This window comes from Thermostichus sp. MS-CIW-37, assembly GCF_054060065.1.
In genome coordinates this window covers 1-49,612 of record NZ_JBSSCV010000024.1, presented here as the reverse complement: position 1 = coordinate 49,612, position 49,612 = coordinate 1, and the positions used below count along the sequence as shown (strand labels likewise).

The following is a 49,612-nucleotide window of genomic DNA, read 5'->3' as shown; positions in this document are numbered from 1 at the left end:
CGGGCGGCAGAAGACCCTGAGTTTGAGACGTTTTACACGAAGAACATTTTGCTGAACGAGGGGATTCGGGCCTGGATGGCGCCGCAGGACCAGCCCCATGAGCGCTTTGAGTTCCCTGAAGAAGTCCTCCCCCGCGGCAATGCGCTCTAAAGGAAGCTACCCTGGCTGCGTCAGGGATCCGCTCCCGGCGAATCTTAAGTAATCCACTTGAGTATTGAAGAGTTCAGGGATCCCCCAAGGGATCCCTTTTTGTTTTTTGTAATGGGCATGAGGTGGCTAGGAGGGGATCCCATCTCGCAAGCGGGCGCGAATGGCTTGCCAGATCTGTTCAACCAACCGGGGCGGGCTAGTTTCTGACCGGATGGGCACCCGCACATCGGCTTGGGCGTAGAACGGCTCTCGCTCTTGCATCAGCTTGTACAGGGCAGCTTGGGGGTCGGGGGTTTGCAGCAGGGGGCGTTGGCCGGGATCCCGCTTGAGCCGCTGCCAAATCAGCTCGGGGGTCGCATCCAGCCAAACGGTGAGGCCATGGTGCAAGTAGCTCCAATTTTTGGGGCGCAACACAACGCCGCCGCCTGTGGCGATCACCAACCGGGTGTAGCTGCTCAACTGGGCCAACACCTGCGTCTCCAGATCCCGGAAGTAGGCTTCCCCATGCTCGGCGAAGATCTGAGCGATGGAAGAACCCCCCACCTGCTCCACCAGACCATCGGTGTCGAAAAATTGAAAGCGCAACTGGGCTGCCAGCTCCGCTCCCACGGTGGATTTGCCGCTGCCCATCATCCCAATGAGATAAACATTTACGCCGCGCAGGCGCTCAACTTCCTCGGGGTGGATCATGGGAAAGGTACCTAGATATAGCCATGCTCGGCCAGAAACTCCAGAGAAACGCTGCTCTCGGGGGGCAGCAAGCCCAGCAATTTTTCCACATACTTGCCCAAAATATCCGCCTCTATGTTGACGGGATCCCCAACTTGGAGCTGAGAAAGGTTGGTCTCGCGGTAGGTTTGGGGGATCACAGCCACCTTGAACCAGCAGCCCCCTTGGCGCACCTCAGCAATGGTCAAGCTCACCCCATTCACCGCCACGCTGCCCTTGGGTACGATGTAACGCCCGATCTCTTCAGGAACCTTGAAGCTCAGCTCCCAGGCGTTGCCAGTGGCGGCTTGATCCCACAGTTGCCCCACCCCATCGATATGGCCGCTGACAAAATGCCCCCCTAACTTGTCTCCTACCCGCAGCGCCGGTTCCAGGTTGACTGTGCGCGGGCCGAGGGATCCCTGGCCCCAAGTCGAGCGCCGCAGGGTTTCCGGCGAAACATCGGCCAAAAATCCATCGGGCAGAATCTCCACCACCGTCAGGCAAAGGCCGTCCACCGCCACGCTATCTCCATAGGCCAACTGAGGTTGCAACCGGGGACAGGTAACCCGTAGCTGTGAAGAATTGATCAACTGGGCTGTGCCCAAACTTCGAATCAGGCCCGTAAACATTGCTTTGGCTCCTTAGGTTTTGCCGGCTGCCTTTTTGGCTTTCTGTTTTTCTCGCTCTTTGGCTCGTTTTTCGGCAGCGATTCGCTCTTGTCGGGCTTTCTCTTTCTCTTCAGCGATCTTTTCTAGATAGTAGTGATAGTTGCCCTGGTAGGCGACCAACTCTCCGTTGCGAATCTCTACAATCTTGTTGGCCACTTTTGAGATAAAGTAGCGGTCGTGAGAAACAAGGATCACCGTGCCATCGTAATGCTGTAAAGCTTCTTCCAGCATCTCTTTGGCCGGGATATCTAAGTGGTTGGTGGGCTCATCCAAAATCAGTAGGTTGGCCGGCTGAAGTAGCATTTTCGCCAACGCCAAGCGGGCTTTTTCTCCCCCGCTCAAAGCCGCTACTTTCTTAAAAACGGCGTCGCCGCTGAACAAAAAGCGACCCAACAGCGTGCGCACTTCTTCGTTTTTCCAGTCGGGCACTTCGTCATGGATGGTGTCCAAGACGGTTTTGCTCAGATCCAAAGCCTCTGCTTGATTTTGCTCGAAGTAGGCAGGGATCACATTGTGTGCTCCCAATTTCACAGATCCCTCGGTAGGTTGCTCTAGGCCGGTGATAAGACGCAGCAGAGTGGATTTTCCTGCCCCATTGGGCCCCAGAAAGGCGACGCGATCCCCACGCTCGATCAACAGCTCCGCACCCAAAAACAAAATCTTATCTCCATAAATGTGCGTCAAATTCTCGATCTTCACCACCTCGCGACCACTGCGGGGAGCAGGGGGAAAGCGAAACTTGAGGGTACGCACGTCGCCAATGGGCGCTTCGACCCGCTCGATCTTTTCCAGTTGTTTTTCGCGGCTTTTGGCCTGAGTGCTGCGGGTGGCACTGGCCCGGAAGCGATCGATGAAGGTTTGTTGCCTTTCAATTTCCTTTTGCTGACGTTCGTAGGCAGCTTGTTGTGCCTCTCGCCGTTCAGCTTTTTGGAGTAGGTATTGAGAATAGTTACCCAAGTATGTCGTAGAAACTCCTCGCTCCGTCTCCACAATTTGGGTGCAAAGCCGATCCAAAAACTCTCGATCATGAGAAACAATCACCATGGGGATCGTCAAGCTCTTGAGGTAGTTTTCCAGCCACTCAATGGTCTCCAAGTCTAGGTGGTTGGTCGGCTCGTCTAGCAACATCAAATCGGGTTTTTGCAGCAGGATTTTCCCCAGGCTGATGCGCATCTGCCAGCCGCCGCTGAAGGCGCTCACCAACCGATCCCCGTCCTCCGGCTCAAACCCCATTTCCGGCAGGATTTTCTCAATACGCGCCTCCAGTTCATAGCCATGTAAACTCTCAAATTGGCGCTGTAGACGATCTAGACGGCGCAAAAGGGTTTCCAACGTGTCCGCGTCCGCCTGCTCCATCTGTTGGGTGATTTGGGCAATTTCTTGGTGAATGCGGTTTTCCTCTTGAAAGACTGTCCAGAACTCTTCTCGCACCGTTCGGGCGGGATCCACTCCAAATTCTTGGGTGAGATAGGCGATGCGCAGGTTGGCGGGGCGGATCACCTCGCCGCTGGTCGGTTCTTCTTGCCCGCAGATAATCTTGAGCTGGGTGGTCTTTCCGGCCCCGTTTACTCCCACTAGGCCGACGCGATCCCCAGGCTTAACTTCCCAGTTCACATCCTTGAGCACCTCACCGGTGGGATAGATTTTGCTAATGTGTTCCAGTCGCAGCATAATGCTCCTTGGGGATCGGGACCAATTGGAGAAGTGTGGCGTTTTCTTTACATTCTTTACTCGATTTTACGTATTCTTGGGCTCCCTGTCCATGGATCCTGAGCAATTTCTGCTTGATTTCTCCCTCTCATTGATCTTGCCGGGATCCACGACAGCGTTTAATATTTCTGGTTTGCCTTCAGAAGTGCCTGCTGAACCCTGTTCGATCTTTTTTCATGTCTTCAGGGCTTGTTTGTCGGTACCCTTAGTATGGACTCTTTTGCCAGAAGCCTTGTGAGACTTCTCTAAGGCTTAAACGACCTCTAATGCCAGCGGGGAAAAGCCAGTTCCTGAGAGAGATTGAAGTAGCCGGTCGTGATGACAATGAGGAAGGTTGATCGGATAAGTTTTCAGTGTATGGGATGCTTACTTCGTCTCTTGTTTCTGAAATCCCCGGCAACCTATTTTTCTCTTTTGGGCATGTCCTAATGAGCTATCAATCCATTGACATTAGCAGTCAGCCCAGACAAGTTATGGTCTCTTGAGTTGACTTCTTATCTAACATAAAACCTTTGTTGATTTTGACAGGAAAGCCAATGGCGACGGGGATCAACTCAGAAGGACACTACGCCTTGGCTTGATCCTCGAGGGAACGGGGGGATCCCTGAAACAGGGCAGGATGACCTGTTCTGCCTCCCTGAACCGACAGAGGATTTTGTCTGTGGGCAGGCGGCTGTTGGGCCAGAAGCCGCTTCACCTCTGCATTAAGCTGACTTTCGTTGAAGGGCTTGGTCAAGTAGGCGGTTGCCCCCGACCATTTGCCGCGGATGCGGGCCAGCAGACCATCGCGAGCGGTAACCATCAGGATGGGAAGGGACTTAAACTCTTCTAAGCTGCGCACAATGCGGCAAAGCTCTAGACCATCGATCCCCGGCATGGCGATATCCATCAACAACAGGTGGGGCCGATGCTGAAACAACAAAGGAAGCACCTCGGCAGGGTTGCCCGTTGTAATCACCTGATAGTTGGGCAAATACTGCCGTAGGATTTCCTGCATCACCACGCTGTCGTCCACCGCCAAGATGGTTATCGGGTTGTGGCGCTTGGTCTGCAGCAGCTCTTGGGGTGTTTGTAGGCTGACCAAACCTTTTTTCGCCCAGGAGGCAAAGAGATTGGCCACCTCCAGCCGATCCCGGCACAGCTTCTTGGCGATTGCTTCCAGCGACTGGCCATCTTTGGTGAGGGTGTGGAGCTTCTGTCGTTGCTCATCGGTGATGCGGTAGCGGTTGACCCGTTCCCAATTGACCACCGGCACCGCCAACAGGGTTGGGATCGCCACCTTCAAATCTGCCCAGCGATCGTGGCGCCGGGCGGCTTCTTGCAGCAGCGGCTCCAACTCAAACCCGCCAATGGGGGCCTCTTGGGCGACCTGCTCCTGCACCTCAAAGTAACAGGTGCCTGCCCGTTCGAATAGGTAGCGGTCGAAATCGGTAAGCAGGTTGAGCCACAGGGCATCTTCCAGCTCCCCCGGCTTGAGCAGGCCCAATTGCGTGATAGCCTCCAGCAGCTCAGGTAAGGAATGGTCTTTCATCAAGCGCTCTTGCACCACCGAGATGGCCCGCTGTGGCCATTCCAAGTTGAGGCGAGGAATAAAGCGGGAGAGTCGTTTCAGCAGGATTTGCGTGTTGAGGGGTTGATCGGCAGAAAAAAGCAGCCTGCCGTGGTAGTAGGTCAACACCCAGGGTTCCGCACCCTCAGAGGGATCCAGTCCCTTGAGGTGAATGTGCAGATATCCAGTGGTAAACCGCCAACCTTGCTGCCTGAGCAGTGGCGCAAGTTCCTCCGAGCCGAACACAAAACGGGACATGCAGCGTTCTCCGGGCCAACTTCTTCAGGCCAAATGAGCAGCGATTCACCTCAGCCACACGCTCAAACCGTCGAAAGGAGAGCATGACTCTAGTCAATAATAAGCTCAACTATACTGAAAATAATGTATAATATGTTCAGTACGGATTACTACCAGTTGATCTTTCTGTTTACTTTCGAGTCTGCCAACATGGTAGCCAAAGCAAAGCAGAAAATTGGTAGTAAGACGACACGGAAACTGCGCTTTGGGTATTCTACTCAAAGCTTTGCGGGATACCGCCATTCTGGTTGGAAACAAACAGAATGCTATCGCTGCATAGTTGAACAGTGATGTTCAGCAGTGTTCAGCGTAAATGTATCAGCTTCAGAGAGCTCACTTATTTTAACAACTGGCTGATCTTAGCTTTCCCGGCCATTCCTTTACAGCAAGGGAATACCGCTTTGCCAACCAGGATATACACCCATGCAATCCCATATGCAGTGCCTTGAAGGATTACCATTGCAAGGCTAGGGTCCGGCTATGGCTCTATCTTTCTAAATTGAGAGCCTGCCGTTGGGCTTGGAGCAATTCTTGGATCCCGGCTTGGGCCATCTCCAACATTTGTAGCAGTTGCGGGCGACTGAAGCAGGCGGCTTCGGCAGTGCCCTGGATCTCGATGAAGGATCCCTGCTCGTTCATAACAATGTTCATGTCCACCTCGGCTTGGCTGTCTTCCTCATAGCACAGATCCACAAGTACCTCTCCCTGCACAATTCCTACTGAAAGGGCCGCCACCTGCTGCCGCAGCGGGGATCCCTGGGCCGGATCCAGCGCCCCCTGTTTGTACAGCCAAGTGATGGCGTCGTGCAGAGCCACATAGCCCCCTGTGATCGCAGCGGTGCGCGTTCCGCCATCGGCCTGCAGCACATCGGCATCGACGGTGATGGTACGGGATCCCAGCTTGCGAAAATCCAAGGCGGCGCGCAGACTGCGCCCGATGAGCCGTTGGATCTCGGCAGTGCGACCCGATAGTTTCAACATCTCCCGCGGCTGTCGTTGTTGCGTGGCTCCGGGCAACATGCGGTACTCAGCCGTCAGCCAGCCTTGGCCGGTGTTCTGCAGAAAAGGGGGAACTTCTTCGGCCACACTGGCGGTGCAAAGGACATGGGTATGGCCGAACTTGACCAACACCGAGCCAGGGGCATAGCGGGTAAAGTGGCGCTCAAAAGAAACCGGGCGCAATTGAGCAGCGGTGCGATTATCTGGGCGTTGCCAGCTCATGGACAGTTCAAAAAGGGATCCCTCGCATTGTCAACCATGTCTGGGCTCAGGACTTGGAATCTCTGCAGAGCATGACTCGGGGGCGGGTCAACCGAGCCGACGGCCTAAAAAAATGCACCAGCGCATGCTGGCGCGAGAGGTTGACATGAGCACAAAGCCACCCTGGAAGGACGGGGCTGGAAACCCAGGTTTTCGGTCAAGCTTAGACAAGGGCAGGGATCCCAGATCCCCCCAGGGCCTCCACCAACGCCCGCACTTGAGCCACCATGGCCACTTCATCCTGGAGCCGGCTGACAGCTTTGCCCACCCCTACACCTGAAGCGCCGGCAGCAATGGCCAAGCGCACTGTTACCGTCGAGAGGCCGGAAGCGCAGATAACCGGTACCGAGACCACACGGCTAATTTCATAGGCGGCGGCCAGGGTGGGGGCAGCCTTCTCGATCAGGCCCAGGGATCCCCCGTGAACCGGCTCGGCACTGGTGCTGCCCTCGGTTTGGATGAGATCGGCTCCCAGATCCTCCAGTTTCTCGGCCAATTCTGCCTGTTGATTCAGAGGCAGAGTGTGGGGAACGGTTACCGACAAGAGCGTGCGGGGCAGAAGAGAGCGGGTTCGGCGGGTAAGGTCTAGGACTTCCGCTGCGGAGAAGATGCGGCCTGAAGGGTAGAAGCTGTCGTAATTGCCGATCTCGGCCATGTCTGCTCCTGCCTGTACGGCTGCGGCCAACTGCTGCGGCTCCACCGCCGACACACAGATGGGCAGATCGATCTGGGCGCGTACCCGCTGCACCAATTCGGGGCTGGCAGCGATATCCACCCAAGTGGCCCCTCCCTGTTGGGCGGCGCGGGTGATGCTCAGAACCGACTGCAGGTCGAAGTTTTGTAGACCGCTGATGATCTTGAGGGCCCGACGTTGGGCCAGAGCGTCGAAAAGAGCAGCGTGAGAGGCAGTGGTCATAGGCTCGTCAGCTTGTGGAAAGGCAGTCTAAGAGGAGTGAAAACAAATGGCTGCTAAAACTGGGCTTGGGGAAGCCTTTGCTCAGTCTAGAGGGTTTGCCTCAATCCCACAAGGGTCCCTCTTTACCCCATCATCCCAGTCCTTTTGGCTCACCACAATTCTTCAATAGAATAGGGATCCCTTCTTGCAAGCCATCATGTATCGCTCTCCCTTCCCCTTCCTGGGCCTGCCTGAGCCGGATCCGGAGATGGCCCAAGCGATTCTCCTGCCCGTCCCCTACGAGGCCACCACCTCCTATGGCAAAGGCACCGCCAAAGGTCCTCAGGCGCTGTTGCAGGCTTCTGCCTATGTGGAGATCTACGACGAGGTACGGGATCGCCAGCCAGCTCTTCACCCCGACTTCTCGGAAGAGATCTCCCGCTACTGGACGGCCCCCCCGGTGGAGTTGGAAGGTCTGGGATCTTCCGCCCAGGAGCTGGCTATGGCCGAAATCCAGCGTCGCGCTGCCGAGTGGGTGAGACCGGGGCGGTTCCTGCTTTCCATTGGTGGGGAGCACTCCATCAGCGGGCCCCTGATTGCTGCCCACCTGGCCCATTATCCGGAGCTGCACGTCCTGCAAATCGATGCCCACTGCGACCTGAGAGATAGCTACGAGGGATCCCGCTATTCCCATGCTTCTGCCATGGCCCGCGTGGTGGAGCAAGTGGGCAGCCGCCTCACCCAAGTGGGGATCCGCTCCATCTGCGCCGAAGACCGCCAGACCATTCGCGAGCGCCGTCTGCACACCTTTTTTGCCCACAGCCTGCACGCCAAGCCGGCCCAGGAGTGGATCCCAGAGGTGATCGCCACCTTGGGCCCCCAGGTTTACCTGACGGTGGATGTGGATGGGCTGGATCCCGCTGTTGTGCCAGCCACCGGTACCCCCGAACCTGGCGGCTTGGGCTGGTGGGAGACGGTGGAGCTGATCCGGGCGCTAGGACAGCAACGGCAAATTGTCGGCGCCGATGTGGTCGAGCTGTCGGTCACGGGAGAACGGGAAACCGATCGCCGCAGCGCCTTCACGGTCGCCAAACTGGCCTATCAGATCTTGGCTGCGGCCTTGGGTTAAGCTCAAGAAGAGCTTGGCCGGCCATCCCCGGGGCACCTGTTCGAGTTCTTTAGGTTTTTGGGTAACACACCTGTGAAATCGGCCCACCCCCGTCGTCCTGCTTTTGAACTTCCCGCTTTGTCCTGGATTCCCTTGGTGGGTGGGGCATTGCTGCTGATCCTCTTGGCCACCTTGCTGCAGTGCTTGGTGGTGGTGCCTGCCGGCACACGGGCCGTGGTGTTCAACTCCCTGACGGGGCTGAAGCCGCAGCCGCTGGGAGAAGGGCTGCACCTCCTGCTGCCGCTGGTGGAAACGCCTATCTTCTATGACGTGCGCACCCAAACCTACACCATGGCCTCCCAACGCTCCGAAAACCAGGGGGATGATGCGTTGAAAGTGCTCAGCGCCGACGGCCAGCAGATCTCCCTCGATGTCTCGGTGCGCTTTCGCTTGGATCCCGACCAAGTGGCCCACCTGCACCAGACCATTGGCCCTTCCTACGTGGACAAAGTGATTCGCCCAGAGGTGCGGACGGTGGTGCGCAATGAACTGGCTTTGCACCGCGCCATCGCCGTTTTCTCGGAAGAACGCGAGCAGATCCAGGAAAATGTGGAGCGGCAGCTCTCCAGCATTTTTGCTGAGAATGACCTGATCTTGCAAAACGTGCTGCTGCGCAATGTCCGCTTCTCCGACCAATTCCAAACGGCCATCGAGCAAAAGCAAATTGCCGAGCAAGAGAAAGAGCGGGAACGCTTCCTCGTGGAAAAAGCAGAGCTGGAAAAACAACGATTGGTGATCCTGGCAGAAGGAGAAGCCCAAGCCATTCGCCTCCAGGGGGAAGCCCTGAAGCAAAACCCAGAAGTGGTGCAGCTGGACTACGCGCGCAAACTGGCGCCCGGCACCCGCGTGATCATCTCCCGACCGGATCCCTGGCAGCGGTAGCGGACAGCCCGTTGGCTCTGGGTTCTGCAAAAATCTATCCCAGAGCATTGTTGCCAATTGGAACGAGAATGGGGATAGAGATCCCCGGCCTGCTGACCTGACGATGCCCCTCGACGAGCAGCTCATCCACAGCCGCATTCAGGCCATCCGAGCCCAGATCCCAGACCATGTGGAGATCATGGCGGTGAGCAAAGGCTACAGTGCCGACCACATCCGCGCCGCCTATCGGGCTGGGATCCGCCACTTTGGGGAGAGTCGAGTGCAAGAAGCCGCCGTCAAACAAGGGCAACTGCAAGATCTGACCGATATCGTCTGGCACTTGATCGGGCATCTGCAGACCAACAAAGTCAAACCGGCCCTCAAGCAATTTACCTGGATTGACAGCGTCGATAGCTTGCGCCTGGCCAAGCTGATCAACCAAAAAGCCTGGGAGCTGCACCTCACCCCCAAGCTTTGCCTGCAGGTTAAATTGGCTCCGGATCCCAATAAATTTGGCTGGCCCATCCCCGATCTGTTGCAAAGCCTGCCCGAACTGAACCAACTGCTGCAGGTGCAAATCGTGGGCCTGATGACCATTTTGCCTTTGGGCTTGAGCTCAGAGGCGGCCCTAGAGCTGTTTCGCAAGCTGGCCGAACTGGCCGATTACATCCAGCGCAGTGGCTACGAGCATCTGCAGTTGCACACCCTCTCCATGGGTATGTCCGACGATTACCCCCTGGCGGTGGCAGCAGGCTCTAACTTGATCCGACTGGGGCGTGCTTTGTTTGCCGACGCCGAGCGGAAATAGATGTGGCCTCTGTGAAGCTGTTAAATTGTGATTAAATTTTGTGTAAAGCCGCGAACTCCGGAGTCGCCCTGCGGGGTACCTTCGGGGCGAGAGTTTGGCTTGGCTCGATCAAAAGCGGGGGGATCCCGCCCAGGATTTGCCCTATTGGGGAAATTTTGGGGAAATTTGCAATCATTTGCGTTACTTCCGTTAATATGTGCTCAATCCAGACGGGGAGCAGAGTTCAATCCTGCCAAACAACGGCTTGGCAAGTGAGATGACATCTTCACTTCTTCTGGGTAAACTCTAGTCGTCGAATCAATGGGGTTTTGTTAACCTACGTTAGCCCCCACCTGCTTCGGCAGCTTCCTGAGCAAACCCTGTCTCAGCCTATTGAAAGACTTTGACCGAGAATAAATAAAAGGACGCCCCCTAGCTTGAGTGAGCCACTCAGGATCCAATCAAGAGCCTGAATCCTACGCTCGCCGTAAACCCATGACCTGTAGTGAGGATGTGCATATGAATGTCAATGGAATCTGGAGCAGGGTGAGAGATTTTGTGGGTCTGAATGATCCCGTGGACGGCCTGGAGGAGTACTCTGAAATGGAAGGGCAGGATGATTACCAACTGCTCTACGAGGGACGCCGTTCCCAACCGGCTGCTCCCCCCGAAGAGGAGGAAGTGAGTACCCTTCCGCGAGGGCGGCGGCAACGGGGAGTGGAAGCAGGGGAAGGCTCTGCCGGTCGAGAAGAGTCGCGGGGCCATCGGCGCAGTCAACATCGGGATCGCTCAGCAGGGGGCAGTATGGGGAGCAACGTGATTGGATTACCGGGCGTAAACCCACCCACCAGTGAAGTGGTGGTGATGGAGCCGCGCAGCTTCGATGAGATGGCTCAGGTTATCCAGTACCTACGGGAGCGCAAGACGGTGATCCTGAACTTGACCCTAATGGATCCCGCTGAGGCGCAGCGCTCTGTGGATTTCGTTGCCGGCGGCACCTACGCCATCGATGGCCACCAAGAGCGCATCGGAGAGAACATTTTTTTGTTCACCCCCAGCACGGTGATGGTTTCCACCCCCAGTAGCCAAGTGGTGCAGCCGCTGCAGCGCCCTTTGCAAAGCCCTACCCCCCTCTGGCCCAGCACCTATGAGCATCTGCAGGCAGTAGGTCAGCACTAGTTGCTATGGAGCGGCCACTGCTGAGTGTTATCGGGGGTGGAGCCATGGGATCCGCTCTGCTGCGGCGTTGGGTGGCTGTGGGAGTTTATCCTGCAGCGCAGGTGGCCTTGCGGGAGCCTGATCTGGATAAGGCTGTGGCCCTGCAGCAGGAGCTGGGTATCCGATTGTTGGCGGATCCATCCCAGGCGGGAGAGTCTGAGATTCTGTTTCTGGCCGTTAAACCGCAGCTCTTCCCGACAGTGGTGGCTGAGATGGGCCGGCTGTCCGCCACAGAGCTGGTGATCTCGATTATGGCCGGGATCCCCTTGCAGCAGTTGCAGCAGGCTTTTCCCAAACAAAAGGTGGTGCGCACGATGCCCAACACGCCGGCGCTGGTGGGGGCGGGCATAACGGCCATCAGCTACGGGCCAGGGGTGACGCCTATGCAGGTGGAGCAGGTGGAGAAGCTGTTTCGCGCGGTGGGCGAGGTGGTGACGGTGGCCGAAAGCCAGATGGATGCGGTGACGGCACTTTCGGGTTCCGGGCCGGGGTATCTGGCGGTGATTCTGGAAGGGCTGATAGACGGAGGGGTACAGGTGGGGCTGCCGCGTCCCATTGCTACCCAGTTGGCCCTGCAGACCTTGGCGGGTACTGCTGCCCTCTTGCAGCAAGAAAATCTGCACCCTGCCGTTCTCAAAGACCGGGTCACCAGTCCAGGGGGGACGACCATTGCCGGGATCCAAGCCTTGGAGCAGGCGGGGGTGCGGGGAGCCCTGATGCAGGCAGTGCGAGCGGCCTACGAGCGCTCTTGCCAGTTACAGGGATCCTAGCGGGCCAGCAGCCCTTGCCACAGGGGGCGGGTGATCCAATTCCATCCCACCTTGAGCTGGTGTTCCAGTGTGGGCAGGCGCACCAAATAGGCAGTTCGCCGGGCCAAATAGCCCAGGGGGCCGGTCAGTGTGAGGCCGCCAAGGGCAGAAAGCACCGCCGTATCCACCCCCAGGCTGAGCATTTCCCCCAGAGAAAAGTAGCGAAAGGGCAAGAGAGGCCGCTCCTGGGTGAGCAAAGCCCACAGGTTCCAGGCGCAATAACCGGCCTGTTGAAAAGCCGCTTGGGCTGTGGCCGGCACCGGCTTGCCCTCCGCATCCACCACCGCTGCTGCATCTCCCAAGGCAAAGATCTCTGGGAAGGTGGGGGTTTGTAGGGTGGACAAAACCTGTAGCCGTCCCCGCTCCGTTTTGGGCAGATCCAAATTGGCAATCACCGCTGCCGGTCGGGTTCCGACAGTCCACAGCACAGCATCCACAAGATCTGTGGCGATCTCCTGGGTCTCCAGCCGTTGCAGCTGCAGATGGAAGGGAGGGGCGCCGTTCTCGCCAAGGGCCTCGATGCCCAAGACCTTGGTTTGCAACTCCACCTGCACCCGCCGTTGGGCCAGCGCCTCTTGGGCCGCCTCCCGGCTGGAGAGAGCAAAGCCGGACAAGATTTGGGATCCCAACTCGATGAGGCGGATCCGTCCCCGCCAGCCCAGCCGATCCGCCAATTTGCAGGCCAATTCCACGCCACTAGCCCCTGCTCCTGCAATGGCCAGAGCCACAGGCTGAGCCGGATCCCGGTCTTCCAACGCCTTCAGGTGGGCGCGCAGCCGCTGAGCATCTGCCAGGGTGCGAAAGGGAAAAGCAAACTCCGCCGCTCCCGGAACGCTCTCCAGAGGGGTTTCTCCCCCCAGCGCCAGCACCAGCGCGTCGTACTCCAAGCTTTGCCCATCTTCCAGCTCCACGCGGCGGGCTTGAGGGTCAATGGCCTGGACAGATCCGCGGCGAAACTGCACCGATCCCGGGGGCAGCAGATCTTGAAAACGGGGGGCCACCTCCCAGTCTTCCATTTCTCCGGTGAGCAGCTCATAAAGCAGGGGGGCAAAGACGAACCGCTCCTGCCGATCGACCAAGGTGATCTGGGGTGGTTCTGGCCAGGGTTGCCGGCTCAGTTCCAAAGCTGTGTACAACCCGCCAAAGCCGCCCCCAAGAATGCAAATGCGATTCATGCTCGGATGGTTCACGTGACGTTATCAGACGTTATCAAAGTTGCGCGAAAGGCCCCGACTTAACAATCACACCCTGCTGATGCAGAAGGGGCAACGAGGGATGGCCCACCTTGGGCTTGAATTGATTTAAACTTTCCCGGCTAGACTTCTCCAGCGTAGTCTGTGTTGTCCCAGCTTTGCCAAGCCGGCACTTCTGACGGGGAAGCCCGTCGCTCGTCCAGCCAAGTTTGGAGAATCACTGCCGCCGACTGCTGATCGATTAAGCCCTTCTGGGCTTTGGCCGGGATCCCCGCCTCGCGCAGATCCCACTCCGCCTGCGCGGTGCTCAGGTATTCGTTGACGGTAACAATGGGAAGATCCACGGCCACCTGCAAAGCGCGCACGAACCGCTGGACTTTGCGGGCCTGGGATCCCACCGACCCATCCGCCAGAAGGGGGATCCCCACCACCACCACGGTGGCCTGGCGGCGGCGGATCCACTCCTGCACTTGGGCAATATCCTCTGAGAGGGAACGGCGCTGGATCACCCCCAGGCCAGTAGCCAGCAGCCCCAGCCGATCGGAGCCGGCCACGCCAATGCGGCGGTTGCCTACATCCAGCCCCAGCGCTGAAAGGGGATCCCTTGTGGCAGAATAGTTCAGGCTTATCGACATCCTTGCTGATCTTTAATGGCTGCCTGGCCCCCTTTGGGGCTTGCAGTTTCCGTTCCCCTATCCTCTCTCGATGACCCTGTTTGGAGCAACACTCGATGACCAGCGCTACCCTGTCTCTCCCGAAGCATGAAGTGAAAGATCTGAACCTCGCCCCCCTGGGCAAGCAACGGATCCAGTGGGCGGCGCGGGAGATGCCGGTGCTGGCCCAGATCCGGGAGCGCTTTGCTCAAGAAAAGCCCTTTGCCGGGCTGCGCTTGGTGGCCTGCTGCCACATTACGACCGAAACGGCCAACCTGGCCCTGGCTCTACAAGCAGGGGGGGCGGATAGCGTTCTCATTGCCAGCAATCCCCTTTCCACCCAAGACGATGTGGCCGCCAGCCTGGTGGCGGACCATGGCATTTCGGTGTTTGCCCTCAAAGGAGAAGATGTGGCCACCTACCGCCGCCATGTCCAGATTGCCCTAGATCACCGCCCCAACCTGATTATCGACGATGGCGGAGATGTGACGGCGGAGCTGGTGCAGCACCGTCAGGAGCAACTGTCGGAGCTCATCGGCACCACGGAAGAGACCACCACTGGCCTGGTGCGCCTTAGGGCCATGCTCAAGGCGGGGGTGCTCAGCTTCCCGGTGATGACCGTCAACGACGCCGAGACCAAACACCTGTTCGACAACCGCTACGGCACCGGCCAATCCACCCTGGACGGGATCCTGCGCTGCACCAACATTCTTTTGGCCGGGAAAACGGTGGTGGTGGCAGGCTACGGCTGGTGCGCCAAGGGAGTGGCCATGCGGGCCCGCGGCATGGGATCCCAGGTGATTGTCACGGAAGTCAACCCGGTGCGGGCTCTGGAGGCGGTGATGGACGGCTTCCGGGTGATGCCGATGGAAGAAGCCGCTGCTCTGGGGGACATCTTCATCACCGTCACCGGCAACAAGCACGTGATTCGCGGCGAGCACTTCGACCGCATGAAGGATGGGGCGATGGTCTGCAACGCCGGCCACTTTGACATTGAAATCGACCTGGTGGCGCTGCAGGAGCGGGCCGTCTCCCGACAGACGGTGCGCCCCTTTGTGGAAGAATACCGTCTGCAGTCGGGCAAGTCAGTGGTGGTGCTGGGGGAAGGCCGCCTGATTAACTTGGCTGCTGCCGAAGGGCACCCCGCCAGCGTCATGGACATGAGCTTTGCCAACCAGGCCCTGGCCTGCGAATACCTGGTGAAAAACCGGGGCCGCTTGGCCCCAGGGCTGCACCCCATTCCTCTCGAGGTGGACGAGGCCATTGCCCGCCTCAAGCTCAAAGCCATGGGGATCCAAATCGACAGCCTCACTCCAGAGCAGATCGAGTACGGCAACACGTGGACTGCCGGGACTTAAGTGGGTTTTGGGAATTCAATTGTCAATTGGGAGCTGAGTCTGGGATCCCAAGCAGCAGGGCTAGCGTGCTCCCCCCAACCTCGAGCCAGGAGGGGATTCCTAGATTCTGTGAACCTGCGACCAAACGCGGGTGGGCAGGCCCCAGATGTAGATAAAGCCTTCGGCGGCGCGGTGGTCGAATTGATCCCCTTCCCCGTAGGTGGCCAGCTCTGGGTTGTAAAGAGAGTAGGGAGAGCGACGGCCCACACAGACCGCCTGGCCCTTGTGCAACCGCATCCGCACGACACCGGTGACGCTTTTCTGGGTGGCGCGGATAAAGGCGTCCAGAGCCTCCCGCAGCGGCGAGTACCAAAGGCCGTTGTAGATCAACTGGCTGTAGGTGGTCTCGATGCCGTACTTGTAATGGATGACATCGCGGGTGAGGGTGAGGCTTTCCAGCTCGCGGTGAGCTTGGATCAAGACGGTTAAAGCGGGGCACTCGTAGATCTCCCGCGACTTGATCCCCACCAGGCGGTTTTCGATCATGTCAATGCGGCCCACCCCATGCAGGCCAGCTAAGGAGTTGAGCTGCTCGAAGAGGGCTTTGGGGCCAAGGCGCTGCCCATCCAGCCCGACAGGGATCCCTTGCTCGAACTCAATCTCCACGTAGGCGGGCTCGTCGGGTGTCTGGGAAATAGGCCGGGTGAGGGCATACACTTCCTCCGGCGGCTCCCGGTCGGCATCTTCTAGGATGCCGGCTTCAGCGCTGCGGCCCAAAATGTTGAGGTCGATGCTGTAGGGGCTGGACTTCTGCACGGGCATGGGGATCCCGTAGCGCTCCCCATAGGCAATGGTCTCCTCGCGGGTCATCCCCCACTCGCGGGCAGGGGCCAACACTTTGAGCTGGGGATTTAAAGCAGCAATAGCCAGATCAAAGCGCACCTGGTCGTTGCCTTTGCCGGTGCAGCCGTGGGCCACCGCATCGGCGCCCACCTCTTCCGCCACTTCCACCAGCAGCTTGGCAATCAGGGGTCGGGCCAGGGCCGTGGAAAGGGGGTAGCGCTGCTCGTAGAGGGCGTTGGCCTGGATGGCCGGGAAGGCATAGTCGGTAATGAGGGCCTGGACAGCCTCCCGCACCAGAGATTGCTCTGCCCCCGCCCTGAGGGCTTTGGCCTGAATGGCCTCCAGCTCCGCCCCCTGCCCCAAGTCGACTGCCAGGGCCACCACCGATTCCACCCCCCACTCGTGCTTGAGATAGGGAATGCAGACGGAAGTATCCACCCCGCCTGAATAGGCCAATACCACCTTCTTTGCCCGTCCCATGGGATCCCGCCGTTGCCGTTAAAAAGTTGCTAGCCCATTATGCCCTGTGGCAGGGATCCTGGCTGGCCTCAATGTCGGTTTCCTCAGCTATTCTCAAGGGGATTTCTCCTGCCGGGGAAAGGCCGGGGGTGTGAGTGAGCATGGCTGGCAAAAAGACGGCTGCGGCGTGCCGGGGATCTGAGCCCAAGCGAACTGTGGGGCTGGGGATCCTGTCGCTGCTGAGCTTTGTGGCCGGGATGGGGTTTGCCGCCCTCTCCCAGCCAGAGGTGGGATCCCCTGTTGCCGTCTCCGAGCCGGAGGTGCCCCGTTTTACCGCCCACGGTTGGCCCTTGTTGGATCCCTTGCCGCAGCCGGACGAGATTTGGGAGTGCGAGCTGGTGGTGGTGGGGGGATCCTTGGGGGGTGTGGCGGCAGCGGGCCACGCCATGCGAGGGGGGGTGCAGACCTGTCTCATCGAGCTTACCCCTTGGCTGGGGGGTCAGATTACCTCCCAGGGGGTATCGGCCATTGATGAATCGCTGCCGATGCGGCAGCGGGGCAATTTTTCCCGCCACTGGCTGGAGTTCAAGGCCTTGATCGAAAGCCAGCCGGTGCATCTGCCGGCCTGGACAGGGATCCCGCCGGGAACCCGCGTGGCCGAGATCAACAGTTGCTGGGTGGGAGGGCTGTGTTTTCCGCCTCAGGCGGGGCTGCAGGCGGTGGAAACCTGGCTGCAACAGGCAGCCCAAAATGCCCCCAACAGTCGCTGGGCTACCCAAACGGCTTTCAAGGGGGCCACCTTCAGCGCCGATGGATCCCGGATTGAAAGCATTTACGCTGTGCAGCGGCAACCCCGGGATCCCGATTTTGTGCCACCGGGACGGCTGTGGCGGGAGCTGGTGAGCTGGTATGGCTGGCAGGAGACGGAAGTTTTTGCCAAACGGGTGTTGAGGCTGCAGGCACCACCAGGCCGCAACCTGTTTGTTATCGATGCCACCGATACCGGAGAGCTGGTGGGCTGGGCCGGGATCCCCTATCGGCTGGGTTCGGAAGGGCACGATGTGACCGGCGAGCCCAATGCTGCCCCCGCCAGCAACCCGGAGTGTACTCAAGCCTTTGCCTTTCCCTTCGTGCTAGCCATCCACGACGATGGCGGTCGCTCCCGCGCCGAGCTGGCCCAACTGCAACCAGGCTATTCCCGCGCCGAACACCGCCGCGAGTTCGACATGGAAGGTTTCCCCACCTTCAGCGGCCAGAGCTTTTTCAATTACCGCCGCATCGTCAGCAAGGGTCGCCGGGATCCCTTCTACAGCACACCCGTTCCAGGCGACCTGACGCTGGTGAACTGGAACCGCGGCAACGATTGGGGGATCATGAACCCGCCCCTGATCCTGACGGAAGAGCGGCTAGTGGCCTCAGGGCAGCGCCACAACTGGCTGGGGGGCCTGGATGTCTCAGCCATCAAAGATGGAGAAAACCACGCCCTGCTGTTTGCCGAGTGGCTGATGGAAACTCAATCCCGCTCTGGCTATCCCCTCTCCTTGGTGTTTGCCGAAGAGTCCTTGCTGGGCACTCGCTCTGGCCTTAGCCTCTACCCCTACATCCGCGAAGGTCGGCGCATCCTGGGGCGAGCTGCCTACGGCCAAGCAGAGTTCCTGATGTTGGAGCAGGATATTCGCGTCGGCACCGCCGGGGGGCGGGACTTCAGACCTACCGTGGTGGGGGTTACCCACTACGCCATCGATATCCACGGCTGTCGCTACCGCAACTGGGAGCCCTCTCTTTCGGCCAGCTCCGCGCCAGTCAACGAGTTTTCCGTCCGTCCCATTCTCATTCCCTTGGAAGCCCTGATCCCGCAGAAGGTGGATAACCTGCTCATCGGCGGCAAAGGGATCGCCGTCAGCCACATTGTCAACGCCGCCACCCGCGTGCATTACGGTGAATGGACCATCGGCTCGGCAGCAGGCCTGACCGTGGCTTGGCTGCGCAGTCAAGCTCCCGGCCTGATCCCAGCTCAGATCGTACCGCAAGGCAAAATAGCCGATTTACAGCGCTACCTGATCTCCCATGGGCAAAGACTGCAATGGTGAACCCAGAGGACACCGTCTCAGCGCGAACGACAGATCCCCACCCAATCGACCCAATTTTTCCGATATCGGGGCCCTAGCCCTCAGAGGGAAGGGAATCGGGATCCCTGCCTGCGCGGGCATCTTCGCTACTTTTGCCATAGCGCTGCTGCCGCCACCACACCAACAGGGGGCTGGCGATAAAAATGCTGGAATACACCCCCAAAGTAAAGCCAATGAGCAGGGCAATGGCAAACCCCTTCAAGGTAGCTCCCCCGAAAATGGCGATGGCAACTAGGGGCAGCATCGTCGTCAGGGTGGTGTTCAGGGAGCGGGCAAAGGTCTGGTTCAGAGATAGGTTTACCACCTCGGCCAGGCTGACCTTGCGGCTCACCAGACGCAGATTCTCGCGGATGCGGTCGTAGATGACCACGGTGTCGTTGACGGAAAAGCCGATGATGGTCAGCAGCGCCACCACAAACAGGCTGTCCGCCTCCATACCCACCGTCAGGCCCAAAAGGGCAAATAGCCCTATCGTCAACACTACATCGTGCAGCAGCGCCACAATGGCAAACACCGCGTAATCCCACTGAAAGCGCAGGGCCAGATACACCACAATCAGGCCGAAAGAGATGAGCACGGCCACGATGCCGGAACGCAGGAGCAGACGACCCACCGTCGGGCCAACCGTCTCGACCAGATTGCGCTGGAAGGAGGCAACCTCCTGCCGCAGGGTGGCTTCCACGGCCAGCCGCTCTTGCTCAGTCAAGGGGGGCATGCGGATCAGGGCTTCCTGGCCCGTTTGGGTGTCCAGCTGGATGATGCTGGTGCCCAGGTTGTGTTCCTGCAGCGCCCGTCGCAGCTCCTCGGTGGTGACAGGCCGCTCAAAGCTCAGATCCAGCAAGGTGCCGCCGGAAAAATCCAACCCCAGCCGCAGGGGAGTTCCCAGAGAAGCCAGGGAAAAGGCCATGCTGACCAGCCCCACCAGCAACACCGCCAAGGACAAGCTGAACCACAGCTTGCTCCGTCCAACAATGTCGAAGCGATAGTCGAGCAACCGAGAGGCGGGATCTACGGGGGATAGCTCTTGAGCCGTCATGATTGAGCTGTCTCCATCCGAACGCCGTAAAACTCAGGTTTGCGCAAGCTGGGGATCCCCATTGCCGCCAAGAGCAGGCTACGGGTGCAGGTGATGGCCGTAAAGAAGCTCACCAGAATGCCAATGCCCAGGGTTACCGCAAACCCTTTCACCAGTCCCATCCCCAGCCAGAAAAGCACGCCACAGACCAAAAGGGTAGTCACATTGCTGTCCAGGATGCTGCTGAAGGCGCGGTTAAACCCTTCCGAAATGGACTTGTAGATGGATTTGCCGGCCCGCAACTCTTCTTTGATGCGCTCGAAGATCAGCACATTGGCATCCACCGCCATGCCGATGCTGAGGATAAAGCCGGCGATCCCCGGCAGAGTCATGGTTACCCCCAGCAGTTGGAACAGAGCAAAGGTACAGAGGGCGTAGATAAGCAGAGCAATGTCCGCAATCAGCCCTGGCAGGCGATAGTAGGCCACCATAAAGACGAAAACCAGCACCAGGCCCCCGATCCCGGCATAGAGGCTGCGGCGCACGCTCACTTCCCCCAAAGTGGCCCCGACAGTGCGATTTTCAATCACCTGAATGGGAACCGGCAGCGCTCCTGCCCTGAGCTTGACCGCCAGATCGGTAGCCGTCTCCACCGTAAAGTTGCCTGTGATCACCGCCGTCCCGCCGGTAATGCCGGTGCGGGCAAACTCCGGCCCCACGATCGGGGCACTGATCAACACGTCGTCCAGAAAAATGCCCAATGGACGTTCTGTTCCGGCCAGATCTCGGGTGAGCTGAGTAAATTTTTCTGCCCCCTCCGGCTTGAACTCCAGCAGCACCTCCCAACTCTGGGATCCGCGGCGAGGGGCTTGGGGATAGGCATTGCGCAGCAGATCCCCGGTGAGGCCGACCCGCTCAAACAGAGTATCCGGATCCTCCCCCGCTGTTATCTCTCCCCGCTCGTTGCGGGGCAGCGCGCCGACGGGAACCAAGCCCTTGCGAAACTCCAGTTGGGCTGTATCTCCAAGGAGAGCAATGGCCCGATCCGGATCCGCCACCCCCGGCAACTGCACGAACAGGCGGTCTTGGCCGCTGATCTGCACCAGAGGCTCAGCCACCCCCAGCCCGTTGATCCGCTGCTGGATGACGGCTTCTACCCCCTGCATCACTTCGGGGGTGATTTCAGGCACCTCCTCGGTGGGCACAGCTTGTAGCGTGAGCTGGGTTCCTCCCTTGAGGTCAAGGCCAAGGCGAACCTCCCGGCTGAAGCCCAAGTAAACGAGGGCAACCACCACGGCCAAGATGAAGATCAGCCCTCGCAAAAAGGAGAGCCGACTGAGCCACGACGCTGAGGATCTAGCCATACTGCTGAGAAGGTGAGGAACACGGTCGCACTCGATCTGAGGCTCTTAGGATTTTGGCACTTTGTAAACTACCCGACCCTACACCGCCTTAGCAGTGTAGCGCGGGCTTTCAGTAGCCCTGAGCCTGTTATGCTCTACCAGAGAACAAAACAAGCCCGAACCTCTAGGCTGGTTTACGACAGCCCCCAAAAGCGCAATCACATTCGCACCATTCAAATCCGCATCCCCTTCCCATCCACAGTGTCCACACTTAAACTGCTTCCCACTGCGGTAGGATTGCGCAGGGTCGGGATGAATGTGCAAACACCGGTGGCAGGTCTGCGACGTGTAGGCAGGCAGAACAAGAATCAGAGCAACCCCCGCACGCAGAGCCTTGTACTCCAAAAATTGACGGAGTTGATAAAACGCCCAACTATTTGCCCGCCTACGCTCTGTCTTGCTGCGTGGCTGTTGATTGACCCTTTCCCGAATCCCTGTCAAGTCTTCCAGAGCAATAGCGCTGTTTGTCGCCTTTGCCCTAGAGACAATAGCTTTGGAGATGCGATGATTGACCCACGCCTGAAAGCGCCTCTCCTTGCCAGACAGCCGTTGCAACAGTTGACGGCATCTGCGCCGCGAACTGCGGGTGCCCTTACTGGCTTTGCGTTGGAGTGCCGCCCTCAGCTTGGAGTAGTGGTCTCGGATTCGGTTCAACTGCTGTCCATTCCAGTTATCACCCTCTGACGTATGAGCAATATCCGTCCTTCCCAAGTCCACCCCCAGCACTCTACCCGTGCGTTGCGGTGGGGATGGCTCCGTTTCCACACAGATTTGAATGGAGTAGAAACCGTCTTTGCGCTTGACCAGAGTGGCAGATTTGGGATTGGAGCCTGCCAACTGTTCTCTCTGGTAACGGCCAATCGCCAGCTCAAAGCGCTCCCGACCCTCCACCATGGTCAGCGACACCGTCCAGTCTTTCTCGCGAAACGAAAAGATACGGGCATCGTAGGTCGCAAAGCCTCTCTTGAACGCTTTGACCGGACGGTTTTTCTGTTGGGCAACTTTACGGGCACCGGCCAGCCGTCTGCAGACCTGCTGGTCGCGTAAGCGGGACGTAGTCCTTGCCAAGTTACTGGACAAGCCGAACCGGGCCCGGATTTGGCGGTAGCACAGAGATTTAAGTTTAACGGCGTTAACTACCTTCTCTGGTGTGTTTTGGTTGACCCAGTTCAACGCCTGCACAAAGGCATCCATTGTCGCATCCAACTTTGCGGCTTGCGACTGGGACACCTTGAGCTTGCAGGAGACGGTCAGGACTTGGGTCATGGTTCTATCGTAACTTCCGCATTCCTCCCGACCCTCGTCCTACGGACAGAGGGCGGGGCTCCTGCGCTAGTAAGCTGGACTTTCTGATCCTATCGCAGACGGGATCCCTTGCTTGGCAAGGCGGAAAACGGCAAAGCCGGTGGCGCTGCCCCGACAAAATGGCCCTTGGGATCCACCGCCAAGGCAACCCCCAGCTTGATGAAGATAGGCACCGGGTTATTTTTGGGCAGAGCGGATGAAGTTCAAAGCCGTTATTGTTGGAAAGATTATTCAAAGACTCCCCCTGGTTTGCGCCGACCCTAGGTTAGGCTATTGCCATCGCGGGGGAGCAAGAAACACCTCTTCTGCCTCGCAGTCCGCCGGTTGAGTGAAGGAAGGTTGAGGTGAAGGGGAGACTGACCTGCCATTTCCCTGTGCTGCTACTGGCCCTGCCTCTGTGGGGATCCCCGACCTGGGCCGGAGAGTATTTCACCGAGGAAGTCACCAGCCCCAGCCTGGAGATCGTTCATGGCTGGCGGCAGGAGGTGTACGGCATTGGGGTTACCATCACCAACACCAGCCTCGGCTCCTTTCGGGTGCCCTTGGAAATTGATATGGAGGATCGGACTAGCTGTGAGCGGGCCGACTTGGTGCTGACCAACAATCGCATCATGCCGATGGGATCCTTCCAAGATTGCATTCTCAACATCTTTCCCTACCTGGATAAGTTCATCAACCAAGAAGTCGCCAGCATCCGAGTCACCCTAAAAGGGCCAGCTCCCCTCCTGGAAATTCCGGTAGAGGAGTCGGATCGACTGATTTTGGCCCAGGTGGCCAACCAATCGCGGGAAGCCTTTGTTTTCTTTCAGCAGGAGTTGGCCCGTGTTTTGGAGCTGCTGAGGCAGTCGGATCCCAAGCAAAGCGAGACGGCCCCACAGCCTGGCACCCCAGTTCCGACCGCCACCCCAGCCGAGTCTGCCGCTAGCCCAGGAGATTTTGTAATCGTGGGATCCATTCGGGAAGAACGAGTGGGGGCCGGTAGCCGCCTAAGCGTGGAAGCGATCAACCGCAGCACCCGCACGGTTCTCAACGCCCGTGCTCGTTTCACCTTCTATCGGGGAGAAGAAGTTGTCGATACGCGAGTGGCAGCGTTTGAGCCCAGCGACGTGCCCCCCGGACAAAGGGCCTCCGCCAGTGTGCTGAAAACCGAGGCCAATTGGGATCGCGTCACGGTGACCTTCCAGTGGCAGTAGGGTTACTTCAGGGAGCCAAAGCGTTGCCGCGAATCAGGCTGCCCAGGGTTTTGACCGTGATCTTGAACTGCACCCAAGGGCTCATGGGCACTACCGTCTTGTAGAGGTAGCTGTCAAAGGTCATCCTCTGCACGTCCCGGTCGGCGCACATCTCCACAAAGGCTTCGCGGGTGGCATTGGAACGGTAGAACACCCGCTGCAGGATGTCCAAGACCTTGTAGGTCAGGCCGTACTGGCGATCCCAGCGCTTGAGATACAGTTTTAGATCCTCCTCTGTGGGAATGCGCTTGCCGCCGTTGGAGGTCTCGACAAGGGTCTCGGCACACATGCGGCCTGACTTGGCGGCAAAATAGATCCCTTCGCCGCTGGATTTGGTTACGTATCCCGCCGCATCTCCCACCAAAGCAGCACGGCCCACCACGCGGCGCGGGCGGGGATGCTCTGGGATCGGATGGGCTTCCACCTTGATCACCTGGCCGCCGCGGATACGCTCGGCAGCACGGGCGCGGATCCCAGCTTGCAACTTTTGGATGTGGGCTTGGTTCACCTTCATGGTGCCGGTGCCCACAGCCACATGGTTGGACTTGGGAAACACCCAGGCATAGAAGTCTGGAGAAACATCGTCCCCCACATACATCTCTGCCCGCTCTTCGTAGTAGGCCATTTTGTCGTCTGGGAGCCGGATGCGCTCCTGAAAGGCCAGCGCATAGTTGTAGTCGCCAGCACCAATGGCTTCTGCCACCTTGGAGTGGAACCCATCCGCCCCGATCACCACATCCACAGCCAAAGAACGCGGCACCCCTTGCCTCGATCCGTCAGAGAAATCGTTGTAGTGCAGGATGTAGGGATCCCGGCCATTCTGGGGGATTTCCAGATGCATTACCTTGCCGTTGATCAGCTCCGCCCCTTTTTGGTGGGCACGATTGCGCAAGAAGGCATCCAAGATCTCGCGGCGGCACATGCCGATGTACTCGTTTTCTTTTTCGAGGGCGATATCCACCTCATAGTTGGAAGGGGAGATCATCTTCATCTTGCGCACTTTGCGGTCGATGATCCCCTCGGGGAGGTCGAACTCGGAGACCATACAGAGGGGAATGGCGCCCCCGCAGGGCTTGGCGTTGTCCAGCTTCCGCTCAAACAAAAAGGTCTCGATTCCAGCTTGGGCCAGAACTTCGGCAGCAGAGGCTCCGGCTGGGCCGCCCCCCACAACAGCAACTCTCAGACTCAAGGTGCTCTCCTCGATGCAAGTGCAACTGGCTTATCAGACAGCAGGCATCCTACCACAGCTCCTCAGAAGCATTGCGGACCTTGACGAAGTGTTGCAGAGTGGAGGGCTCGCGCTCGCTGTGTTTCTACAAAAGGCCCCGCCGCATTTGATCCCAGAGGTTGAGATAGGACTCGGCTTCGGCTGAGCTCAAGGGGCGCCAGATTTCCGAGCGTTGCCAAGTGGAGATTTGCAAGTCGGCTCTGCGTTGCAGGCGGGGGGCAAGTTGAGCCAGATCCAGCGGCAAAACCGAAGGGATCCCGCTCAGATTGACCAAGCGGGGGGCAAATTCAGGATTCAAGACAAAATCAAGCCAGTCAGCCAACAGGGATCCGGAATCGGTCTGGGTTGATTCTGGGTGGGCATTGTCTTCGACGTGAGGTCGCACCCAGGCATCCCACCAGATGGCGGATCCGGAGGCCGGGATCACCACTGCCAGCTCAGGGTAGTTGGCTTGGGTGGCGTAGAGATCCTGCGACCAGCCCACGGCCACCCAGCTATCGGCCAAGCGCAAGATGGGCAGGTAGTCGGAAGAGGTGTAAGTTAAAACCTGGCGATGCAGGGATCCCAGCTCTTGACGTAATTCCACATCCTCAGGGTTGAGGGGATCGTTGTAGGAGCGGCCCATTTTCTTTAGGGTTAGCCCAATCACCTCCCGCGGATGATCCGGCAGAGTCAGTTTGCCGGCCAGCTCAGGCCGCCACAGATCCGCCCAGTCCCGGATGGGCTCCCTCACCCGATCCCGGCGGTAGGCAATGGCCGTTACCCCCCAGCGCCAGGGCACACCCCAAATCTGCCCCTCCCGGAGTGCCGCAGCTTGCCAACGGGGATCCAGATTCTGCCATCGTTCTCCCAACAGGCTTGCCGGCAGAGGAGCCAGCCAACCGGCAGCTATGGCCCGATCCAAAGCGTCGGCCCCCAACAAACTCAAAGCCGCCACCGGCAGCCGCCGCCGGAACCATCCCCCCGGATCCCACCAGGCTGCATCAGCCGGCTGGACGCTTTGCTGCAGATAGGCCAACAACTGATCCCGACTATCCAACAGTTGCAGCCGAAAGCGGGCCTGGGTGCGGCGGCGAAACTCGTTGAGCAAACTGGCGGGGATCCCTTGCTTAAGCGCCACGATAAGAGGCAAGTGCGCATCCGGACCCCCACATCCTGCTGCCACCAGCCCCAGCAGGATCCCCTGTAGAAGCTCACGTCGGCTCAGCCGTATCTCGCCCACGACAGTACCGCTCCACCAGAATGAGAGCCACCAGATCATCGTAAGCCTTGGCGGGCACCCGCATCCCCTTGGGCAACAGCCGCTGCCATCCCTGCGGTGGGTAAAAATCCCAGTAGCGCTGACGGGCTTCTTGGGAGCTGTGCCGCTCGTCCACCAGGACAATCTGCTGCGGGGGGAGAATGGATTCCAGTTGAGACTTCCAGGCTTGGGCCGTCGTCTGATTGCCCAGGATTACCTGCTCCGCCTGAAACTGTTGCCGGAGAGTTTGCAGTCTAGATAGCGCTGCCGAAGAAGGGATCACCTCCCGGTGTAAAACCTTCAGCTCCGTTTGCGTAAACACCTGCACCACAGCAATGCCGCATTTGTCGCGCCCTGGGTCGAAACCGATCAGCACTCGTTGGCCCTTCAGCCTTGCCGAATGGAGTGGATCCGTCATCCCTCAGGACGCCCCGCCTGCTGAGCCCCAGAAGAGCCGGGTTGACCAGAAGCTTCCGCCATCAGAAAACTCACCCGCAATGGCCCCGCTGTGTAGATGTCGGTGTCGGCAACTAGCTTCACATCCAGAGGGGTGGTGCTCTGGCGGAGATGCTGCACAACTTCCAGAAACTTGACCTGGGAGAACTCCCCCACAGTGCCGGTGATGGGATCCGAGAGAAGCCCCTCCTCTTGCGAGCGCTGATTGGCCTGGTTCAGCAGCCCCAGCAGTTGCTGTTGGATCTGATTTTCGCTCAAACCCGGTTGAATCACCCCGTGGGCCAGCACGGATCCCTTGGCGAAAATCCGCTGGTTGGGGTAAATCTGCACGAGCACAGGCACAGGCTCCCCCTTGAGCCGGTTGGTAACAGAGAGAATGCGCACCGCCCAGCTACCGGGCTCTTGCAACTTCTCCAAGGCTTGATCGGCATCCTCCCGGCGGATCAAGATCGCGTTTTCCAGAGGGGGCATGGGCTGGGATCCAAGGGCAAGGGCCCGCTGTTCCGCCTGGGCCAAAAGGTGCTCAAACTGCCGCCGGATCGCCTCTGGTTTTGCCCCTCTTGGAGCCTCCACAACTCCTGTTGCCAAAACTTCCCCCGCCAAGATGGCCAGTTCCCCCCGCCGCAGCCGCACCGCCAATTGGTTGAGCTGCTCGATCTCCTGCTCAAGCTGGTTTTTCTGGTTCTCCAGTTGGGTTAAGGCCGCCTGCACCACATCCAGGGAGCGCTCCAGCTGATCCCGATCCAGTTGCAGGGCTTGTTTTTGCGACTCCAGGGTGGCGATCACCTGGCGGGCCGACTCCACCTCTGCCTTCACTGCCTCCAACTCGGCATGGGCTCGATCCAAACTGGGCTGCACCTTGGCCAGTTGCTCGTTGGCTGCCGCCAGCTTGGCCTCCGCCTCCTGCCGCTCCTGCAGCGCCACTGCCAGCTGATCGCGCACTTCGCTCAGGCGGGTTTGGGCTGCCGACTGCTGGCTGCGAAATTGGTCGAGATCCATCTTGAGGTGATCCCGCTCAACCCTGAGAGCGGCATTTTCCGCTTCCAAGAGGGCTTTTTGGCGGTTGAGGGCCCGCAGCTCTTGCTCCGCCTGGGCAATTTGGTTGGTGTAGCTGAACAGGGCCTCCGACAGAGAGCGGTTGAGGAGCAGCAGTGTGCCCAAAGTCAGGGCGGAGATGCTCACGCCGGTCACCACGGCCACCAGAATGGCGGTATGGCGGGGGCGCAGGTTAAACCAGGTAAGGCGCTTTTTGCCAATGCGGTAGCCCACCCGATCCCCAACAACGGCAATCAGGCCACTGACAACCAACATGTAGAGGATCAGCAGTACGCCTTGCATATTCCCGGATCCCTGCCATGGAAATCTTAGCAAGGTTGCCCTGAGGATTTTGGGAGTTGTTGGGGAGGTGGGAAATAGGAATTCAGCTTACTCGCGCAGGAGCCCCGCGCTGTACCCGCAGGGTCAGCGTCGGGAGGAATGCGTCTTGATGAAGTATGGTAGAGCTATGACCCAAGTCCTGACCCTTTCCTGCAAGCTCAGGGTAGCAGAAGCTCAAGCGGCAAAACTCTCTGCTACCCTTTCTGCTTTCACAGAAGCCTTGAACTGGGTCAATGCCAACACCCCAGCAAAGGTAGTCAATGCCATCAAGCTCCAATCCCTTTGCTACTACGAACTTAGGTCGCGATTTGGCTTGTCCAGTAACTTGGCTCAGCAGGTATGCCGCAGAGTCGCAGGTAGTCGCAAAGGAGCACAACGGAAAAATAGACCCGTCAAGGAGTTCAAGAAACCGTTTGTTACTTACGATGCCCGCATCTTTTCCTTCAGAGAGAAAGATTGGACAGTGTCCATCACTACCGTTGATGGCAGGGAACGGTTTGAGTTAGCCATCGGCAACTATCAACGCAGGAAGTTAGCAGGGACAAAACCCAAAGCAGCGACTCTGGTTCAGCGTCGTGGTGGTGGGTTCTATCTGCAAATTTGCCTAGAGACAGAAACACCTGTTACCAAACCGCAAGAGCGAGTAATAGGCGTGGATTTGGGGAGAACAGACATTGCCCATACATCGGAGGGAGAGAACTGGCATGGACAGCAGTTGAGCAAAATACGAGAGCATTATTCCAAGCTGAGAGCGGTACTCCAGCAAAAAGCCAGTAAGGGCAGCCGCAGTTCCCGGCGCAGGTGCAGAGAGCTGCTGCAACGGCTGTCTGGCAAGGAGAGGCGCTTTCAAACGTGGGTCAATCATCGCATCTCCAAAGCTATTGTGGCTAGGGCAAAAGCAACGAACAGCGCTATTGCTTTAGAGGACTTGACAGGGATTCGGGAAAGGGTCAATCAACAGCCGCGCAGTCAGACAGAGCGTAGGCGTGCAAATAGTTGGGCGTTCTACCAACTGCGCACCTTTATTGGCTACAAAGCTCTGCAAGCAGGAGTTAGGGTGGTGTTGGTGAATCCCCGCTACAGTAGTCAAACTTGCCACCGGTGTTTGCGCATTCATCCCGACCCTGAACAGTCCTACCGCAGTGGGAAGCAGTTTAAGTGTGGGCACTGTGGATGGGAAGGGGATGCGGACTTGAATGGTGCGAATGTGATTGCGCTTTTGGGGGCTGCTGTAAACCAGCCTAGAGGTTAAGCCTACGGCTCGCTTCGCGAACGGGTTTGTTTTGTTCTCTGGCAGAGCATAACAGGCTCAGGGCTACTGAAAGCCCGCACTCTTTCGCTTTAGCGGCGCCGAGCGCTTTGCGTCAGCATGAGTGGTGCGGGTAGTTTACACTTGCTCGGCGAGGAGCATCGAGAGCAGGCAAGGCATCAACTCCAAACCTGGGCAAACCGCCCCGGCGATAGAGCAGGGATCCATTCATCCGCCTGTCCATAGGCTTGTTGGGCGAAGCGACGGGCCAAAGCGGGCACGATGGGCAGGGGGTTGCTGAAGCCGGAAAACAGTTGCAAGCCTTCCCAACCGGGCAGGGATCCGACCAGAGGCTGGTGATCGGCGCTAAAGGCCACCAAGCAGTGATACCACCGTCCGGGCAGGTGGGCCAACTTGGGCAGGTAGCGACCAGCCTGTTCCCGGATCTGGGCTTCGCTGGCGGCTGCATCCACCTCGGCATGGGGATCTGTCAATACCCGGCTGATCTGGCCCATGCGAATGCTGCCATCCACAAATTGCAGGATCCCGGCATCCAAAATCGGCGGGCCAAGCTCGTGCCCCGGCTCGTCCCAGAGGGGATCCCGATCGGGATGGGCGGCTTGCCGCTCCAGTTCCAAGCGTTGCACAGGCGCGCTCATCACCAGCGCTCTCAATTGCAAATCCGAGGGCTCCAGCTCCAGGGATTCGGCATGGGTGAAGTAGATGGGCACCCGGATCCCCGCTTGGCGCAACAAAGCCCGCGTCCAGCCGCCGGCACACACCACCACCTGGCCTGCTCCATAGCAGTTGGCTCCAGCCTCTACGCCCGTGATACGCGCTTCCTGCCGCCGCAGGGCCGTTGCTGTTGTGATCAAGAGGGATCCCCCCAATCGTTGAAAGGCTGTTTGAAAGGCCAGCGCCGTCAACAAGGGGTTGATGTGGCCATGCCGAGCCCAGAGGACTACTTCCAGAGCGGCCGGATCCAGCAGCGGCTCCAGCTCGCAGGCTGCCGCCACCGAAATCCGCCGGGGTGGGATGCGACAGTCGGCCAGATCCGCCTCGACAGCCTCCACATCACAGCCGGGGGCAATGGGCATGAGCAGATCCAGCTCGCGAAATTGAATATCTGCCTCCAGCTCTTCTGACAGGGTGCGGTAGCGTTGGATCCCTTCTTCCCCCAAAGCTTTGAGCATCGGCGTTTTGCCCGCCCAATGGGCCAAGCCCCCGTAGCTGTAGCGGGTTGCCCCCTTCAGCACCGCTTCTTTCTCCACGAGGAGAACGGATCCCCCCTGGCGGGCCAGCTCATAGCTCAGAGCTGCCCCGGTAATCCCGCCACCGATCACGATCCAGTCGTAGTTGGCCATCGCTTCCCTCGTTGCCCTGAACCTCATCTTGCGGCAAAGTGGCTCCGTTCAGGGTAGCAAGCGCAGCAGAACCTAAGCCTGCACCGGTGGCCGATACTGGCTGAAGAGGAACTCGCAAAGGGCTTCTTTGAGTCCAGATTGAGAGTCTCCTCGGGTTCAGAGTCTGCCAAAGTCCATTTGTGTTCATCGTAGCCAATTGCATAGCAAGGATGAGGGTATGAACGAACTACTTCAAACCATCAACCGCAGTCTCCTGGAGATGGTGGGGCGAGGCATTGAGCTGTTGCCGGGCTTTTTGATCGCCGCAGTCATCCTCTGGGCTACCCGCTATGGCGTTCGAGCCGTGCGGCGTCTGGTAGGATCCGCAGCCAATCGGTGGATCCCCAGCCCTTCCCTGCAAATGCTGCTGGTGCAGATCGGCCAAGTGGGCGCCTGGGTGGTCGGGATCCTCGCGGCCAGCGTGGTGGCTTTCCCGGATCTGCGCTTGGGTGACCTCATCGGGCTACTGGGGTTAGGGTCGGTAGCCATTGGTTTTGCTTTTCAAGACATTTTCAAGAACTTCTTGGCGGGTGTGCTGCTGCTTTTGAACGAGCCTTTTCAACTCAACGACCAAATTATCGTCGGAGAATTCGAAGGCACCGTTGAAGAAATCAGCATTCGCTCCACCCAGATTCGCACCTATCAGGGGGAGCGCGTGGTCATTCCCAATGCTATTGTGTTTACCAGCCCGATCACGGTCTTGACCGATCGCCCCTTCCGCCGTACCGATCTGGAAATTGGCCTCGACTACAATACACCTCTGCCCAAAGCTCTGGAGGTGCTGCGGGAAGCCATGCAGGGGGTCGAGGGGGTGCTGGCGGATCCCCCCTTTGAGTTGGACATTGTGGGGTTCGGAGACAGTTCCATTGATTTTGTGGTGCGCTACTGGACTCGGCCCCGCAAGCCGGAGGTGCGGCGCGTCCGCACTCAGGTGATGATGGCTCTCAAACAGGCCTGCGACCGAGCCGGATTGGTCATCCCCTACCCGATTCGCACCGTTTACGTGTTCGACCAGCACGATTTTCAGGATCACATCCCTAATCCCAAGGTCGCCTAGGGATCCCTACCAGCGGGCCAGCAGCATCTGAAATCGGCTCTCCCCCAGCAGAATTGCCTTGGGATCGGGATAAGTCTCGCCAAACCAAGCTCGCAAGCGGGCAATGGCCGCCTGGAAGATCTCCTCTGGGATCGGCCAGGAGCTGCTGTAGCAGCGCTGAGCGTACAGATCAAACAAAGCTTGGGCAGCGATGGCCGTCTGCCACTCTGCCGCTGTCCTCTGTTCCACATGAGCCCCTTGAGACTGCAACAACGCTTCCACCTGCTCGGCATCGGCTCCAACCTGTTGGGATTCAAATCCCAGCTCTGCCAGAATGCCTGTCCACCGGGCCTCGAACGAGTGGCGGGCGCTCATCACCCGCTCTCCATAGCCGTAGAGGTAGACCCCACCTGGCTTGAGCACGCGACGGATCTCGCCAATCGCCTGCTGCCACTCGCGGATCAAGTGCAACACATGCACCGTGATCACCGCATCAAAACACTGCTCCCTAAAAGGCAGGTTGGTGGCATCGGCCATCTGCAAATGAACCTGTGGTGGCATTTGGCCCAGACTTTGTTGAATTTTGTGCCGCAAGACGGCCAGCATGCGCTCGGAAATGTCGATGCCGGAATAGGAATAGCCGCGACGGATCAGCGGCAAGGCAATGCGTCCTGTCCCAATGCCCACCTCGAGAAAGTGGGTCTCAGGGGTGGCTTCCACCGCGGCCAAGATTGCATCGGCGATCGCTTCATCTACGCCGGGAGGAAAGCTGCGGGTGGCATCGTAAAAATCGGCGGCCCGATCAAAACAGACGCTGTGGGATCCCACCATCGCTGCACACTTCCCCAACGGGCAAACCCAGACAGACATAGTATCAACAGAAATAGGCAGGGATCGCCGGGATCTCTGCCCATCTCAAGCCCGAAATTGGATCTCTTCTCGGCTTTCCTCAAGCCTCTTCAAGACTCCTGCGCCAGGCGAGCGTAAAACAAGCCTTGAACGCGAACAGTGTGGGGTTCCATCGCCCCTTGCTCGGTGCTGGAAGGCTGAATGCTAACAAAGGATCCCGCCATCTCCCCGGTGCTGGGATCCACGCGAGCGATCCGCAGGGACATTTTCCCCTGGGAAACCTCGTCCACCTTGCGGTTGGTGGCAAAATCATCTTTGGCAGCCTGTAGACCTACCGCAGTGTCGTAGCCGGTGTTGGATCCCCGCCCGCGCGGGTCGAGGAAGGTGCTGCTGTGGTAGCCGGGCACCAAGAACTCCCCTTCAAAATCCGTCGAAGGGTCAATGGCAGATCCCCGCGCAGTGGCGACCAAGTCCTTCACGCTAAACAGAAACGGCACCAGCTCGCGGCGAGGCATTTGGCCGGTGGTCGGCTGAAAGGTGATCCCATCCACCACTTTGAGCTCCAGCACGCCGTCTTTGGGAGTCACCTCGGCTTTAATCGGCCCCAGAGTGGCCGCTGAGATCATGATGTTTTTGGCCTTGATGAACTCTTTCTCGCCGTTCCGCTTTTCCTCTTCCACCTCAATTTGCACCGGCTGGAAGCAGACATCCGTCAGCTTCAGGGATCCCCCCCTAGGCACTTCGATACGGCCCCGGGCGTTGTCCGAGACCGAAGGGCAAATGGCGGCCTTGCCGGTGTTGCGGATCTGGTCATAGGTCAGCGGCGCCTTGGCAGCCTTAGCCGGAACAGCAAAGACGCTCAAACAAAGCGCCAACAGGATGGCGAGCAGTGGACGGTACCGCATAATCAACCTCGAAAAACCTTTTTTGAATCTGAACGCTGCTGGGGGAAATAAGCCCGAATGCCCCCATTGTACGCAATCGTGATCCCCCTCAGAGGAAGTGCCTCAAAATTAGCCACCCACCAACAGGGATCCCAGCCAGCGTTCCCGAATCTGGGTGACCAGCTCGCGGATAGGCTGTTGGTTGACACGGTAGCTGATGGGATGGGCAATCAGGCGAGCTGTACTCTCGAATAGGCAGTCTCGCTCGACCAGGCCGTTTTCCCTCAGGGTGCGCCCTGTGGCTACCAAGTCGACGATGGCATCGGCCATGCCGGTGAGGGGGGCCAACTCCACCGAACCATAGAGAGAGATAAGCTCCACCGGCAAATCCAGGCGGTCAAAATACTCCCGGGCGCAGCCGACAAACTTAGAAGCCACGCGGGCATGAGCAGGCAACTGAGCTGCCGAGTGGTAGGGGCTATCTTGGGGAAGGGCCACCGACATGCGACAGTGGCCAAATTGGAGATCCAACAGGTGGGCCACCCGCGCTTCGGTGCCGGCATAGCGCTCCCGCAAGACGTCGTAGCCGACAATGCCCAACTGCGCCTGCCCGTACTCCACGTACACCGGCACATCGTGAGTGCGCACCAGCAGCGCTTCGTAGCGTTGTCCGTTCAGCCGGGTGGGGGATTCAATCCGCAGCAGGCGATTGCCGGGATCCAAAAAACGACTAAAATCGATCCCCACCTGCTGCAGACATTGAATGGCCTCAGGCAGCAGGGCCCCCTTGGCCAGAGCAATCGTGATGGGTGGGCTGTCGGGACGGCCATCCAGCATTTTTTCAGCATCTACATCTACATCTGACCTTGATCTGATCTTGGGCCGGAAGTAATTGGTATGAACAAACACAAGAATCTCGGGATCCCCGCCTGCCGAGTGGACTCCTGGTAGAGACGGGTTAGAACGAGGGGCCTAGGGGGAAACATCAGCGAGAATGCCCAGAGACAGGCCGGCAGCAAGCGGGCTCTCCCAGAAAAGCAAGCCCCCTTGATTGTAAGGGATCGGAATCCCGGCAGCGATTCCCCAGCCTCTTGAAAGCCCCACCGGTTCTCCAGAATGCCTGGGATGTTGACATACTCCCCTGCCTAAAGGCAGGGGATCCTTGACGCTTCACAGACCGATGCCAGCAAGCTGGTCTTACTAGGACTCCGTCCCGCTGGCGCGAACAGTCTCCACCTCCGTTTTAGAGTCGGGCGCTCGCCTTGGCGGCGCGGAGCGCTTTGCCCCATCCCGACTTGCTCGATATTTTCAGAAGCCACCTCATCCCGGTCATGGACTGCTCCACAACCATCGCAGACCACCACCCGAGTGGCAAAGACCGCAACAGCGTTTCCAGCTTGCAAGCGCACTTGGTGTTTGTCACCCAATACAAACGCAGGATACTAAGGTTTGGACTTAATTGCGGCAGCATTTAAGAGCGTTGCCCAATCGATGGATTTTGGGATTTTAGAGTTTAACGGTGGAGCAGACCATGTTCATCTTTTGATTTTCTACCCACCTAAGTGGTCTTTTTCCAGATGGTTAACGCCCTCAAGGGAGTCTCCAGCCGCAGGTACGGGCAGGCTAAGTTTCCCAAGCCCTACGGCAAAACCGCCTTGTGGAGTCCTAGCTACTTTGCATCAGGTGTGGGTGGTGCTCCCCTGCAAGTCTTAGTTGCCTACATTCAGAACCAAGAAGAGCCGCCCTGTCGCGTCAGCAGGCCCTAGGCCTTAAGGGCGGGGTTTTAGACCCAGTTTTCTGATAAAAGACTGTTAACACAAACGCTCTCAGTGCAGGGCCATTGTCAGCAGCCCCTGCTGCCCCAGCAACACCTCCCGCAACAGGGTAACCAGGCCCACCCAAACCACAGGGGCCATGTCCACACCTCCCAGAGGCGGGATCAGGCGGCGGGTCGGGCGTAACAGAAACTCCGTCAGGCCGACCACCAGCGAGTAGGGCAACCGAGAAGTATCCAGTTGCGGATACCACGACAGAAAGATGCGCAGCACAAACAGGAGGGTGTAGAGCGCCAACAGCGGGCCAAGCACCCAAGAGGTGAGAATTGGCAGCATAGGTTACTCAAAGAACAGGTTTACTGGTGGCAGTTCTCTCCATTCTGCTCTAATTGGGAGGGTCTGCTGGAGTCCAGAGATACCTCGGGGAATGCAGGCGCTCGGCCCAAGTCAAACCCCAACTTTTTTAAACTTTAACCCTCTTCCCGAAAATGGCCTTACCGGCGGGGCAGCAACGGTTAAAGACTAGCGTCATAATGGACGTATCTTGCTGGACTGCAGGCAGGGATCCCATGCAAGGAAAACTACAAGAGATCGATATCCGCAGCATCCTTCAGCTCATCGAGCTGGGCCAGCGCACCGGTGAGCTTTTTGTAGAGGCCAGCCCCTCTGTCTACTGGTTTGTCTTCTTCCTGAATGGGCGGATTATCTACGCCTCTGAAACGGAAGGGAACATTGCCCGCCTCAGAGACTATCTGCACCGCTTCAAGCTGGAAGCCGCCCTGGAGGAAATTCAAATTCCCCACAAAGCCGCGGTCAACGCCCCCGAATACAACCGCCTCTGGTCTTTGCTGGAAAGCCACAAGCTCAACCCCAACCAGGGCAAGCAAATCCTGCTGGGCATGGTGCGGGAAGTCCTCTTCGACCTGCTCAGCCTCCACCAGGGTTCCTTCATTTTTGAGGCCGGATCCCCCCTGGCCCCCCAGTTGACCACCTTCCCCGTCACCCCCCTGCTCACCGAGATCGTAGCCCAAGTGCAGGAGTGGAAAAAACTGCACCCCTACATCCAAGCTCCCAACCAAGCTCCCACCATCGTCAACCCCCTGCCGCTCCAGCAAAACCTGCCCGCCCCCGTCTTCAAAGCCCTGAGCGAGTGGTCAGACGGCAAAACCAGCATTCGCCAGATGGGTCGCTACCTGGGTCGAGACACCCTGGCGGTGGCCAAGGCCATCTATCCCTACGTCCGCCAAGGGGCCATTCAACTGTCCGAGCCCGTCTTGATCGCGGAGCCCAAGCCCAGCCGTCCCCTCAAACCCAGCGATAAGCCCATCCACATCCTTTGCATCGACGACTCCATGGCCATCCAAAAAACCGTAGAGTTCATCCTGCAAAACGAGGGCTACCAGGTCACCACTATCGGCAATCCTCTCAAAGCCTTGGGACAGGTGTTTCTCCTCAACCCAGATATGATCCTCTGTGATGTGGCCATGCCCAAATTGGATGGGTATGAGCTGTGCGCCATGTTGCGCAAATCCAGCCAGTTCCGCGAAACCCCCATGATTATGCTGACCGGCAAGGATGGTTTTACCGACCGGATTAAGGCCCGCATGGCCGGAGCGAACGAATTTTTGAGCAAACCCTTTGCGGAAAAGGAGTTGTTGACCATTGTCGAATCCTACGTGGGCCCTCCCCCCAAACGGGGCGGTGGCGAATAGGCGTTGGGGTAGCCAAAATGTTGGCACAGAAGACTATAGGCGAAGTACTGGACAGAAGAGTGGCCTCACCGAAACAATAGGGGTAGCATGGCCGGCCCGGAGCCAGGGAGCCAGGTGAGGTTACAAGAGCAAACCTCAGTCAAAGCAGGCCGACGGTTGCGCGGGAGTGCAAAAGGAGCAAGACGGCGATGAGCAAAGTGCTGGTGGTGGATGACAACCGTACCTACCTGGAGACCATTTCCAGCTTGCTTTCCGAGAACGGTTTGGAAGTCTCCACAGCAACAGACGGCGTAGAGGCAATGGAGTGCATTCGCCAGCAGAAGCCTGATGTGGTGGTGCTGGATATTGTCATGCCGCGCATGAACGGCTACGAGGTATGCCGGGAAGTGAAGGGGGATGAAAGTACCAAACACATTCGCATCGTCATGTGTTCCACCAAAGACCAGACCTTTGATATCGAGTGGGCCAGGCGCAACCAGGCGGATGCCTATGTAACCAAGCCCTTTAAGCCCCAAGAGCTCCTGGCGACCATCAAACATCAATTGCGGGAGATGAATCGGAAATGAGTCGCGTTTTGGTGGTGGAAGATAGCCAATCCCAGCGGGAGATGATCAGCAAGCTGCTGCAGGAAAACGGCTTCGAGGTGATGACTGTGGAAGACGGGGTGGAGGCCGTAGAGGCGGTGAAGCAAAACAAACCCGACCTGATCGTGCTGGACATCGTCATGCCGCGCATGAACGGCTATGAGGTGTGCCGTCTTCTCAAGGCCGACCCTCTCACCCAAAAAACGCCCATCGTCATGTGTTCTTCCAAGGGCGAAGAATTTGACCGCTACTGGGGGATCCGCCAGGGAGCGGATGCCTACATTGCCAAGCCTTTCCAGCCCCAGGAACTGGTGGGTACGATTAAGCAATTACTGAGAGGCTGAGAGCTGCCCCTTCTGCTTCCACGCCTTTCGGTAGGTCCTGAGAACGACTCTGCGTTTTAAGCAGGGAGGGGGGCGGGATCAACAGTCCACAAGACTATCCATGCGGGGGAGCATCATGCTGGGGGATCTGGATTTATTGATGGGGGATGAGACCCAAGAGTTGCGGGAGATGGAGGCTCCCGAAGGTGAGCTATTCCTAAAGTTCAAGATTGCCACCGGGGAGGAATTTGCGCTGCCAGCGGTATCGGTTGTGGAGGTGATGAGCATTGGCCCAGAGAAAATCACCCCCATGCCCAATGTGGCCCCAGTTTTGCTGGGCACGCTGAATTTGCGGGGCGAGATCATCTGGGTTGCAGACCTGGGGCAATTTTTGGGGATCAGCCCGCCCCTGAACATCGACCGAGCCGAGATTCCTGTGGTGGCCGTGATGGATCAACAGGATTTGCTCATGGGCTTGGCTGTGGATTTAATTGTAGGCATGGAGTGGCTGAAGACTGAATTGGTGCGGCCTGCCCTCACGGCTCCTGAGTCCATGGCTCCTTTTTTGCGAGGGGAATGGGTGGTGCCCGGAACGGGATCGCGCTTGCCCTTGCTGGATCAGTCGGCCATTCTGAGATCCCATCGTTGGGGTTGACAAGCGGCCCCCTGTGAGTTCGGCGAGAGGAAAGTGTATAGTTCCTATCAAAGATCCAAGCTGACTCCATTCACAATGGGGAAAGCTGGACTGATGCTATCCCCTGCTGATGCGTAAGGGTGAGATTGCATAGTGGCCAAACCTTGAGAGGGCGGCAGAAAAGTGCATTCTTGACCGAATGGGGGCAGAAGGAGAGATAGCCTGCATCTATTATTCTAAGAGGTTCTGAGGTGTTGGGGGCGTTCCGTTTGCATCTGTGTTGAAGCGTGAACAGAGGTAGCCAAGCAGTGAAGGGAGGATCCATGGTTCCGAGCGCGAACAGTCAGAGAGACTACACCGATGCGGTGGCCGCCTTTTGGCAGGGAGACTACGTCCAGGCGGTGCGGTTGTTCAACCAAGTGGCTGCTGCTCAACCGCAAGATACTGCTGTCAAGCTGCTGCTGGCTTCAGCACAAAAACAAGCTGGGCAGTTGTTGGAAGCTCGCCAAACCTACAACACCATTTTACAAACAGCCAGTGATCCCGATGAGCTGGAGTCGGCCCGGAAGGGTCTAGAAGAGCTGTTGCAAATGGCACCGGAGCTGGCGGACATTTCCGATTCCCCAAGAGCGGACGAGTTTCGCCCTCAAGATGAGTTTGCACCTGGGTCGGATGCCTTTTCGGAAGAGGCTTTCCCTGCTGCCGATCCCTTCTTGCAGTTCGAGGGGATGGGGGAAGAGGAGGCGGATCCCTTCGCTCAAGATCCGTTTCCGCTGGAGGCGGACAGCCTTAGCGGCGATGGCGAAGTCTTCATGGGAGAAGAGAGATTTGGGGATCCCTTTGAGACCGGCCTGCAAATGCCGGGAGCTGATCCATTGGGTTCATCTTACCAGATGCCAACCCATTCTCGGGTAACACCACCGGCCACCTCGCGACGGGTAGGCTCGGAAGAGGGCGGGCCTCAAACCGATCCGGTGGTCGAAGATGACTTTGCCTTCCTCAACGAGTTCGATCGAGAGCATCTGGAAGCCCTAGAAGGCGACTCCGACTCCATTACGCAGTTGGCCGGCGATGCCGATTTTCCCGATGAGATGGGCTTCTCCCTGCCCGGTCTTGAGGAAGAGGAAGGGGGATCCCTGGAAGAAAGCCTGCCGACCGAATTGGCTGCCCCCATGAGTGAGCCGATCCCTGCCCCCGATGAAGATACTGCCAGTCCCGGCTCTGCCCTCTTCGAGCTTGACGAGCTAGACAGCTTGGATCGCGAACTTGCCGGCATGGATGGCGGTGAGCCGGTGGGTGCCTTCCGCCCAGATGAGGGGGCGACCGGGGGGATGAGCCCAATGGCGGAGACCGGCAGCGGAGCGGCCCAAGTTCTGCAGCCTCAACGTCTGCCCACGGCCTCACTCCCCATCCCCAGTGCAGGCGAACAAGGGGCAAGAACCTCTGCCGGGATCGCCAACCGACCGATTGCGGATCGGCAATTGGCCATAGCGCTTATCCAAGGAGCTGTGAGTTTGGCTGCCGGCTTGGCGATTGGCCTTGGGATCCCGGCCAATGGGGGAGCTCGCTTGATTGCCGGGGTGATTGGAGGTGGGGTGATCGGCACAGGAGCAGGGGTTATCCTTGGAGCCGGCAGTGCCAAACAAGTTCGCTCCACCGCCCAAGAGCTGGCCAGTCATTTTGCCGCCTTGGCTCAGGGGAATTATTCAGTACGAGCCACAGTCAACACCCACGATGAGCTGGGGCGCTTGGCCGACAGCTTTAACCAGATGGCGGCTGCCATCGAAGCCAACTTCACCGAACTGAACCAGCGGGCTGCCGAGCAAGGGCAAGCTAAGGAAGACCTACAGCGCCAGGTGATTCGCCTGCTGGACGACGTGGAAGGAGCTGCCCGTGGAGACCTGACGGTGCGGGCAGAGGTGACTGCCGACGTGCTAGGGGCTGTGGCCGACTCCTTTAACCTGACCATTCGCAGTCTGCGAGACATTGTCAGCCAGGTGAAGCGGGCTGCTGCCGCCGTGAACGATGCCGCCTTGCAGAACGAGGACTTTGCCCGCAGCCTCTCTGCCGATGCTTTGCGCCAGGCGGAGGAGATCTCCAACTCCCTCAACTCCATTCAGGAGATGACGGACTCCATTCAACAGGTGGCCAGCAACGCCCGCGAAGCGGCCAACGTGACCGCCCAGGCCACAGAAGCAGCCGCTCGAGGCGGAGAAGCTGTGGATCGCACGGTGAGTGGCATCCTGGAGATCCGCGAAACCGTGGCAGAAACCACCCGCAAAGTGAAGCGATTGGCGGAATCCTCGCAGGAAATTTCCAAAATCGTGGCTTTGATCTCTCAAATTGCCTCTCGCACCAACCTGCTTGCCCTGAACGCCAGTATCGAGGCGGCCCGAGCCGGGGAATCGGGACGGGGTTTTGCCATTGTGGCCGACGAAGTGCGACAACTGGCCGACCGAGCCGCCAAAGCCTCGAAGGAGATCGAGCAGATCGTGTTGCAGATTCAATCGGAAACCGGCAACGTGATGACGGCTATGGAAGAAGGCACCCAACTGGTGATCGAGGGGACGCGGCGGGCCGAGCAGGCCAAGAACAGCCTGGACGAGATTATCGAGGTCAGTCGCCGGATCGACGAGTTGGTGCGGGCGATCTCTCAGGCCACCGTGCAACAAACGGAAACCTCTCGCTCTGTGGCGCAGGTGATGCAATCGGTGGAGTTGACCGCCAACGAGACTTCTAAAGAGGCGCAGAAGGTGGCAACTTCGCTACAACAGTTGGTGAGCATTGCCCGTGAGCTGCAAACTTCTGTCGGTCGGTTCCGGGTTGGGGATGAATGAGCAAATTTGCTGTTTTGAGGGCATTCTAGGGGCAAGGATCCCCATGAAGGAGAAGTCCCCGCTCTTCAATGGCAGTGGGATCCCCCTGTTGCAACTGTTGGCCGGACTTTTCGCCCAGGCGAGCCTCACCCTGTCCGGTCTGTTATTACTGAATGAAAACTTGTGGGCTGTAGGAAGGGCCTCCTGCCATGAATGAAGAAGCACAGAAGCGGATCCTCAGTTATTTCATCGAAGAAGCCCGCGACCACTTGGCAACGATTGAACAAGTGCTCCTCAGCCTGCGGGACAGCATGAGCGATCCCGAGCTGATCAACGAGCTGTTCCGAGCTGCTCACTCCATCAAGGGGGGAGCTGCCATGCTGGGCCTCACCAGCATCCAACGGACGGCCCACCGCATGGAAGATTTTTTCAACATCTTTCGCTCTCGCCCAGGCGGAGTGCCCGTCGATCAGCACCTGGAAACCCTGCTGCTGCGGGCCTTTGATGGGCTTTCGATGTTGTTGGAGGAGCTGCAGAGCCCCCGCGGCCTCACCCAGGAAGTCAGCAACACCACCCTGGCGGAACTGGAGCCGGTTTTTCAAGAGACCGAAAGGCACATTCAAAATCTTCTTGGCGAGGGCACTGTCTCAGCTCCCGTCTCGCCGCCGGCGGTTCGCACCCTGCAGCAGGACATGGCGGAGGTGGTGCCGCAGCAGTTGCGCCAGATGCTGGAGCTGTTTAAACAACGGGATCAGGCAGATGTCCGAAAGCGTTTGGTGGCGGCGAACGCCGTTCTCAAGGAGATCGGGCAAGTCCATCATCTGGCGGGCTGGCAACAGTTGACGGAAACCTTCGAGCAAGCCCTGGGCAACCCCGATGCCGACCTGCGAACTTTGGCTTTGGTTGCCTTGCGGGATTTGAAGCAAGGGCAGCAGCTTATCTTGGCCGGCAAGCCTGAGCAGGTTGCCCCTTCTTCAGAATTGCAACAATTGGCTCGCCCTGCCGCCCCTCCTGCCCCGCCGGATCCCCTTGAGGTGGTGGTGCATCAGCAGATCCCGGCCTTGTTGCGCCAGATGTTGGAACTCTTCAAACGTCCCGACGACCCAGCCACTCGACCGGCCCTGCAAGCGTTGGCGCAATCTTTGCAGGATTTGGGGCAATCCTCGGCTCTGGAACTGGGGGGCTGGACAGATTTGACCCGCTTGATCGGCGAGATTTTGGCGGATCCCGGCCAGGATTTGCGACAACTGGCCCTGCCGGTGCTGCGAGATCTGAAGCAAGCGCACCAAGCTCTGGCCGGCGGAGCGGCAAACACCATCCGACCCTCGGCTGAGTTGCTGGCTTTCCGCCCTGTTCCGGCAGCCCCTGAAGAGCCAGAAGTCCCTGAGCCCTTCGAGCTTGGTCTGGCTTGGGGGTCTGAGGCAGAGCCGTCATTCCCAGAACCTGGGGGTGCCCCAGAGGATTGGGCTGCGGCTGCTGGGATCCCTGCGGAGGAAAGCGCTGCCCCCGATCTGAGCTGGGAAGCGGTAACCCTCGCTGAGACATCCTTTCAAGAGGATGAGCCCGGAGCTGCCCTGTCGCCGGAGCAGGAGAGCGCAGAGGCAAGCGGAGATCTGGCGGCGGAACAGCCCTCATCCCTTTGGGAAGTGGGCACTGCTGAGGACTCCGTCCCGCTGGCGGGAACAGATTCAGAGCACCGATCTGCTCCCGCGGAAGAGGGGGATCTGGATCTGAGTTGGCCAGGGATCCGAGCCGAAGCGGCTTGGGAGGAAGACTGGAGGACAGCTGCCGTGCCGGCAGAAAGCCCAGAAGAGGACGGGCAGGGAGCTGACTTGGCCTCTGTTGCGGACGACTTCGGTCGCGTTAGCGGAGCGGAGCTCTATGCCACCCCCTTGGATCTGGAGGAAGAAGCCACCTCGGCCTTTGACGAGCTGTTCGCCAACGCAGAAGCGCTATCCGATATTGAAGAATTCCCAACGGAGCTGATCCCCTCCTCTCCTGAGCCCCTCTTGCAGACCTTTGAGGATCTGAGCCCAAGGTTGGACGAGGAGAGAGCCGAGGCAGATCTAGCGGAGCTGTTTGCCGAAGTGGTGAGTGAAGAGACAGAGGGGTTTGTCTCTGCTGAGCTCGCCTGGGATGCTGGACAGGAGCCGACTGACCGGAGCGCTGCTGCGGACATGAGCGAGGGATCCGGCTTTGTCCCAGACGAAGCCGCAAGTGCCGGGGTAGAGGCCCTATTTGAGCTGGAGGAACTTCCCGTAGAGAGTGCTTTCCGGCAGGAAGGGTCTCAGCTTCCGGACTTGGAGGCCGTTCCCGCTGGTGAGCCGGAGGCCGATCCTTGGGCGGCTGAACCGTCCCCACCCCTTCAGGAAGCCCTTGAGGACGGGGAAATCGCAGCAGACCTTTGGGCTGAATTTTCCGCGGATATCCAGCCGGAGGATTTTTCCATCCCAGCAGATTATCTGGCAGAGTCGGGATCCGACGAGGTGGGATCCTTAGAGTCCGCTGACTCTGCTGCCTTCGATACTGCCGAAGACAGCCTGGAGAGCTTTTTTTCCACCCCTGCGGCAGAAGCCGATCCGGCTTGGTCGATGCCGGAAGCAAGTGAACCTTCCGTATTTTTGGATCCCTCTTTTGGCCCATCCCTGGACATCGCTGAGGCTGATGCTGCCGAAGCTGAGCAACTGGGGGATCTCTTTATCGGCGAACCCTTCCCCACGTCGCCCGACATGGCCAATGAGCCGAGGGAATCGCCAATTCCAGACTTCGGAGCCGAGCTGAGCCTAGGGGATCTCTTCGCCGGCGAGACCCTCGAGGAGGCGTCCGATGGGGACTCCATCCCCCTGACCCAATCAGCAGCTGGGGACACAGCAGAAGCCCAAGAGTGGGCGCTTCTGGAGAATCTGTTCCCGGTGCAGGAGGAGTCTTTCGCGGAGCTGCAACCCACGGCTGAGGAGACAGCCACCCCTTCCCCGGAGATCTCCTTCGACCGCCTCGATGCCCTATTCACCCAGGAATCCGACCCAGAAGAACTGAGCCTGGGGGCCAGGGGATCCCTCTCGGCCATGGATAGCGACAGCCAGGTGGATCTGGATGAGTTGAGCCAGTTCTTTGCAGAAGGGGAAGCGCCCCAAGAAGAACCCCCCTTGGATCTTGCCACCTTCCTGGAGGACACAGAAGCTTTGCAAGCGAGCAGCCTGGCGGAAGTGCCCGTGTCTGAGCCAGAGCCGCCGGTTGCCGCACTGGAGGAAGAAAATGCCCTCCAGCCTGCGGAGGACGATCTGGAAAGCCAGTTGGCCAGCCTGTTTGCAGAGGATGAATCCTTAGCCGTTCCTGTTGGCGAGGCCGAGACCCCAGAGGAAGAGGCGCTGGAAGCTGCTCCGGCTCCCCGTTTGGACGATTTGGCCGCCCTCTTCGACGCTGCCGAGCCGGCGGTAACCCCTGAGCTAGAAAAGGCTATCGCCCCCCTTGTGGGATCCCCTGCAGCCGCGAGCGGCGAGGCTGCTGACGACTTTGCAGCCCAGCTGGAATCGCTCCTGGGCGATCTCGAGGTTCCTGCCCAAGCACCTGCTGCGGAGCCAGCACCTTCGCCGCCAGTTGCCGCTGCTGCTCCAGCAACCCCCACCCCAGCAGCAGCTGCCCCGGCGGCAACTGGGCCGACTTCACGGCGAACTGCTGCCCTCAGCAACCCCGTGATGCGGGTGGAGGTGCGCCACCTCGACTCCATCAACAACCTGGTGGGAGAGTTGGTGGTCATCCGCAACAGCATGGAGCAAAACCAAACCCGTCTGCGCCAGTTTCTGGATGGCCTGTTGGGCCGTGTGCAACAGCTAGGGGATCTGGGCCAGCGCATGCGGGATCAGTATGACCGCTCCTTGCTGGAATCGGCTTTGTTCTCCAGCCGCAGCGGCTCAGCCTATGGCGGCACGGTGACGGTGGGCTTCGGTCGAAATGGCGAGGGATCCACCCGAGGCAGGCGCGGCCATTCCTCCGGCCAAGAGTTCGACAAGCTGGAGATGGACCAGTTTACGGCCTTCCACGCTCTGGCCCAGGAGATCATTGAGCTCATCGTGCGGGTGCGCGAGTCCTCCTCCGACATCGAGTTTGCCGTGGATGAGGCAGAGCAGATTACCCGCCAATTTCGCCAGGTGACCACCCAACTGCAAGAGGGCCTGAACCGGGCGCGCATGGTGCCCTTCTCGCAAGTTGCCGACCGCTTGCCCCGCGCCATTCGGGATCTCTCCATCAAAACGGGCAAGCAGGCCAGCCTGGTGGTGGAGGGACGCGACACCCTTATCGACAAGGCCATCCTGGAGGAGCTCTATGACCCGATGACCCACCTGGTGAACAACGCCCTGGTACACGGGATCGAGCCCCCTGAGGAGCGTCGCCGGGCGGGCAAACCCCCTGAGGGCAAGATCGTCGTCAAAGCCTTCTATCAGGGCAACCAGACGATCATCATCGTCTCGGACGACGGCGCCGGGATCCCGGTGGAGAAGGTCAAGGCCAAGGCCCAAAGGTTGGGGCTGCTGGCGGAACAAGCCGACGAAGACGAAGTGTTCAACGTTCTCTTCCACCCCGGCTTCAGTGTTCGCGAGGCCAGCGAGGTGGACGATCTGGCCGGGCGGGGGGTTGGCTTGGATGTGGTGCGCCGCAACATCACCGATCTGCGCGGCAGCATTCAAGTGGATTCTGCGCGGGGCAAAGGAACCACCTTTACCATCCGCCTCCCCCTCACCCTGAGCATTTCCAAGGCCATGGTGTGTGTCAGCGACAAAGCCCTGATCGCCTTCCCCCTGGATGGCGTGGAGGAGATGCTGGATGTTCCTGCCGACGAAGTTCAGCCGGATGAGCAGGGGCGGCCCTCGATTCTCTGGCGGGATCAGCGCCTTCCCTTCCAGCCCCTCTCAAATCTGCTGGCCTACAGCCGCAGCCACAGCCGCAGCCGTTCCGAGGTGTACAGCATCACCCAGGATGAGGGCATTATTCCCATTGTCATCCTGCAAAGTGCCGGCCAGTATGTTGCCCTGCAGGTGGACAGCTTTGTGGAAGAGCAGGAAATCGTGATCAAGCAACTGCGCGGGCCTGTGCCCAAGCCGCCGGGCATTTCTGGGGCAACGGTGTTGGGGAACGGGCGGGTGCTGCCGATTGCCGACATCATCGAGCTGGTGGACATAGCCCACGGTCGCCGTCGGGATCTCAACCGCTTCTGGCTGGATCACCGGGATGAGGAGCCGACCCCGGAAGAGGTGCGTCAGACCACGGTGCTGATCGTGGACGACTCGATTACCGTTCGGGAGCTGCTCTCAATGTCTTTCCAGAAGGTGGGCTACCGGGTGGAACAGGCGCGGGATGGCCAGGATGCCTGGGAAAAGCTGCGCGGCGGCCTGCCCTGCGACCTTATCTTCTGCGACATCGAGATGCCGCGCATGGACGGCCTAGAGCTGCTCACCCGCCTGCGAGAAGACAGCAACTTCAAGCATCTTCCGGTTGCCATGCTCACCTCGCGGGGGGCAGAACGGCACCGGCAAACAGCACGGGAACTGGGAGCAACTGCCTACTTCACCAAGCCCTATCTGGAAGAAGAGCTGCTCAGCGCTGCTGCCCGCATGCTGCGAGGAGAACAGTTGTTGGCGCCTAACCCAACTTCCCAATCACAACAGTAGTGCAGTTCTGGACGGGGTGCTGTAGGCATGGCACTCTTGTATCAGCGGGTGCCGAACAGGCGATCCCCTGCATCTCCCAGGCCGGGGATGATGTACCCGTGCTCGTCTAGGCCATCGTCTACAGCAGCGGTATAAATCGGCACATCCGGGTTCTGTTTGTGGAAATATCGGATCCCTTCTGGGGCGGCCACCAGGCAAATGAAGCGGATCGACTTGGGTCGAGTTTGGCGTAGGCGTGCCACAGCCGCTGCTGCCGAATGGCCGGTGGCCAACATCGGATCCACCACCAGCACCTCACGATCCTCGATATCGGTGGGCACCTTGAAGTAGTACTCGATGGGGATCAGGGTATGGGGATCCCGATACAAGCCGATATGCCCCACCCGTGCTGATGGGATCAGCTCCAGCATGCCGTCGAGGAGCCCTTGGCCGGCCCGCAGGATCGAGACCAGCACCAGCTTTTTCTCTGCCGCCAACATCGGCGCCAACATTGGGGCCATCGGGGTTTGAATGGGCTGCAGCTTGAGGGGCAAATCGCGGGTCACCTCGTAGGCCATCAAGAGGCTGATCTCCCGCATCAGCGCCCGGAAGTCGGCGGTTGTGGTTTCAACACGGCGCATGAGGCTGAGCTTGTGCTGTACCAGAGGGTGATCGATGGTAATCACCTGGGCCGCCATGCTGTGCTCCTGAGATAAAGGGATCCCGTGATGGATGCCAGAATAGCAGAAGCGCTTGTCCCCCCGGTGGGCCGAAGGCTCTATCTGCTTGCTGTTGTCAAGGGGAGTAATCCGTGCAGATCCGCTTTGCTGTGGTGAGCGATCCCCACGTCGCCCTCCCTTCCACCCTTTGGGATCACCCCAGCCGATTTCACCTGGTAGAGGTGAGCATCCCGGCTCTGGAACAGGTTTTGCAGCATCTGGTGCAGTTGCCTCTGGATTTTCTGCTGTTGCCGGGGGATCTGACCCAGCATGGGGAGCCGGAAAACCATGCATGGCTGGCAGAGCGGCTGGCTCGACTGCCCTTTCCGGCTTTTGTGGTGCCCGGCAACCACGATGTGCCCCAGCCCGAGGCCAGCGGGCGCTCTATTGGTTTGGCGGATTTTCCCCGCTACTACCGAGCTTTTGGCTACGAGGATGGGCAGTCTTTGGATTACAGCCGGGTTCTGCGGCCAGGGATCCGTTTGATCGGCCTCAATTCCAACCATTTTGATGCTCAGGGTCAATTGGTAGGGTGTCTAACCCCAGAACAACTGACCTGGCTGGAGAAAGAATTGGCGGCAGCCGAGGAAGAGCTGGTGCTGCTGATGGTGCACCATAATGTGGTCGAGCATCTGCGCGGCCAGTCTCTCCATCCCTGGGGGCGTCGCTACATGCTGGAGAATGCCTCTCAGTTGCGGCGGCTGCTGCAAGCTTATGGGGTGCAACTGGTGTTCACCGGACATCTGCACATCCAGCACATCGCCCGACGAGGGGGGGTTTACGACATTACCACCGGCTCTTTGGTCAGCTTTCCCCACCCCTACCGCCTTGTCGAGATCCGGTCGGATCGAGAGACCGGAATCCAAGTCCATATCCAGAGCTACCGGGTGGGATCCCTGCCCGATTGGCCCGATTTGCAAGCGTTCTCCCGGGAGTGGATGGCCCAGCGCAGCGAACCAGCGGTGGTTAAGTTTTTAACCTCCGCACCGCTGAATTTGCCTTTGGAACAGGCACAAGCCTTGGCCCCACAATTGCGCTACTTTTGGGCAGCGGTGGCTGCCGGGGATCCAGACCTCACTTTCCCAGACTTTCCCCAGCCAGCAGGCCGATTTCTGGAGCGTTTCAGCCGTTGCTTTCGCTGCCCGCCTGATAACCAGGCCCAGTTTCGTTTGACTTCGATTTTCTCTTTTCCAGTTTCTAAGGATCCCCCCGAAGGGGGAACAATCACAGAGAGAATTTTGAAGCCGTTAGGACTTATTGGAAAGGTTTCCAATTTCTAGGGATCCCCCCGAAGGGGGAACAGTTCAAGGCTTAGTGTGGCCCAGATGATTGCGGAAACAAAGAGGTTTCCAATTTCTAGGGATCCCCCCGAAGGGGGAACAGTTCAACGTCCCCTTTGGAAAGTACAAGATTGTTGTCTGTTTCCAATTTCTAGGGATCCCCCCGAAGGGGGAACTAACCAAGTACCACTACAGTCCATACCACAAAGGTGACTTGTTTCCAATTTCTAGGGATCCCCCCGAAGGGGGAACTTTTTCAGGAGGGCTGGCGTAGTTTTGGAGGTAACGGTTTCCAATTTCTAGGGATCCCCCCGAAGGGGGAACAAAAGACACCCAGGATTTTCCCTGGGTGTTCTTTCTAGTTTCCAATTTCTAGGGATCCCCCCGAAGGGGGAACAACCATTAAACGTGCGCCGCACCAGGATGGGTCTGGGTTTCCAATTTCTAGGGATCCCCCCGAAGGGGGAACTATGAACCCGCTCCCCTTTCCACCGTTTTCCACACATGTTTCCAATTTCTAGGGATCCCCCCGAAAGGGGAACCGATCTGCAATCATAGCAGCTTTGGCTTCGCACATTTCTCTGTTTCCAATTTCTAGGGATCCCCCCGAAAGGGGAACAGCCAAATTTGTGGAATGCATACCCACACGACAAAGGTTTCCAATTTCTAGGGATCCCCCCGAAAGGGGAACCGATCTGCAATCATAGCAGCTTTGGCTTCGCACATTTCTCTGTTTCCAATTTCTAGGGA

General features: G+C 58.8%; 38 protein-coding genes, 5 pseudogenes and 1 CRISPR repeat array. Of the genes and pseudogenes, 20 read left to right on the top strand and 23 right to left on the bottom strand.

Going from position 1 to position 49,612, the window contains the following annotated elements; all coding sequences use genetic code 11:
- Positions 1 to 150 (top strand): annotated as a pseudogene (locus ACVWYZ_RS11040) (photosystem II D2 protein (photosystem q(a) protein)); the annotation flags it as partial.
- A 126-nt stretch (positions 151 to 276) separates the two neighbouring features.
- Here the strand turns inward: ACVWYZ_RS11040 and ACVWYZ_RS11035 are convergent.
- From ACVWYZ_RS11035 to ACVWYZ_RS11020, 4 genes are all read right to left on the bottom strand, one after another.
- Positions 277 to 840, bottom strand: coding sequence for a shikimate kinase (locus tag ACVWYZ_RS11035; protein WP_457467075.1), 564 nt, complete (start codon positions 838 to 840; stop codon positions 277 to 279).
- A gap of 11 nt (positions 841 to 851) precedes the next feature.
- Positions 852 to 1,490 carry a riboflavin synthase gene (locus ACVWYZ_RS11030; protein ID WP_457467074.1) on the bottom strand — a complete coding sequence of 213 codons (639 nt, stop codon included), beginning with the start codon at positions 1,488 to 1,490 and terminating at the stop codon, positions 852 to 854.
- Between the two features lie 12 nt (positions 1,491 to 1,502).
- Positions 1,503 to 3,200, bottom strand: a complete 1,698-nt coding sequence (locus ACVWYZ_RS11025) for an ABC transporter ATP-binding protein (RefSeq protein WP_414332172.1) — start codon at positions 3,198 to 3,200, stop codon at positions 1,503 to 1,505.
- Positions 3,201 to 3,804: 604 nt separating this feature from the next.
- Positions 3,805 to 5,046, bottom strand: coding sequence for a response regulator (locus tag ACVWYZ_RS11020; RefSeq protein ID WP_011433340.1), 1,242 nt, complete (start codon positions 5,044 to 5,046; stop codon positions 3,805 to 3,807).
- A 135-nt stretch (positions 5,047 to 5,181) separates the two neighbouring features.
- On the opposite strand from ACVWYZ_RS11020, the pseudogene ACVWYZ_RS11015 reads away from it, so the two are divergent.
- A pseudogene (locus ACVWYZ_RS11015) lies at positions 5,182 to 5,365 on the top strand (hypothetical protein); the annotation flags it as partial.
- 206 nt (positions 5,366 to 5,571) lie between these two features.
- On the opposite strand, the gene rph reads toward ACVWYZ_RS11015, so the two are convergent.
- Together rph and ACVWYZ_RS11005 are read right to left on the bottom strand one after the other, a co-directional pair.
- Positions 5,572 to 6,306, bottom strand: coding sequence for a ribonuclease PH (rph, locus tag ACVWYZ_RS11010; protein WP_011433341.1), 735 nt, complete (start codon positions 6,304 to 6,306; stop codon positions 5,572 to 5,574).
- 202 nt (positions 6,307 to 6,508) lie between these two features.
- Positions 6,509 to 7,261 (bottom strand): DUF561 domain-containing protein, encoded by a 753-nt coding sequence (locus tag ACVWYZ_RS11005; protein WP_457467073.1) that lies wholly within the window; start codon positions 7,259 to 7,261, stop codon positions 6,509 to 6,511.
- Between the two features lie 184 nt (positions 7,262 to 7,445).
- On the opposite strand from ACVWYZ_RS11005, the gene speB reads away from it, so the two are divergent.
- The 5 genes from speB (at position 7,446) to proC (ending at position 12,044) form a co-directional block, all read left to right on the top strand.
- The gene (gene speB / locus ACVWYZ_RS11000; protein ID WP_457467072.1) at positions 7,446 to 8,369 is read left to right on the top strand and encodes an agmatinase; all 924 of its coding nucleotides are present in this window, start codon (positions 7,446 to 7,448) and stop codon (positions 8,367 to 8,369) included.
- 72 nt (positions 8,370 to 8,441) lie between these two features.
- Positions 8,442 to 9,290, top strand: a complete 849-nt coding sequence (locus ACVWYZ_RS10995) for a prohibitin family protein (RefSeq protein WP_011433345.1) — start codon at positions 8,442 to 8,444, stop codon at positions 9,288 to 9,290.
- 103 nt (positions 9,291 to 9,393) lie between these two features.
- A complete protein-coding gene (locus ACVWYZ_RS10990; RefSeq protein WP_457467071.1) occupies positions 9,394 to 10,077 on the top strand; it encodes a YggS family pyridoxal phosphate-dependent enzyme in 684 nt (227 codons plus the stop codon).
- 582 nt (positions 10,078 to 10,659) lie between these two features.
- Positions 10,660 to 11,235 (top strand): cell division protein SepF, encoded by a 576-nt coding sequence (locus ACVWYZ_RS10985; RefSeq protein ID WP_414351079.1) that lies wholly within the window; start codon positions 10,660 to 10,662, stop codon positions 11,233 to 11,235.
- Between the two features lie 5 nt (positions 11,236 to 11,240).
- Positions 11,241 to 12,044: a pyrroline-5-carboxylate reductase gene (proC, locus tag ACVWYZ_RS10980; RefSeq protein ID WP_011433348.1), complete on the top strand. Its 804-nt coding sequence runs from the start codon at positions 11,241 to 11,243 to the stop codon at positions 12,042 to 12,044.
- Here proC and ACVWYZ_RS10975 read toward each other — a convergent pair.
- On the bottom strand, positions 12,041 to 13,258 hold the full coding sequence (locus ACVWYZ_RS10975; RefSeq protein ID WP_011433349.1) for an NAD(P)/FAD-dependent oxidoreductase: 1,218 nt from the start codon (positions 13,256 to 13,258) through the stop codon (positions 12,041 to 12,043). The two genes, proC and ACVWYZ_RS10975, sit on opposite strands and share 4 nt — an antisense overlap.
- A gap of 140 nt (positions 13,259 to 13,398) precedes the next feature.
- Entirely contained in the window at positions 13,399 to 13,911 is a 513-nt protein-coding gene (gene ruvX, locus ACVWYZ_RS10970; protein ID WP_457467070.1) for a Holliday junction resolvase RuvX, read from the bottom strand.
- A gap of 95 nt (positions 13,912 to 14,006) precedes the next feature.
- On the opposite strand from ruvX (ACVWYZ_RS10970), the gene ahcY reads away from it, so the two are divergent.
- Entirely contained in the window at positions 14,007 to 15,287 is a 1,281-nt protein-coding gene (ahcY, locus tag ACVWYZ_RS10965) for an adenosylhomocysteinase (protein ID WP_011433351.1), read from the top strand.
- A 99-nt stretch (positions 15,288 to 15,386) separates the two neighbouring features.
- Here the strand turns inward: ahcY and ACVWYZ_RS10960 are convergent, their stop codons facing one another.
- Positions 15,387 to 16,589 carry an argininosuccinate synthase gene (locus ACVWYZ_RS10960; protein WP_457467069.1) on the bottom strand — a complete coding sequence of 401 codons (1,203 nt, stop codon included), beginning with the start codon at positions 16,587 to 16,589 and terminating at the stop codon, positions 15,387 to 15,389.
- 236 nt (positions 16,590 to 16,825) lie between these two features.
- Here ACVWYZ_RS10960 and ACVWYZ_RS10955 point away from each other — a divergent pair, with 236 nt between their 5' ends.
- Entirely contained in the window at positions 16,826 to 18,658 is a 1,833-nt protein-coding gene (locus tag ACVWYZ_RS10955; RefSeq protein WP_457467076.1) for an FAD-dependent oxidoreductase, read from the top strand.
- A 73-nt stretch (positions 18,659 to 18,731) separates the two neighbouring features.
- Here ACVWYZ_RS10955 and secF read toward each other — a convergent pair whose 3' ends face one another.
- The 4 genes from secF to ACVWYZ_RS10935 form a co-directional block, all read right to left on the bottom strand.
- On the bottom strand, positions 18,732 to 19,733 hold the full coding sequence (gene secF, locus ACVWYZ_RS10950; RefSeq protein ID WP_457467068.1) for a protein translocase subunit SecF: 1,002 nt from the start codon (positions 19,731 to 19,733) through the stop codon (positions 18,732 to 18,734).
- Positions 19,730 to 21,076, bottom strand: a complete 1,347-nt coding sequence (gene secD / locus ACVWYZ_RS10945; RefSeq protein WP_457467067.1) for a protein translocase subunit SecD — start codon at positions 21,074 to 21,076, stop codon at positions 19,730 to 19,732. The genes secF and secD overlap by 4 nt, the downstream gene beginning before the upstream one ends.
- Positions 21,077 to 21,154: 78 nt before the next feature.
- On the bottom strand, positions 21,155 to 22,381 hold the full coding sequence (locus tag ACVWYZ_RS10940; protein ID WP_457467066.1) for an RNA-guided endonuclease InsQ/TnpB family protein: 1,227 nt from the start codon (positions 22,379 to 22,381) through the stop codon (positions 21,155 to 21,157).
- Positions 22,382 to 22,470: 89 nt separating this feature from the next.
- Positions 22,471 to 22,593 (bottom strand): hypothetical protein, encoded by a 123-nt coding sequence (locus tag ACVWYZ_RS10935; protein ID WP_457467065.1) that lies wholly within the window; start codon positions 22,591 to 22,593, stop codon positions 22,471 to 22,473.
- Between the two features lie 171 nt (positions 22,594 to 22,764).
- Here ACVWYZ_RS10935 and ACVWYZ_RS10930 point away from each other — a divergent pair, with 171 nt between their 5' ends.
- Entirely contained in the window at positions 22,765 to 23,613 is an 849-nt protein-coding gene (locus ACVWYZ_RS10930) for a hypothetical protein (RefSeq protein ID WP_414331048.1), read from the top strand.
- A 7-nt stretch (positions 23,614 to 23,620) separates the two neighbouring features.
- Here the strand turns inward: ACVWYZ_RS10930 and chlP are convergent, their stop codons facing one another.
- The 4 genes from chlP to ACVWYZ_RS10910 all read right to left on the bottom strand — a co-directional run bounded on the left by chlP (position 23,621) and on the right by ACVWYZ_RS10910 (position 27,914).
- The gene (chlP, locus tag ACVWYZ_RS10925) at positions 23,621 to 24,841 is read right to left on the bottom strand and encodes a geranylgeranyl reductase (RefSeq protein WP_457467064.1); all 1,221 of its coding nucleotides are present in this window, start codon (positions 24,839 to 24,841) and stop codon (positions 23,621 to 23,623) included.
- 124 nt (positions 24,842 to 24,965) lie between these two features.
- Positions 24,966 to 26,102 carry an extracellular solute-binding protein gene (locus ACVWYZ_RS10920; RefSeq protein WP_457467063.1) on the bottom strand — a complete coding sequence of 379 codons (1,137 nt, stop codon included), beginning with the start codon at positions 26,100 to 26,102 and terminating at the stop codon, positions 24,966 to 24,968.
- Positions 26,074 to 26,538, bottom strand: coding sequence for a Holliday junction resolvase RuvX (ruvX, locus tag ACVWYZ_RS10915; protein ID WP_457467062.1), 465 nt, complete (start codon positions 26,536 to 26,538; stop codon positions 26,074 to 26,076). Before ruvX (ACVWYZ_RS10915) ends, ACVWYZ_RS10920 begins: the two co-directional genes overlap by 29 nt.
- Positions 26,535 to 27,914: a DUF3084 domain-containing protein gene (locus tag ACVWYZ_RS10910; RefSeq protein WP_011433363.1), complete on the bottom strand. Its 1,380-nt coding sequence runs from the start codon at positions 27,912 to 27,914 to the stop codon at positions 26,535 to 26,537. The genes ruvX (ACVWYZ_RS10915) and ACVWYZ_RS10910 overlap by 4 nt, the downstream gene beginning before the upstream one ends.
- 166 nt (positions 27,915 to 28,080) lie before the next feature.
- On the opposite strand from ACVWYZ_RS10910, the pseudogene ACVWYZ_RS10905 reads away from it, so the two are divergent.
- Positions 28,081 to 29,339: pseudogene (locus ACVWYZ_RS10905) on the top strand (RNA-guided endonuclease InsQ/TnpB family protein).
- Positions 29,340 to 29,381: 42 nt separating this feature from the next.
- On the opposite strand, the gene ACVWYZ_RS10900 reads toward ACVWYZ_RS10905, so the two are convergent.
- Entirely contained in the window at positions 29,382 to 30,566 is a 1,185-nt protein-coding gene (locus ACVWYZ_RS10900; RefSeq protein WP_457467061.1) for an NAD(P)/FAD-dependent oxidoreductase, read from the bottom strand.
- 217 nt (positions 30,567 to 30,783) lie between these two features.
- On the opposite strand from ACVWYZ_RS10900, the gene ACVWYZ_RS10895 reads away from it, so the two are divergent.
- Positions 30,784 to 31,662 (top strand): mechanosensitive ion channel family protein, encoded by an 879-nt coding sequence (locus ACVWYZ_RS10895; protein WP_414409253.1) that lies wholly within the window; start codon positions 30,784 to 30,786, stop codon positions 31,660 to 31,662.
- A 6-nt stretch (positions 31,663 to 31,668) separates the two neighbouring features.
- On the opposite strand, the gene ACVWYZ_RS10890 is transcribed toward ACVWYZ_RS10895, so the two are convergent.
- From ACVWYZ_RS10890 to hisG, 3 genes are all read right to left on the bottom strand, one after another.
- Positions 31,669 to 32,511 (bottom strand): class I SAM-dependent methyltransferase, encoded by an 843-nt coding sequence (locus tag ACVWYZ_RS10890; RefSeq protein WP_414358263.1) that lies wholly within the window; start codon positions 32,509 to 32,511, stop codon positions 31,669 to 31,671.
- A gap of 89 nt (positions 32,512 to 32,600) precedes the next feature.
- Complete coding sequence (locus ACVWYZ_RS10885) at positions 32,601 to 33,395, bottom strand: photosystem II manganese-stabilizing polypeptide (protein WP_457467060.1); 795 nt, start codon at positions 33,393 to 33,395, stop codon at positions 32,601 to 32,603.
- Positions 33,396 to 33,503: 108 nt separating this feature from the next.
- The gene (gene hisG / locus ACVWYZ_RS10880) at positions 33,504 to 34,211 is read right to left on the bottom strand and encodes an ATP phosphoribosyltransferase (RefSeq protein ID WP_457467059.1); all 708 of its coding nucleotides are present in this window, start codon (positions 34,209 to 34,211) and stop codon (positions 33,504 to 33,506) included.
- Between the two features lie 494 nt (positions 34,212 to 34,705).
- On the opposite strand from hisG, the pseudogene tnpA reads away from it, so the two are divergent.
- Positions 34,706 to 35,140: pseudogene (tnpA, locus tag ACVWYZ_RS10875) on the top strand (IS200/IS605 family transposase).
- A gap of 60 nt (positions 35,141 to 35,200) precedes the next feature.
- Here tnpA and ACVWYZ_RS10870 read toward each other — a convergent pair.
- On the bottom strand, positions 35,201 to 35,485 hold the full coding sequence (locus tag ACVWYZ_RS10870; RefSeq protein ID WP_011433534.1) for a YggT family protein: 285 nt from the start codon (positions 35,483 to 35,485) through the stop codon (positions 35,201 to 35,203).
- Positions 35,486 to 35,718: 233 nt separating this feature from the next.
- Between ACVWYZ_RS10870 and ACVWYZ_RS10865 the strand changes: the two genes are divergently transcribed.
- The 6 genes from ACVWYZ_RS10865 (at position 35,719) to ACVWYZ_RS10840 (ending at position 46,884) form a co-directional block, all read left to right on the top strand.
- Positions 35,719 to 36,861: a response regulator gene (locus ACVWYZ_RS10865; RefSeq protein WP_457467058.1), complete on the top strand. Its 1,143-nt coding sequence runs from the start codon at positions 35,719 to 35,721 to the stop codon at positions 36,859 to 36,861.
- 188 nt (positions 36,862 to 37,049) lie between these two features.
- Positions 37,050 to 37,427, top strand: coding sequence for a response regulator (locus ACVWYZ_RS10860; protein ID WP_414328794.1), 378 nt, complete (start codon positions 37,050 to 37,052; stop codon positions 37,425 to 37,427).
- A complete protein-coding gene (locus tag ACVWYZ_RS10855) occupies positions 37,424 to 37,789 on the top strand; it encodes a response regulator transcription factor (protein WP_011433531.1) in 366 nt (121 codons plus the stop codon). The genes ACVWYZ_RS10860 and ACVWYZ_RS10855 overlap by 4 nt, the downstream gene beginning before the upstream one ends.
- 115 nt (positions 37,790 to 37,904) lie before the next feature.
- Entirely contained in the window at positions 37,905 to 38,423 is a 519-nt protein-coding gene (locus ACVWYZ_RS10850) for a CheW domain-containing protein (RefSeq protein WP_457467057.1), read from the top strand.
- Positions 38,424 to 38,725: 302 nt separating this feature from the next.
- Positions 38,726 to 41,239 (top strand): methyl-accepting chemotaxis protein, encoded by a 2,514-nt coding sequence (locus ACVWYZ_RS10845; RefSeq protein WP_457467056.1) that lies wholly within the window; start codon positions 38,726 to 38,728, stop codon positions 41,237 to 41,239.
- A 188-nt stretch (positions 41,240 to 41,427) separates the two neighbouring features.
- Positions 41,428 to 46,884: a response regulator gene (locus ACVWYZ_RS10840; RefSeq protein WP_457467055.1), complete on the top strand. Its 5,457-nt coding sequence runs from the start codon at positions 41,428 to 41,430 to the stop codon at positions 46,882 to 46,884.
- Between the two features lie 41 nt (positions 46,885 to 46,925).
- Here ACVWYZ_RS10840 and upp read toward each other — a convergent pair whose 3' ends face one another.
- Positions 46,926 to 47,561, bottom strand: coding sequence for a uracil phosphoribosyltransferase (gene upp / locus ACVWYZ_RS10835; protein ID WP_414355913.1), 636 nt, complete (start codon positions 47,559 to 47,561; stop codon positions 46,926 to 46,928).
- Between the two features lie 113 nt (positions 47,562 to 47,674).
- On the opposite strand from upp, the pseudogene ACVWYZ_RS10830 reads away from it, so the two are divergent.
- Positions 47,675 to 48,328 (top strand): annotated as a pseudogene (locus tag ACVWYZ_RS10830) (metallophosphoesterase family protein); the annotation flags it as partial.
- A gap of 440 nt (positions 48,329 to 48,768) precedes the next feature.
- Positions 48,769 to 49,553: direct repeats of the CRISPR family, unit length 36 nt; unit sequence GTTTCCAATTTCTAGGGATCCCCCCGAAGGGGGAAC.
- Between the last annotated feature and the right edge of the window lie 59 nt (positions 49,554 to 49,612).

Bases quoted from the DNA above. Each gene is read 5' to 3' on its own strand.
- ACVWYZ_RS10840 (WP_457467055.1), top strand. From the start codon at position 41,428: ATGAATGAAGAAGCACAGAAGCGGATCCTCAGTTATTTCATCGAAGAA.
- ACVWYZ_RS10940 (WP_457467066.1), bottom strand. From the start codon at position 22,381: ATGACCCAAGTCCTGACCGTCTCCTGCAAGCTCAAGGTGTCCCAGTCG.
- ACVWYZ_RS11035 (WP_457467075.1), bottom strand. From the start codon at position 840: ATGATCCACCCCGAGGAAGTTGAGCGCCTGCGCGGCGTAAATGTTTAT.
- ACVWYZ_RS10865 (WP_457467058.1), top strand. From the start codon at position 35,719: ATGCAAGGAAAACTACAAGAGATCGATATCCGCAGCATCCTTCAGCTC.
- ACVWYZ_RS10845 (WP_457467056.1), top strand. From the start codon at position 38,726: ATGGTTCCGAGCGCGAACAGTCAGAGAGACTACACCGATGCGGTGGCC.
- ACVWYZ_RS11030 (WP_457467074.1), bottom strand. From the start codon at position 1,490: ATGTTTACGGGCCTGATTCGAAGTTTGGGCACAGCCCAGTTGATCAAT.
- ACVWYZ_RS10895 (WP_414409253.1), top strand. From the start codon at position 30,784: ATGAACGAACTACTTCAAACCATCAACCGCAGTCTCCTGGAGATGGTG.
- ruvX (WP_457467070.1), bottom strand. From the start codon at position 13,911: ATGTCGATAAGCCTGAACTATTCTGCCACAAGGGATCCCCTTTCAGCG.
- ACVWYZ_RS10910 (WP_011433363.1), bottom strand. From the start codon at position 27,914: ATGCAAGGCGTACTGCTGATCCTCTACATGTTGGTTGTCAGTGGCCTG.
- ACVWYZ_RS10850 (WP_457467057.1), top strand. From the start codon at position 37,905: ATGCTGGGGGATCTGGATTTATTGATGGGGGATGAGACCCAAGAGTTG.
- ACVWYZ_RS10900 (WP_457467061.1), bottom strand. From the start codon at position 30,566: ATGGCCAACTACGACTGGATCGTGATCGGTGGCGGGATTACCGGGGCA.
- ACVWYZ_RS10890 (WP_414358263.1), bottom strand. From the start codon at position 32,511: ATGTCTGTCTGGGTTTGCCCGTTGGGGAAGTGTGCAGCGATGGTGGGA.
- secF (WP_457467068.1), bottom strand. From the start codon at position 19,733: ATGACGGCTCAAGAGCTATCCCCCGTAGATCCCGCCTCTCGGTTGCTC.
- ACVWYZ_RS10990 (WP_457467071.1), top strand. From the start codon at position 9,394: ATGCCCCTCGACGAGCAGCTCATCCACAGCCGCATTCAGGCCATCCGA.
- ACVWYZ_RS11020 (WP_011433340.1), bottom strand. From the start codon at position 5,046: ATGTCCCGTTTTGTGTTCGGCTCGGAGGAACTTGCGCCACTGCTCAGG.
- ACVWYZ_RS10855 (WP_011433531.1), top strand. From the start codon at position 37,424: ATGAGTCGCGTTTTGGTGGTGGAAGATAGCCAATCCCAGCGGGAGATG.
- ACVWYZ_RS10975 (WP_011433349.1), bottom strand. From the start codon at position 13,258: ATGAATCGCATTTGCATTCTTGGGGGCGGCTTTGGCGGGTTGTACACA.
- ahcY (WP_011433351.1), top strand. From the start codon at position 14,007: ATGACCAGCGCTACCCTGTCTCTCCCGAAGCATGAAGTGAAAGATCTG.
- ACVWYZ_RS10955 (WP_457467076.1), top strand. From the start codon at position 16,826: ATGGGGTTTGCCGCCCTCTCCCAGCCAGAGGTGGGATCCCCTGTTGCC.
- ACVWYZ_RS10960 (WP_457467069.1), bottom strand. From the start codon at position 16,589: ATGGGACGGGCAAAGAAGGTGGTATTGGCCTATTCAGGCGGGGTGGAT.
- proC (WP_011433348.1), top strand. From the start codon at position 11,241: ATGGAGCGGCCACTGCTGAGTGTTATCGGGGGTGGAGCCATGGGATCC.
- ruvX (WP_457467062.1), bottom strand. From the start codon at position 26,538: ATGACGGATCCACTCCATTCGGCAAGGCTGAAGGGCCAACGAGTGCTG.
- ACVWYZ_RS10985 (WP_414351079.1), top strand. From the start codon at position 10,660: ATGGAAGGGCAGGATGATTACCAACTGCTCTACGAGGGACGCCGTTCC.
- ACVWYZ_RS10870 (WP_011433534.1), bottom strand. From the start codon at position 35,485: ATGCTGCCAATTCTCACCTCTTGGGTGCTTGGCCCGCTGTTGGCGCTC.
- ACVWYZ_RS10860 (WP_414328794.1), top strand. From the start codon at position 37,050: ATGAGCAAAGTGCTGGTGGTGGATGACAACCGTACCTACCTGGAGACC.
- secD (WP_457467067.1), bottom strand. From the start codon at position 21,076: ATGGCTAGATCCTCAGCGTCGTGGCTCAGTCGGCTCTCCTTTTTGCGA.
- ACVWYZ_RS11025 (WP_414332172.1), bottom strand. From the start codon at position 3,200: ATGCTGCGACTGGAACACATTAGCAAAATCTATCCCACCGGTGAGGTG.
- rph (WP_011433341.1), bottom strand. From the start codon at position 6,306: ATGAGCTGGCAACGCCCAGATAATCGCACCGCTGCTCAATTGCGCCCG.
- ACVWYZ_RS11005 (WP_457467073.1), bottom strand. From the start codon at position 7,261: ATGACCACTGCCTCTCACGCTGCTCTTTTCGACGCTCTGGCCCAACGT.
- hisG (WP_457467059.1), bottom strand. From the start codon at position 34,211: ATGCTGGATGGCCGTCCCGACAGCCCACCCATCACGATTGCTCTGGCC.
- upp (WP_414355913.1), bottom strand. From the start codon at position 47,561: ATGGCGGCCCAGGTGATTACCATCGATCACCCTCTGGTACAGCACAAG.
- ACVWYZ_RS10885 (WP_457467060.1), bottom strand. From the start codon at position 33,395: ATGCGGTACCGTCCACTGCTCGCCATCCTGTTGGCGCTTTGTTTGAGC.